The following is a 57,671-nucleotide window of genomic DNA, read 5'->3' as shown; positions in this document are numbered from 1 at the left end:
GAAGGATATAAAGTGACCACAGCAAATGATGGTGCAAAAGGGTTTGAGCTAACGCAAGAACAGCAATTTGATTTAATCTTACTGGATTGGATGCTACCAAAAATTAATGGTTTAGAACTCTGTAAAGCCATTAGAATTAAAGACCAAACCACGCCAATTATATTTCTGACAGCCAAAGACACGGTACAAGAGACCATTGAAGGCCTCAAAGCGGGGGCAAACGATTACATCAAGAAACCCTTTAGTTTTGAAGAATTGGTAGAGCGTATTAAAATTCATTTTCGAAAACATAAAGGCAAAGAGATTCTTTCACTTGGTACTATCAAAATTGATTTGACAAAATACATTGTACTAAAAAACAATGAAGAAGTTTCCCTAACACAAAGAGAATTTGAGTTATTGGCGTATCTGATTCGCAATAAAGGAAAAGTATGTACCCGAAATCAAATTCTAAAAGATGTCTGGGAAATCAATTTCGAATACGATACCGGTGTTATCGATGTCTTTATGAATGCCATCCGAAAAAAACTCAATCTGAAAATTGAAGAAGATTATATAAAAACAATTCGCGGTGTTGGTTACATTGCTAACGACTAATAAATGGCGCAACTTTCCTTTAAAAACAGAATTGCTTTAAACTACATTATCACAACAGGTTTGCTGATTTTAGTGGTTTTTTTTACTATTTACGCCATTGTTAAACACTCCGTTTACAGTCATATTGATGAAGGCATAAATGTAGAAATACAAAATCACCTCAAAGAAATTAAAGTAACAAATGGCACTGTAATTTTAGTAGACAAGGAAGAGTGGGAAGAACGAGAACACAATACAGTTGATGTAAACCCTGTTTTTGTTCAATTCCTGGATACCAACAAAAGAATAACTGAAAAATCTCCAAATCTCAATACAGCAGTACTCGTTTTTCATGACAGCGTAGAAGATTACGAATTATTCGACACCAAAATTGGCAATAATATTATTCGGCAAGTTCAGGTTCCTCTTATCATCAAATCTAAAAACATTGGCTATCTCATGATCGCTATGTCACTGACTAGTTCCCGAATGGTTCTTAATAATCTATTCGAAATTATGTGCCTGGCATTTCCGGTAATTTTATTGCTGTTGTTTTTCATAGCCCGCTTTTTTGCCGGACGAAGTATAAAACCAATAAATGCTATTACCAACACCTCTAAGAGTATTACCAGAGATAACCTGAAAACAAGAATCCCATTACCCAAAACAAAAGATGAATTATACACGCTCTCCGAAACAATAAATAGTCTTTTAAACCGAATTGAAGACGCTATCGAACGCGAAAAACAATTTACTTCAGACGCCTCACACGAACTAAGAACACCACTAACTGTTATTAAAGGAACACTTGAAGTACTTATACGCAAGCAAAGAGACAGCAAGGAATACGAAGAAAAAGTAAACTTTTGCATTGCAGAAGTTGATCACTTGAACAGGTTGGTAGACCAGCTGCTTTTAATGGCGCGTTCTGAGAACAAAAATGACAATATAAAATACGAATCCGTTTATTTGAATGCCTTGATTTTGGATGTATTGACTTTAAATTCAGAAAAAATAAACCATAAAAAAATCAATATGAAATTTGAAGCCGAAGCCGATTATTATATCCATTCGGACAACTATTTGGTATTGACAATTTTGAGAAATATTATTTCAAATGCTATAAAATACACCAGTGAAGCCGGAGAAATCTCAATCTCATTAACCAGACAAGAAGATCAGATCCGCTGCACCGTTACCGATAACGGAATTGGCATTGATCAAGAAGATCTCGAAACGATTTTCAACCCTTTTTATAGATCAAAATCATCTGAGCATCCCGAAATCAAAGGAACCGGCTTAGGACTTTCTATTGTGAAAAGAATCGCAGATTTGTTGTCTATTACATTTAAGGTAAATAGCGATAAAGGGAAGGGAACCACTGTAATTTTAGATTTTAAGCAGCCTATGAAAACGTTATCGTAAATTAAAAGAACGTAGTAAAAACAGCACTTCAGATATTATTTAACAATAAAATATCATTAAGTTAAATTAAAAAATGCTTTTTTATGAAATTAACTAGTATATTTGCAACCGAATCAAAGAATTATAAAACAAATCAAGTCATGATTTCTATTCAATTACATCATCATCATTTTCATTATTGCTCTCAAGCGATGTGTTAATGATATGCGTGTAAATCATCATATTTTAAAACCCGTTTGAGTACATCAAACGGGTTTTTTATTTCCAACTCTTTGTACTCAGACTATTTAATCCAAAAAAACTAAAAAAATGAGTACTTTAAAAATTGCAATTCAAAAATCCGGTCGTTTAAACGAAGACAGCATTCAAATCCTGAAAGATTGTGGCATCTCAATCAATAACGGCATTGATCAACTTAAAGCCGAAGCTTCTAATTTCCCTCTCGAAGTACTGTATTTGAGAAATTCAGACATTCCGCAATACTTAATCGACGGGGTTGTTGATCTGGCTATAGTCGGAGACAATCTTCTGGTTGAAAAAGGAAAAGGAATAGAAGTGGTTCAAAAATTAGGTTTTTCTAAATGCAAGGTTTCTGTAGCAGTTCCGAAAACCTTCGAATACAACTCCGTTAAAGATCTTGCCGGTTTACGAATTGCCACTTCTTATCCCAACACAGTAAATGAATACTTTAATTCTTTCGGGGTAACAGTTGATATTCACCAAATTTCAGGTTCCGTAGAAATTGCACCTAACATTGGTCTTGCCGACGCAATTGTGGATATTGTCTCCAGCGGAAGTACTTTATTCAAAAACAATCTGAAAGAAGTTGAAGTAATATTAAAAAGCGAAGCCGTTTTGGCTGTTTCTCCAAAAGTCTCTCCTGAGATTCAAAAACACATTGATACGTTGAAATTTAGGATTCAGGCTGTTTTAAGAGCTCGAAATTCAAAATACATCTTAATGAACATTCCCAACAATAAAATAGAAGCCGTTGGAAAAATCCTTCCGGTTTTAAGAAGTTTAACGGTTCTGCCTTTAGCGCAGGAAGGCTGGAGCAGTGTACACTCCGTAATTGATAAAGATACTTTTTGGGATGTAATTGATCAATTAAAAGAAGCAGGAGCAGAGGGAATTCTGGTTTGCCCAATCGAAAAAATGGTACTGTAAATTAAATTCCAACGTTAAAAAAACAAATTCCAATAATGAAATCCCAAATTCTAAATTTAGAACTTGATAATGACTTTGCGAGTCTTTGCAGTTAAAAACCAAGTAAGAATTTGAAATTCAAATAAAAATACAAATGAATAGAATAGATAATCCCAAACCGGAAACCTGGTCAGAACTATTACAAAGACCTACCAAAACGATAGACGATATTGAAGTTACCGTTAAGGAAATCTTCAAAGAAGTACAAAAAAAAGGAGATGAAGCCATTGCAAAATACACTTCAATTTTTGACGGAATCGCTTTAGATACTTATGTAGTTACTAACGAAGAAATACAAGAAGCGATCGGTCTGGTTTCAAGTGAATTAAAAGAAGCCATTCAACTTGCAAAAGACAATATTTACAAGTTTCACACAGCCCAGAAAACAGACAGAATCTCCATAGAAACAATGGAAGGCGTAAAATGTTGGCAGGAAAAAAGACCTATTCAAAAAATAGGATTGTATATACCTGGCGGAACAGCTCCTTTGTTTTCTACAGTTCTAATGTTGGCTGTACCGGCTGAGATTGCTGGCTGCAAAGAAATTGTTTTATGTTCACCACCGGACAAAACAGGAAAAATTAACCCTGCAATATTGTATGCAGCTACTTTATGTGGCGTAACCAAAATCATAAAAGTAGGTGGTATTCAAGCAATTGCCGGAATGACGTTTGGTACACTATCTATACCAAAAGTATATAAAATTTTTGGCCCCGGAAATCAGTTTGTTACAGTTGCCAAACAACTCGCCACTCAATTTGGTGTTGCGATTGATATGCCAGCCGGACCTTCAGAATTATTAGTTGTGGCCGATAACACAGCGGTTCCTGCCTTCGTAGCCTCTGATTTGTTATCACAGGCGGAACATGGAACAGACAGCCAGGTAATTTTAGTTTCGACTTCAAAAAAACTAATTGACGCGGTAGAAAAGGAAATTCAAATTCAGATTGAGGCTCTTCCAAGAAAAGCGATAGCAAAAAAGGCGATCGAAAATTCCAAATTAATCTTAGTCGAAAATGATACAATTGCCTTGGACTTAATCAATGATTACGGCCCCGAACATTTTATTATTTGCTCCGAATATGATGATTTTTATTGCAATGGCGTACTAAACGCAGGCTCTGTTTTTATCGGGAATTATACTCCTGAAAGTGCCGGAGATTACGCATCAGGAACCAATCACACACTACCGACCAACGGATATGCCAAGAATTACAGCGGTGTAAACTTGGACAGTTTCATGAAATCAATGACGTTTCAGAAAATATCAGAAAGAGGAATTCAAAATATCGGAAAAGCAATCGAACTTATGGCGGAAGCAGAAGGTTTGCAAGCCCATAAAAACGCTGTAACACTACGATTGGAAAGTTTAATGGAGAGCGTGAAGTAAGTTGGAAAGAGTAAAGAGAATAGAATAAAGAACATAGAGAGTGAAGATTCTTGAACTCAAAATCATCCATACTAGTTTGTTTTGTCTTCATCTCACACCTTTAAAAAATAAAAAAATGAAATTCGACCTAAATACAATAACACGTGAAAACGTAAAAACCCTAAAGCCGTATTCGTCTGCACGAGACGAGTTTGAGGATTTTAATACTGCGAACATGATTTTTTTGGATGCGAATGAAAATCCGTTTCAAAATGGTGTAAATCGCTACCCGGATCCACAGCAAAATTCGGTGAAAGCTATTTTAGCAAAAAACAATAAAGTAAACCCAAATCAGGTTCTACTGGGAAACGGTAGTGATGAAGTCTTAGATTTACTTTTCAGAGCTTTCTGTGAACCTAAAAAAGACAATATCATTTCGTTGCCGCCCACCTACGGCATGTATGGTGTTTTGGCAAACATAAACGCAGTAGAAAACAGAGAGGTTTTGCTTTCGACTGATTTTCAACCACAGGTAGAGAAAATTTTAGATGCCGTTGATGACAATACCAAAATCATCTTTTTATGCTCTCCAAATAATCCAACGGGGAATTCTTTTTCGGATGAAAGCGTGGTAAAATTACTTCAGAACTTCAAAGGTTTGGTCGTAATTGATGAAGCCTATATTGATTTTTCAGACAAAGAAAGTTGGCTCACCGAAATGGATGAATATCCAAATTTAGTCATCACACAAACACTTTCTAAAGCCTACGGTTTGGCAGGAATCCGATTGGGAGTTTGTTATGCTTCAGCAGCAGTAATTTCGGTTTTGAATAAAATAAAGCCGCCTTATAATGTAAATGAATTGACACAACAAAGAGCGATAGTTCGTTTGAATGATTCAGAAAAAATAAAATATGAAATTAGTTCTATTATTGAACAAAGAGAGGAATTACTTAAAGTTTTACTCGAAGTTTCTTTTGTAGAGAAAATATATCCCACAGAGGCCAATTTCATCCTTGTAAAAGTAGACAATGCCAACAAAAGATATGATGAATTAATTGCAAAAGGAATCGTAATCAGAAACCGTACAACACAAGCTTTATGCGAAAACTGTCTTCGATTCACAATCGGAATCCCAGAAGAAAATGCAGTTTTAATTAAGGAATTGAAGTTGTTGAAGTAAAAAATTAACCGCAAAGTTCGCAAAGGATTACGCTAAGAACGTAAAGTAGCGGCAAAGAAAAAAAATCAGTTTAATCTGTGTTAATCTGTGGCCAATTAAAAATTCACCTTCTGCAATCAAATTAGTGCAATTCGCGAAATTAGTGGCAAAAAAAAGAATCAAACTATGAAAAAAGTACTTTTTATCGATCGTGACGGAACGATTGTTTTAGAACCCGAAAATTATCAATTAGACAGCTTGGATAAAGTAGAATTTTATCCAAAAGCATTTCAATATTTAGCTAAAATCGCCAGCGAACTAGACTTCGAATTGGCAATTGTGACCAATCAAGACGGATTAGGAACAGACAGTTTCCCTGAAGATACCTTTTGGCCAACACAAAATTTTATTCTGAAAGCCTTTGAAAATGAAGGCGTATTGTTTGATGATATCTTCATTGATAAGTCTTTTCCCGAAGAAAATGCACCAACACGTAAGCCCAGAACCGGAATGTTAACTAAATATCTGAATAATCCCCAATATGATTTAGAAAATTCATTTGTTCTAGGAGATCGTTTAACCGATGTTGAACTGGCTAAAAATTTAGGAGCAAAAGCCATCTTTATAAACGATACTGATGGGATCGGCACCAATGAAATCAGCATAAAACGAGAAGAATTAAACGATACCATCATTCTTCAAACAACAAGCTGGAAAACAATTTATGAATTTCTGAAATTAGAAGAACGTTCAGCCTCAATTACCAGAAAAACAAACGAAACCGATATTTTTATTGGTTTAAACTTAGACGGAACCGGTAAAAGCAAGATCGAAACCGGAATTGCCTTTTTTGATCATATGTTAGATCAGATTGCACGTCACGGTCAGATGGACTTAGAAATTACTGTAAAAGGGGATTTAGAAGTCGATGAACACCACACCATTGAAGATACTGCAATTGCTTTGGGCGAAGTATTCGCAAAAGCATTAGTCAATAAGTTAGGAATAGAGCGATATGGTTTCTGTCTTCCAATGGACGATTGCCTCGCGCAGGTTGCCATTGACTTCGGCGGAAGAAATTGGTTGGTTTGGGAAGCCGAATTCAAACGTGAAATGGTTGGAAAAATGCCAACAGAAATGTTTTATCACTTCTTCAAATCATTCTCTGATGGAGCCAAAGCCAACATCAACATAAAAGCCGAAGGAACAAACGAACACCACAAAATCGAAGCTATCTTTAAAGCCTTCGCCAAAGCGATAAAAGTAGCAGTAAAACGAGATACAGAGAAAATGATTCTACCATCAACGAAAGGGATGCTTTAACAAGTTTAAGATTGTTCAAAGTTTCAGGTTTCAGGTTTCAAGTTACGCACAGAACGTGAAACTTAAAACTTGAAACAAAACATACCAAAGAATAAAAATGAAAATAGTTATCATAAATTACGGGGCAGGAAATATTCAAAGCATCATGTTTGCTATTGAAAGACTGGGTTACAAGGCCATCCTGAGCAATAATCCGGACGAAATTCTGGCTGCTGACAAAGTGATTTTCCCCGGAGTTGGCGAAGCAAGTTCAGCAATGGAAAAACTGATTGAGAGTGGTTTGGACAGTTTGATTCCAAATCTAAAACAACCCGTATTAGGAATTTGCCTGGGAATGCAGCTGATGTGCCAATCATCTGAAGAAGGAAACACCAAGGGATTAGGTATCTTTGATGTTGATGTGGTCAAATTCACATCAAACGTAAAAGTGCCTCAAATGGGCTGGAATCAGATCTATAATTTGAAATCAGATTTGTTTAGAGAAATTCCAGAGAACGAATTCATGTATTTGGTGCACAGTTTTTATGCTCCAAATTGCCCCGAAGCCATAGCAACAACCCATTACGATGTGGAATACGCCTCGGCCTTACATAAAAATAATTTTTACGGAACCCAGTTTCACCCCGAAAAAAGCGGAGACATTGGAGAGAAAATACTGGGGAATTTTTTAAATATTTAATATTTTAAATTCCAATTTAACCAAAACATCCATTTCAATCCCAATTTTAGAGTCTAAAATCTAAAATCAGAAATCTAAAATAATAAACATGAGAATAATACCAGCCATAGATATCATTGACGGAAAATGTGTTCGTTTGTCCAAAGGAGATTATGACACCAAAATAATTTACAATGAAAACCCACTTGAAGTCGCAAAATCATTTGAAGCACACGGAATCGAGTATCTGCATTTAGTAGATCTGGATGGTGCCAAGTCAAGCAAGATTGTCAATTATAAAATCTTAGAACAAATTGCAACAAAGACCAAACTGAAGATTGATTTCGGAGGCGGACTAAAAGCAGATTCCGATCTGAAAATTGCTTTTGAAAGTGGTGCAAATCAAATCACAGGTGGCAGTATTGCGGTAAAAAACAAAGAATTATTCCAAAAATGGATTGTACAATACGGTTCTGATAAAATCATTCTGGGAGCAGATGCCAAAGATGAAAAAGTGGCAGTTTCAGGCTGGCTGGAAGATTCAAACGAAGATTTGGTCCCGTTTATTCAGGACTATCAAAACAAAGGAATTCAATACGTTATTTGCACGGACATTGCCAAAGACGGAATGCTAGAAGGCCCCAGTTTTGATTTATATAAAAAAATAATAGAGAATTGTACCGTCAAATCGAACGCAGTAGAGATTAAATTAATCGCATCAGGGGGAATCTCAACTTTCGATGAATTACCAAAATTAGCCGAATTGGGCTGCGAAGGAACCATCATCGGAAAAGCGATTTACGAAGGACGAATTTCGTTAAAACAATTAGAAAATTACATATTATCAATGTAGAGACGCACAGCAGTGCGTCTCAACGGTGCGTCTATGCGGTGCGCCTATGCGGTGCGCCTCTACGGTACGTGCCATGGCACGTATCCACGATGCATCATGACATGCAAATCATAACAACAAAAAAATGTTATTTTCAAGAAAACCTTATGTATCAAATAATTACATAATTTTAAAATTATCCAATTGACACATTATCTAATTAACACATTAAAAAAATGTTAGCAAAAAGAATCATACCTTGTTTAGATATAAAAAACGGTCGAACCGTAAAAGGCGTCAATTTTGTTGATTTGCGCGATGCGGGAGATCCTGTAGAACTTGCTGCGTTATATTCAGCCGAAGGGGCAGATGAGTTGGTTTTCCTGGATATTTCCGCTACAGAAGAACGTAGAAAGACTTTAGTAAATATGGTGCGCCATGTTGCGGAAAAAATCAATATTCCGTTTACGGTCGGAGGAGGAATTTCTTCTGTCGAGGATGTTGAAATCCTATTGAACAATGGAGCTGACAAAGTCTCAATCAATTCATCGGCTGTAAAAAACCCGCAATTGATCAATGATTTGGCGCAGAAATTCGGAAGTCAATGTGTTGTGGTAGCTATCGATGCCAAACAAATTAACGGACAGTGGATTGTACATTTAGTAGGCGGAAAAGTACCTACAGAGTTAAATTTATTCGATTGGGCCGTAGAAGTTGCAGCACGTGGTGCAGGCGAAATTTTATTCACATCAATGGACAATGACGGAACCAAAAACGGATTTGCAAACGAGGCTTTGGCAAAACTTTCCGAACTAGTAAATATTCCAATTATTGCATCGGGAGGAGCCGGGAATATTCAGCATTTTGTCGATTCATTTAAAGTTGGAAAAGCAGATGCCGCTTTGGCTGCGAGTGTTTTTCACTTTAAAGAAATCGAAATTAAAGCTTTAAAAAGAGAACTTAAAAACAATGGTATTGAAGTTAGAGTTTAAATCCCAAATTTCTTAAATTCCAAATTCCAATACTTATTAATTATAACGGGATTCAGCAATCTAAGGTCTGAATTCAAAAATATAAAATCATAATGAACATAGATTTCTCAAAAAACACAGATGGTTTAATTCCGGCAATAATTCAGGATTCAGAGACTAAAACAGTTTTAATGCTGGGTTATATGAATGCAGAATCATTTCAAAAAACGATTGAGACTCAAAAAGTTACTTTTTTTAGCCGATCCAAACAAAGACTTTGGACAAAAGGGGAGGAGAGTGGTAACTTTTTAAACTTAGTAGACATTAAAAATGACTGTGATGGCGATACCTTATTAATTCAGGCAAAACCCGTTGGTCCAACATGTCACACAGGGGCAGATACCTGCTGGCAGGAAGAAAACAAAGAGTCTTATGGTTTTATTTCCAATTTGGAGGAAACAATCAAAGTCCGCAGAGAAAATGCTGATTCCGAGAAAAGTTATGTGGCTTCACTATTTGAAAAAGGCATCAATAAAATTGCCCAGAAAGTAGGGGAAGAGGCCGTAGAAGTGGTAATCGAAGCCAAAGACGATAATGATGATTTGTTCTTAAGTGAAAGTGCTGATCTACTTTTTCATTATTTAATTTTGTTACAAGCCAAAGGTTTTCAGCTGGAAGACGTTGTAAATGTTTTGAAGAAGCGTCAGAAGTAGTTATTCAATGTTTTTTAGTTTAATAAACTTAAAAGCAGAATTAAGTAGTATTTTAGTTTAAAAAATCTGATCATGAAACTTTTTATATGCTTCTTATTATTTTTGAATCCTTCAGTTAATTTCGATTACAAGAAGAGAATTTTACCCTATTCCATAGTTATTTCAAAGGCTGATTTAATTGTCGAAGGATCTATCACAAGTGTCTCGAAAGGGAAATACGAACTTTTAATAAATCAGTTTATTAAAGGAAAATCAACCCAGAAAATCAAAGTCGAAATTTTTGAGGATTGGATGTGTGATCGCCGAATTGAAAAACCAAAAACAGGACAAAAATTGATTCTTTTTTTAGAAAAAGAGAATTCGTATTACAGTATAATCAACCAAAGCACCGGAGAATTATTTGTTGCAAAGGACAACTCTGTTCGTACTTTTATGATGGATAAATTTCCAAAATCGACAGTCTTAAAAAAAGGAATAACAATGTTTTTAGACACCTATACATGTCAAGGAAATTTAAATGATCGGTTTTTGCAAAATATCCATTTTCAAAAAAAGAAGACCTCTACTGAAATTGATAAAATGAAAAAAGAAAATGAGTTTTTTAAGTATTTAGTAGAAGGGGGTATTCAATAGCATAAAGCAAAATTAATATCCTTACAGCACGATAATATACTTTTTTTGTCATTTCGAGCGAAGGCGAGAAATCGCACCAGAAACTCCGTACAGTTTGTCATCCTGAAGAACATAAGTTTACTGAATTAATACCGCTGAATTTCACTTTACGGAATTACTTGTGAAGATACTTCGTTCCTCAGTATGACAAAATTGAGGAAAATAGAAACGGAGCAGCTTGTGTGATTTCTCGACTTCGCTCGAAATGACAGAATTGCAACAACCCTAAAACTAATATGCAGTAACTTGAAACCTGAACCCTGAACCCTTGCAAAATAAACTGTATGAATTGTAATTTCTGTAAACGTACAAGAAATCACGCCAGAAACTCCGTACAGTTTGTCATCCTGAGGAACGAAGGATCTACGCTTGCTGAATCGATACCGCTGAACTTCACTTTACGGAATTACTTGCGAAGACACTTCGTTCCTCAATATGAAAAAATTGAGGAAAATAGAAACGGAGCAGCTTGTGTGATTTCTCGACTTCGCTCGAAATGACAGAATTGCAACAACCTTAAAACTAATAAGCAGTAACCTGAAACCTGAAACTTGAAACCATTCAAAATAAACTGTGTGGATTGTCATTTCTGTAAACGCACAAGAAATCACGCCAGAAACCCCATACAGCTTGTCATCTTAAAAACAAAGAACATAAGTTTACTGAATTAATACCGCTGAACTTCACTTTACGGAATTACTTGCGAAGATACTTCCTTCCTCAGTATGACAAAATTGAGGAAAATAGAAATGGAGCGCTTGTGTGATTTCTCGACTTCGCTCGAAATGACAGAATTGTGACAACCCTAAAACTAGCAAGCAGTAACCTTAAACCTGAAACTTGAAACTTGAAACAAACCATAAACAACCCTTTCACTCCACAAACTCCAAAACAGCAAACTCCTCCGGTTTATGGAAACCAAATACAGGATTCTTATAAGGCTGTAATGCAAGATATTCAGTCGTATTACCGTAATCGATCCTAAAAGCATTTCCTTTCCATTTGGTGCCGATTTTCGGTTTGTTAAAATTACCATTCTGAATGTTTTTCAACCCCGAAAAAGGAATTTTTATTTCGGTAGAAAAGCCTTTTGGATTTATTTTACTAACTGCTTGCAAGCCGGAAAGGTTAAACGATATAGAAGTATTCCAACCTCCACAACCAGGCGAAATACATTTGATGAGCATATCGTAATGCGTTGAGAAAGCATTAACTCCGATTTCCAGATAATTTTGCCTATCTCCATCAGGATCTATAAAAATTTCAACTAAATCATCACTATTAAATATTTGCGAGTCGTTTTGCTTCTTTGATCCGACAATTTTAGCATCTTGAGAACGATACGCTACATAAAGATTTTCATCATCCCAAGCAAAAGAAACAGTAGTTTGTTGAGTAGCCTTTCCACCTGAGTTATGTATAACAAACGGACCTTTAAATGGTGTCTTCCAATCAGCTAAATCACCATCGATACTTATTTTCCCTTTTGTTTTATGAATTGGAATTGTTTGGGCACCGGCTGTTACAGAAAAAACTAAACATAAAACAAATAGTATTAAATTGGATTTCATAAAGTAAGCGGTGTTTTTTAGAAAAGCTAAAATACTGAAGAATAATGAATTTTAACATTAAATATTTCGAAGAGAAATCATAAAATTTCAGATAACTTAATCTGAATGTTTACATTTGTTACAGATTAAGTTGGCTTAAATACCTTATTTATTACAAATTTCTAAATTTATGAAAAATTACTTTGGAGGCTTTGTTATAGCCTTTCTGGTTAGTTTCGGAACCAATGCTCAAGGACTTCTTAATAAGTCTGAAACTACTTTTACACATCAGGACACCTTACGCGGAAGCATCACAAAAGAAAGAGCCTGGTGGGACTTGAAATATTACCATCTGGATATTAAAGTAAACCCTTCTGAGAAAACGATAACCGGATCTAATACGATTCGTTATACGGTTTTGTCAACAGGGACGAAAATGCAGATAGACTTACAGCAGCCTATGCAGATTTATAAAGTCACTCAGGACGGGAAAGAGCTAAAGTTTGTGAGAGATGGCAATGCTTTTTTCATCGAATTGAATGCTGCTCAAAAAATAGGAGACAAAAAGGAAATTGTAGTTTCATTTGGAGGAAAACCGAAAGAAGCGATAAAACCACCTTGGGACGGAGGAATTACCTGGAAAAAAGACAAAAACGGGAAAGATTTCATTGCTTCCTCTTGTCAGGGTCTGGGCGCCAGTGTTTGGTGGCCTAACAAAGATCATATGTATGACGAAGTGGAGAACATGTTGATTAGCGTAAATGTTCCGGGAGATTTGACCGATGTTTCTAATGGAAGATTACAAAGCGTTAAAAAAGAAAAAGATGGCACGAGAACCTTTAATTGGTACGTGGCCAATCCGATTAATAATTACGGTGTAAACATTAATATTGGAGATTATGCACATTTTTCTGAGAAGTATAAAGGAGAAAAAGGAGATTTGGACTGCAGTTATTATGTTTTAAAAGACAACTTAGACAAAGCCAAAGAGCACTTTAAAGATGCACCAAGAATGCTAAAAGCGTTTGAAAACTGGTTTGGACCTTATCCTTTCTACGAAGACAGCTATAAATTGGTTGAAGCGCCTTATTTAGGTATGGAGCACCAAAGTTCTGTAACCTATGGTAATGAATACAAAAACGGTTATTTAGGTCATGATCTAAGCGGTACCGGATGGGGAATGAAATTTGACTTTATCATCATTCATGAATCTGGTCACGAATGGTTTGCAAACAATATCACCTACAAAGACATTGCAGACATGTGGATTCACGAAAGTTTCACCAATTACTCGGAGAGCCTTTTTGTGGAATATTACTATGGCAAAGAAGCGGGAGCTGAATATGTTATCGGATGCAGAAGAAACATTCAAAACGACAAACCGATTATAGGTAATTATGAAGTAAACAATGAAGGTTCCGGGGATATGTATCCAAAAGGAGCCAATATGCTTCATACAATTCGTCAGATTGTAAATGATGATGCCAAATGGAAATCAATTTTAAGAGGTTTAAACAGTACTTTTTATCATCAAACCGTTACGACTAAACAGATTGAAGATTATATGAGTACACAAACCGGAATTGATTTGAGTAAAATTTTCAATCAGTATTTGAGAAGTACCAAAATTCCGGTTTTTGAATACATGTTTAAAGACGGACAACTGGGATACCACTGGACAAACTGCGTAAATAAGTTTGACATGCCGGTAAAAGTAACGGTAGACGGAAAAGAAATCTGGTTGAAACCAACTCAGGAATGGAAATCAGAAAAAATTGAAGGCAAAGAACCTAAACTGGAAGTAGACAAAAACTTCTATGTTACGACTTCTAATATTATAGAATAACACTGTAATAAATTCCAATATTTTAAAATCCCAAATTCCAATTGTTGGAGGTTGGGATTTTTTTTATGGTTTTTATTACCTAAAATAGAATTTCGTTTACAAATTTAAACCCGACAGGTTTTAAAAACCTGTCGGGTTTCTTTTTTTGGAATTTGGAATTTTAAATTATTGGAATTTCCCTTCCTTTACCTATTAAGTTTTGCCTTTTCCTTCATAATATCGGCAATTTTCCTGTTTTCTATTTTGCTCTCCAACCATGAAATAATGTCTAAATACAGAAAAGCTCTTTTTTCATAGGTAATTTTCTCCAGTTCTATAAAACGAGTCCTCATTTTAATAAACTCCTTTTTAATATCGGCAGGATAAAAATTGTTCAGATTCTTCAAGAATTTGATAATCTCCTTTTGAACCTCGTGCAGATCGTTCATTTTCAGTAAGAACTTATACGTGTTTTTAAGGTGATTTTCCAAGTAATAATCTTTCCCTAACTCATAATGCACAATCAAAGACAAGATACGCGCAAAGCACATTAAATCCTCGCGCATCGATAAATTTTTGTTGTTGATGATTTTATCCAAATAGTGAATAGACTCATTGTACTTCTCATTCCCAAAATAAATACAGGCAATTTTATAATAGAACACCATTTCGTGATGTTCATCAAGATGTTCGTTGTGCAGTTTTATTTTCTCCAGAATCTCCGGGATCAGATATTCGCTTTCGGCAAAAGTACCTTCCAGGATATGTAAATTTAGTTTGTTGTTATAAACGTATAAAAAGGATAGCGACGCAATATTATCATTCACAGGAAATTTAGGATCCTGAATGGTTTCTTCCAAAAGTGTCAAATACTTCTTGAAATTCGTTTTATACTTCAACATATAAAGCGATTCCAGAAAATAATGATTCCCTTTTAGGAAAAATACAGGATTCAAATAAATCATATTAGGATTATCGTAAAACAAAGTCACCCATTTATAAGCATATTTATAACTTGCTACAAAATCCTGAACAAGGAAACTACGCCACAGATTGGCATTATAAAACCAATACTTCTCACGAAAACCAAACTTAGACTCGTCCAGCTTGGCGATGTGTTTATTAAAGTAATCGTCTATATACTTATATTCCTCATCACTTTTTACGTAACCCGTTTTTAACATGATTCCGTACAATTGCAGTGATAAATTCGATAATTTGCTTGAAATTGTATTGCGATAGTTCAATTCTTTGGCCTGCACGACTAATTCATCTGCGCGACCCTGAATACTTCTGGTAATATACTGTGATTCGATTAGTTTTTCGAATTCGACAATCTCATACGCCATATATTTTTCATCATTCTCCAGCGCCAGAATTTTTGTCTTGTCAAGGATCTTTAAACTCTGTCTATAAAGACCTTTATTATAAAGAATAACAGCAAAATCAATCTGTTCCCGCAACTGATAACGAATGTTCTGACTTGGAATATTCAATCGAATACTGACCAATATCTGCTTGTACAAATATGATTTTAAGTTAGATAGCTGTACTTTTTTTATGATTCCGCTCTTAAGAATGAGTTTTTCATCATAAGTTTCAGACTTATCTAAAATATTAAACAATTCAATAAATTTTGTATTTGAACTCGTTTCCAAACGACTTGCAAAAATTTTAAACTGCCTTTTTTCAGATTTTGAAAGTGATTTTATCAGAACAAATAAGAAATCTTTTTGATGGTTAGCCATTGTAAAATATAATAATGTAACTTATTGATTTTTAGTTATTTAATAGCGTATAAATTGTTTTATAAACAGTATAATCTCATTAAAATGAATTTCATACAGAAGTAGTACAACATATATTTGTTATCAAGATGTGAAATTACATTAAATAAATGAATATGAATAGAGAGAAAGTTCAAATTTTTGACACCACTTTGCGTGATGGTGAACAGGTCCCGGGATGTAAGTTAGATACGAAACAAAAATTAGTTATCGCAGAACGACTTGATAAGATGGGAGTTGACATCATTGAAGCAGGTTTCCCTGTGTCAAGTCCGGGCGATTTTTTATCGGTCTCTGAGATTTGTAAAATTGTAGAAAACGCAACCGTCTGCGGACTAACAAGAGCCGTAAAAAACGACATCGATGTTGCTGCAGCTGCCTTAAAACATGCAAAAAAACCAAGAATCCACACCGGAATCGGAACATCAGAATCTCACATACTCCATAAACTAAATACGACAAAAGAAGATATTATCGCCAGAGCTAAATATGCCGTATCACATGCAAAATCTTATGTTGAAGATGTGGAGTTTTATGCCGAAGATGCCGGTAGAACAGATAACGCTTTCCTTGCAAAAGTTTGCGAAGAAGTAATAAAATCGGGAGCAACAGTATTAAATATCCCCGACACTACAGGCTATTGTTTGCCTGAAGAATACGGTGCAAAAATTAAATATTTAAAAGAAAACGTAAAAGGAATCGAAAACGTAATCCTTTCCTGCCACTGTCATAATGATTTAGGAATGGCGACTGCAAACTCAATTGCAGGGGCTATAAATGGAGCAAGACAAATAGAATGTACTATAAACGGTATTGGCGAAAGAGCCGGTAATACAGCGTTGGAAGAAATTGTAATGATTTTCAAACAACACCCATATCTGAATTTAGATACCAATATCAATACCCGAGAATTAAACGAAATGAGCCGTTTAGTTTCTGAAAGTATGGGAATGATCGTTCAGCCCAATAAAGCTATTGTTGGTGCGAATGCTTTTGCTCACAGTTCCGGTATTCACCAGGACGGAGTAATCAAAAACAGAGCAACTTATGAAATCATGGATCCGCTTGATGTGGGAGTTAATGAATCATCTATAATATTGACAGCAAGAAGTGGTAGAGCTGCATTGGCTTACCGTGCTAAAAAGGTAGGCTATGAACTTACCAAAACACAATTGGATATTGTATACATCGAGTTTTTAAAATTCGCAGATATCAAAAAAGAAGTATTAGATGTAGATATTCATCAAATCATTGAAGCTTCTAAGATTGAGGGTGACTTGATCAGAAATTAATTAGAGAAAAAAAGATTTAAATACATAAAGAACGAGACGTTATGAATTTGAAAATAGCAGTTTTACCAGGAGATGGTATTGGACCGGAAGTAATTTTACAAGCCAAAAAAGCTTTACACGCCATAGGTGAGGTGTACAATCATGAATTTGTTTTTGAAGAAGCGCTTATGGGAGCGATCGCTATCGACAAAACAGGAAATCCTTTACCGGAGCAAACACTAAACCTGTGTCTGAATACAGATGCTGTTTTGTTTGGTGCGATTGGAGATCCTAAATATGATAACAATCCAAATGCAAAGGTGCGTCCGGAGCAAGGATTATTAAAACTGCGTAAAGAACTGGGTTTGTTTGCCAATATCCGTCCAATTAAACCTTATAAATCATTGATTGATGCTTCTCCCTTAAAAAGAGAAATTATCGATGGTGCTGATTTTACTATTTTCAGAGAATTAACAGGCGGAGCTTATTTCGGAGCCAAAACCCTAAACGAAGAAGGAACACATGCTTCTGATCTATGCGAATATTCAGAGGAAGAAATTACCCGAATTGCACATTTAGCGTTTAAAGCGGCACAAAATCGTCGTAAAAAGCTAACCATGGTAGACAAAGCCAATGTTTTGGAAACCTCAAGATTGTGGAGAAAAGTAGTTCAGAAAATAGGGGAGAGTTATCCCGATGTTGCTCTAGACTTCTTATTTGTTGATAATGCCGCCATGCAGATCATTTTAAATCCAAAACAATTTGATGTGATTTTAACAGAAAATTTGTTTGGTGATATCTTATCTGATGAAGCCAGTGTTATTACAGGTTCTATCGGTTTATTAGCTTCTGCTTCTTTAGGAGAAAAAAATGCGTTGTTTGAACCCATTCACGGTTCTTACCCACAGGCAAAAGGAAAAAATATCGCAAATCCAATTGCTTCCATCTTATCTGCTGCAATGTTATTAGAACATTTCGGGCTGTTTAAAGAAGCAAATGTGGTGTATCAGGCGGTTGAAAAAGCAATTGAATTTAAAGTAGTCACAACAGATTTGAAAGCAGATTCAAAATTTGGCACAAATGAAGTAGGAGAGTTCGTTTCCAATTTCATTTTCAGCAAAGACGACTTACTTTATTTCAATAATGATAATGTTCACATTGGACAATCAACAATTGTTTAGTGTTTTTATTAAAATAATACAAAAAACAACAATAAGTATCATAAATGTTGAGATTTTATTTTTTTAGTTCTTTAAGTTTTTATACTTTTGTGAAACTAAAAAAGAAAAGATGCAAATCTCAATTATTATTATTTCTGTTATTGTTGTCAATGTGATTAACACATCTGCATCAGGAATGGTATAAATATAATTGAAAAAATATATTAGAAACCTTCCAAATATTGGAAGGTTTTTTTTTTGGATAAAATTTAAATAAAAAATACATAATGGAATTAAATAAGTACAGCAAAACCATCACTCAAGATCAAACACAACCTGCAGCGCAAGCCATGTTGTACGGTATTGGTTTAACTGAAGAAGATTTAAAAAAAGCACAAGTAGGTATTGTTAGTATGGGTTACGATGGTAATACCTGCAACATGCACCTGAATGATTTAGCAAAAGATGTTAAAAAAGGTGTTTGGGATGCAAATCTGGTCGGACTTATTTTTAATACCATTGGTGTAAGTGACGGAATTTCTAATGGTACAGACGGAATGCGTTTTTCTTTAGTGTCCCGTGATGTAATTGCAGATTCTATCGAAACCGTTATGGGAGCGCAATGGTACGACAGTTTAATTGCAATTCCGGGTTGTGATAAAAATATGCCAGGTGCTTTAATGGCAATGGGTCGAGTAAATCGTCCGGCAATTATGGTCTACGGTGGAACAATTCACTCTGGAAAATGGAAAGGGGAATCTTTGAATATCGTTTCAGCTTTTGAAGCTTTAGGAAAAAAATTCAACAACACCATTTCTCCTGAAGATTACAAAGGCGTTATTCAAAATGCATGTCCGGGAGCAGGGGCTTGCGGCGGAATGTATACGGCAAACACCATGTCATCGGCAATTGAAGCTTTAGGAATGAGCTTACCATACAGTTCGTCAAATCCAGCTTTAAGCGAAGAGAAAAAACAAGAATGTCTTGATGCCGGAAAAGCTATCAGAGTTTTATTAGAAAAAGACATTAAGCCCAAAGACATTATGACCCGCAAGGCTTTCGAAAATGCAATTACGCTGGTAGCAGTTTTAGGAGGCTCTACCAATGCAGTAATGCACTTAATTGCGATGGCTCATTCGGTTGATGTTGAAATTACTTTAACAGATTTCCAAAAAATTAGCGACAAAACACCCGTACTGGCTGACTTAAAGCCAAGTGGAAAATATATGATGGAAGATTTACATGCAGTTGGAGGAGTTCCGGCTGTTTTGAAATACTTACTAAAAGAAGGATTAATTCATGGAGATTGTTTAACCGTAACCGGAAAAACAGTAGCCGAAAATTTAGCCAATATTCCGGACTTACAAGACGGACAAGAGGTTATTCATGAGATTCAAAAAGCACTAAAACCAACCGGAAATATTCAGATTTTGTACGGAAATCTTGCTGCTGAAGGTTGTGTTGCTAAAATAAGCGGAAAAGAAGGAGAATATTTTCAAGGAACAGCAGTTGTTTTTGAAAGCGAATTTGATGTAATTCCGGGTATTCAGGCCGGTAAAGTAAAACCGGGAGATGTAGTCGTCATTAGGTATTGTGGACCAAAAGGTGGTCCGGGAATGCCCGAAATGCTAAAACCTACATCAGCTATTATTGGAGCCGGCTTAGGAAACAGCGTTGCTCTGATTACAGACGGTAGATTTTCCGGAGGTTCACATGGCTTTGTGGTAGGACACATCACACCCGAGGCTTATGATGGTGGTGGTATTGCACTGGTTAATGATGGGGATTTAATTGCCATTGATGCTGTGAAAAACACCATTGATCTTAAAATATCTGATGCTGAATTTGCAGCCAGAAAGGCAAGTTGGATTCAACCGCCTCTAAAAGCTTCAAAAGGAGTATTACTGAAATACGCGAGATCGGTCTCCAGTGCCTCAACAGGTTGCGTTACCGATAAATAATGATTCAATAACAACATCAAAAATCAATTATATATAAACAATAATAAAAGCAAAAGTAAATTTCAAACAGAAAACTAGAAATTGATTTTGATTTTAACATTAGACGAGATTTTTGAAAAAAACAGATACAATGAAAATATCAGGGGCAGAAGCCGTTATAAGATGTTTATTAGAAGAAGGAGTAGACTTAATATATGGATATCCTGGAGGAGCCATAATGCCGGTTTACGACGAATTATATAAATTCCAGGAGCAATTACACCATGTTTTAGTACGTCACGAACAAGGTGCAACACATGCCGCTCAGGGATATGCGAGAGCTACAGGGAAAGTCGGAGTTGCAATTGCTACTTCAGGCCCCGGAGCAACCAACTTAGTTACCGGAATCGCCGATGCTCAGATCGATTCAACACCAATGGTTTGTATCACAGGCCAGGTAGGAAAACATTTACTGGGTTCTGATGCTTTTCAGGAAACAGACATTATCGGAATTTCAACTCCGGTGACCAAATGGAATTATCAGATTACGGAAGCTTCCGAAATTCCTGAGATTATGGCAAAAGCTTTTTTCATAGCACGTTCTGGTCGTCCAGGGCCTGTTTTGATTGATATAACTAAAAATGCACAGTTTGATGAATTTGAATTTAGTTATGAAAAATGCACAGCCATCAGAAGTTATACTCCGGTTCCAAAATTAAAATTAGATAAAGTTGCCGAAGCTGCGGCTTTAATCAATAGCGCCAAAAAACCTTTTATTGTTTTTGGTCAAGGGATTATTTTAGGTGAAGCCGAAGCACAATTAAAAGCATTCATCGAAAAGTCAGGAATTCCTGCAGGATGGACGATTCTTGGACTTTCCGCATTACCTACAGCTCATCCTTTGAATGTGGGAATGCTAGGAATGCACGGAAATTACGGCCCTAATTTATTGACTAACCAATGCGATGTTTTAATAGCACTTGGAATGCGTTTTGACGATCGTGTTACCGGAGATTTAAAAACCTATGCCAAACAGGCAAAAGTGATTCATTTTGAAATTGATCCGGCAGAAGTAGATAAAAATGTAAAAACAGAAGTAGCCGTTTTAGGCGATGTAAAAGAAGCATTGAATGCTTTATTGCCTCTAATTGATGACAGAGCACATGACGCTTGGCACAACGAATTCAAAGAAAAATACAAAATCGAATTTGATTCGGTTATCGATGAGGAGTTAAAACCAACAAACAACAAAGGAATCTCGATGGGTGAAACCATCGAAATGATCAACAAACACTCAAAAGGGGATGCGATTATCGTTTCAGATGTTGGTCAACATCAAATGTTTGCCTGTCGTTATGCGAAGTTTAATTCAACCAAGAGTAACATTACTTCGGGAGGTTTAGGAACTATGGGATTTGCTTTACCGGCTGCAATTGGAGCTAAAATGGGAAGACCGGATCGTGAAGTTGTCGCTGTTATTGGTGACGGTGGTTTCCAGATGACGATTCAGGAATTAGGAACCATTTTTCAGACGAAGGTGCCTGTAAAAATTGTTGTTTTAAATAACGAATTCCTTGGAATGGTGCGCCAATGGCAGGAATTGTTTTTTGATAACAGATATGCTTCAACAAAAATGATCAACCCCAATTTTGTTGCAATTGCCGAAGGATATCATATTAAATCTAAAAAAGTCACCGAACGTGAAGATTTGGATGCTGCTGTAGCCGAAATGATGGCTTCAAAAGATTCTTATTTTTTAGAAGTGATGGTAGAAAAAGAAAATAACGTATTCCCAATGATTCCAACGGGAGCATGTGTTTCTCAAATTAGATTAAGCTAAAAAAAAGGAAGTTTCAAGTTTTGGGTTTCAAGTTTCAAGTGCAACAACCTGAAACCTGAAACCTGAAACAACAAAAGCTAAAACAACATGGAAGATAAAACATTTACCATATCGGTATACTCGGAAAATAACGTGGGCTTGTTGAATAGAATATCAGGAATATTCTTAAAGCGTCACATTAACATATTAAGCTTAAATGTTTCAGAATCAGAAATTGAGAATGTTTCAAGATTCATAATTGTAGTAGACACTACTGAAAAATGGGTTAAGAATATTGTCGGACAAATCGAAAAACAAATTGAGGTTATTAAAGCATTCTATCACACAGATGAAGAGACTATTTATTTAGAAAATGCTTTGTTCAAAATCGCTTCGAATCTGCTTTTCGATGAAAAACAAATTCAGAACATCATCAAAGAAAGTCAATCTACTATTGTGACCGTATCACGTGACTTTTTTGTGATTTCAAAATCAGGAAGACGTTCTGAAATCGAAGAATTATACACAAAAATTAAGCCTTACGGTATCATGCAGTTTGTACGTTCGGGAAGAATATCCGTTTCTAAAGAGAAAATGGAAATATCAACAATGTTAGAGACACTTAAATAGTATCAATTATTAAATTACACATTCATTAAATAGTATTAAAAAAATGGCAAATTATTTCAACACACTACCACTTAGATTACAATTAGAACAATTAGGCGTTTGCGAATTTATGGAGCAATCAGAATTTGCTGACGGAATTGCAGCATTGGCCGGAAAAAAAGTTGTTATTGTAGGTTGTGGTGCACAAGGTTTAAATCAAGGTTTAAACATGAGAGATTCCGGATTAGACATTTCATACGCGCTACGTGCCGATGCAATCGCTGAAAAAAGAGCTTCTTTTAAAAACGCTACAGAAAATGGTTTTAAAGTGGGAACTTACGAAGAATTAATTCCAACTGCCGATTTAGTTTGTAATCTTACTCCGGACAAACAACACACTGCTGTTGTTACTGCGATTATGCCATTAATGAAAAACGGTTCTACTTTATCGTATTCTCACGGTTTTAATATCGTAGAAGAAGGAATGCAAATCCGTAAAGACATTACTGTAATTATGTGTGCTCCTAAATGCCCTGGATCTGAAGTTCGTGAAGAATACAAGAGAGGTTTTGGTGTACCAACCCTTATTGCGGTTCACCCTGAAAATGACCCAAATGGTACTGGTTTAGATCAGGCAAAAGCATATGCAGTAGGTACAGGTGGTCATAAAGCAGGAGTTTTAAAATCATCTTTCGTTGCAGAAGTAAAATCAGACTTAATGGGAGAACAAACTATTCTTTGTGGTTTGTTGCAGACAGGTTCTATTTTATGTTTTGATAAAATGATTGAAAAAGGAATTGACGCAGCATATGCATCAAAACTGATCCAATACGGATGGGAAACCATCACAGAAGCTTTGAAACACGGAGGAATCACTAATATGATGGACCGTCTTTCTAACCCTGCAAAAATTGAAGCTTATGAACTTGCGGACGAATTAAAAGACATTATGCGTCCCTTGTTTCAAAAGCATCAGGATGATATTATTTCAGGAGAATTCTCAAGAACAATGATGACTGACTGGGCTAATGACGATGTTAACTTATTGAAATGGAGAGCAGCAACCGGAGAAACAAATTTCGAGAAAACAGCTCCACAAGAAGCTCCAATAGCGGAACAAGAATATTTTGACAATGGAGTATTAATGATTGCCATGGTAAAAGCGGGAGTTGAATTGGCTTTTGAAACCATGACGGAAGCTGGTATCATCGAAGAATCAGCTTATTACGAATCCTTACACGAATTGCCTTTGATTGCAAATACTATTGCAAGAAAAAAATTATTCGAAATGAACCGTGTTATTTCAGACACAGCAGAATACGGTTGTTATTTATTCGACCACGCTTGTAAACCGTTGTTGACTGAATTCATGAAAAAAGTAGAAACAAACATAATTGGAAAACCATTCTCAACTTCAAACGGAGTAGACAATGCAGTTCTAATAGCAGTTAACAAAGAAATTCGTCAACATCCTATCGAAGAAGTAGGAGCATGGTTGAGAGAATCGATGACTGCAATGAAAAAAATTGGATAATAAATTGGGGTTTGCACTGTATCTCTTTTACGTAATATTTTGAATTAGTAAGCATTTATTAAGATAATATAGATATAGATGCATATTGTAATCACTTAACTTTTAAGTTTCTGAGTTAGGTGAAGGTAGTCCCAATTAATGGGGTATGTTTAGCAATAAACATACTTGTATCGATTTCTATATTGATTAATCAAGATGTTGCTATTTTCAAAATAGAAAAGAGCATTGTAATGCAGCATTACAAAAAAAATTAATTGTTATTGAAATTGTTAAAACGAAAAGGCATGATATTAATTTATTATGCCTTTTTTATGGTGTTGTTTTGCCATAAAACCCTTATTTTTATGAAATACCCATAAAAAAGTAACATTTTTTTTACTATGTGTTTTTTTATGCTAAAATTTATAAATTAAATAATTTTAAGAATACATACAGATTTAATACATTTATAAAAAAAAAAATCCATCCAAAATGAGTTATTATAAAATTGAAAATTTAGAACAATATTTTAAGCATTACAATAAGTCAATAAGAGAACCAAGAAAATTTTGGGGAAAAATAGCTGAAGAAAATTTCACTTGGTACCAACAATGGGAAAAAGTAGTTGATTTTAATATGGGCGATGCTGAAGTAAAATGGTTTACTGAAGCTAAAGTGAATATTACGAAAAACTGTATCGACAGACATTTAAGCAAAAGAGGAGAAAAAACAGCGATTATTTTTGAACCAAACGATCCTTCAGAAAGCGCTTTACATATAACTTATAACGAATTATACGAACGTGTATCTAAAATGACCAACGTGTTGCGCGAGCAAGGCGTTCGTAAAGGAGACCGTGTTTGTATTTATTTACCAATGATCCCGGAATTGGCCGTAGCTGTTTTGGCTTGTGCCAGAATAGGGGCAATACATTCTGTTATTTTTGCAGGATTTTCGGCATCAGCTGTATCTGCAAGAATTAACGATTGCGAATGTAAAATGGTCATCACTTCTGATGGTGGTTACAGAGGAAACAAAACAATTGACCTTAAAGGAATTGTAGATGAAGCATTAGAAACCTGCCCATCTGTTGAAAAAGTTTTGGTTGCTAAAAGAACACAAACTGCAATTAAAATGAAAGAAGGACGTGACATTTGGTTACAACCTTTATTAGATGCTGCTCTGGACAATAGTGTTGCCGAAATCATGGATGCTGAAGATCCTTTGTTTATTCTATACACTTCCGGATCAACCGGAAAACCAAAAGGAATGGTGCATACCACAGCCGGTTATATGGTTTATACCGCCTATACTTTTAAGAATGTTTTCAATCACGAAGAAAATGATATTTTCTGGTGTACCGCAGATATCGGTTGGATTACAGGTCACTCTTATATATTATACGGACCATTATTGAATGGAGGAACAACCGTAATTTTCGAAGGGGTACCCTCTTATCCTGATTTCAGTCGTTTTTGGGAAATTATCGAAAAACATAAAGTAACTCAGTTTTATACAGCGCCAACAGCAATTCGTTCTCTGGCAAAAGAAAGCTTGGATTACGTTCAAAAATATCCTTTAAAATCACTTAAAGTAATCGGATCAGTAGGGGAGCCTATAAACGAAGAAGCTTGGCACTGGTTTAATGACCACGTTGGAGACAAAAGATGTCCGGTTGTTGATACTTGGTGGCAAACTGAGACTGGTGGAATCATGATTTCGCCAATCGCTTTTGTAACACCTACAAAACCAACTTATGCGACTTTGCCATTACCAGGAATTCAACCTGTTTTAATGGATGAAAAACGCAACGAAATTGAAGGTAATCAGGTAGTGGGTAGTTTGTGTATTAAATTCCCTTGGCCGGGAATCGCCAGAACAATCTGGGGAGACCACCAACGTTACAAAGACACTTATTTTTCTGCTTTCCCTGGTAAATATTTTACAGGAGACGGTGCTTTAAGAGACGAAGTAGGGTACTACAGAATCACCGGTAGAGTAGATGATGTTGTGATTGTTTCGGGTCATAATTTAGGTACAGCACCAATTGAAGATGCAATCAACGAGCACCCGGCAGTTGCAGAATCTGCTATTGTTGGATTCCCGCATGATATTAAAGGAAATGCTTTGTATGGTTTTGTGATCTTAAAAGAAACAGGTGAATACAGAGACAGAGCCAATTTAAGTAAAGAAATCAATCAGTATATTTCGGACCACATTGGGCCAATTGCTAAATTAGACAAAATTCAATTCGTGTCCGGTTTACCGAAAACACGTTCAGGAAAAATTATGCGTAGAATTTTACGTAAAATTGCTGAAGGAGACTTCTCTAGTTTTGGAGATACTTCAACACTGTTAAACCCTGAAATTGTTGATGAAATTACAAAAGAGAAAATCTAATACTCTCAAACTAACAGATACAAAAAAGCCTCTTAAATTAGAGGCTTTTTTTATTTTATTCCCAATCGGGATTTTAATTTTAAAAACAATAGCGAAATTCTGTACGCGTCTTCGGTAGAGGAATTTCGGTCACTTTTTGGGATTTTATAGATATCACACAAATCATCTAGTGAAAACTGTTTGTCATTGATATCCATTAACTTTCTGTACATCATATCAACATCAAGTGCTTCATTTTTAAGCCTTCCACAGTCCAAACGTTCCAGGGCACTGTTTAGCATTTCGAGATCAAAATTAATGTGATGTCCGACCAAAACAGCATTACCCAAAAAACTAATAAAAGCTTCAATTGCTTCAGATTCGGGCATTTTTATCATTTTTGTTTCAATGATAAATTCATTAGAAAGTCCATTATCCTGTAAAAACTTATACTGTAATAAAACAGATTCAAAACTATCCTTAATATGGATACTGTCATCCACTACAGAAAATGCTCCCAAAGACAAAATCACATCCTTATTCGGATTCAAGCCAGACGTTTCTGTAGACAAAACGACAAACCGATTGGGTTTTGTTTCGAATTTAGCCAGATAATCTTTCCAGAATTCAGGATGTTCTTTGTTAATATTTTTAAGCCAGTCTAGCATATATTAAGAGAATTGTGTAAGTTGAAATTTACTTTTAATTAATTCTTCCAGATCTTTCATTGGCGACAAAGCATTTTTTAATTTCTCTTTATCGTTTTTAGACATTTCTTTTAAATTGATATATTGTCCTGAATCGTCATTTCGCAGTCCTTCAACCGTTCTAAATTTTGACAATGTCAAGAAAGCCTCAGCACAACTTAAATAAATCTCCGCATTTTTAGAATCTGTTATCGCTAATTGCTTAAATCTTAAATAAGTGTTTTGTATTCCTTTTATATTTGAATTCAAAATTAACAAACGCGCTCCATCAATCAAAGGCATTAAAGCACGTGTTTTAATATCGAATGCTCCTTTATGCGGACCTTCTTCTTCAATAAGAAACTTTTTGAAAAAACTCAACGGAGAGTTTCTCTTCAAAGCGTCATTTCCTAAAAAGTCAAAAAACAAGGTATTGTTGACAGCATTTTTGAAAATAACATTTTCTATAGCTTCTTCAATTTTTGGTTCCCCAAAAACAATTTCATAATCAAAGAAAATACTGCTCAAATCGTTACTGTTTTCACCTGGAGTATTCATCCAACTGTTGTATTGTTTCGTCCAGTCTGTCAGTGACTTACACCACAACATATTACTTCCCATATGCCCATTTGGACAAAGTTCGTAACCTACTTTTTCTAAGATAGCAGTAGTTCTTTTTGCCAATCTTAAAAAGTAATCCTTAACGTCTCTGTATTTATCAGCAGTAACATCTTCAAAGATTAAAATACTATCCTGATCTGTAAGCAACAATTGCTCCTTACGCCCTTGACTACCAATACTTAACCATGCAAAACGAGCAGGAGGTGAGCCTAAATCTAAAATTGACAATTCAACAGATCGTTTGATTATAGCTAAATTAATTTCACTAGCAATATTACTAACATGTGAAATCGGAATATTCTTTTGAATCGAATTCTGAATAAGATCAGACAAACGATCACGTATTTGTTTTAAATCTTTCGGAAGCTGTGAACGCTTAATTTCCTTGATTAACACTCCCGGATTACTGGCCTGAGCCACAATCAAATCGTGTTCAGAAATAATTCCTCGCACGGCAGATTTACTTGTACCGTCTTTTGTCACACATAAATGCGTCACATTGTGTTTCAACATCAATAATTGTGCTTCCGCCAAAGAAACATTTTCTAATACCGTAACAACCGGCGACGACATGATTTTGTCAATCGTTTCCGTAATAGGAAAGCGGCCTGTCGCAATTTTAGAAGATAAATCGGCGTCGGTAACAATTCCAATTGGATGGTTTTTTTCGCAAACCACAATATTATCCACCATTGACTCCGTCATTAAAATCGCAACATCTTTTACAATATGATGCGCTTCCGTTTTTAATGGAGCAACATTGTAGGTAAGGGATTGAATATATTGCATTTCTGACTGCTGATCTACATAAAAAGAAGTGTCAGAAATTGCTTTTCCATTTGAACTTACATTGTCCTTGGTATGTCTTGAATTTGTTGCAAAACTTTCCAATAAGAAGTTTAAAACATCCGAATTGTTAGCCACAAAAGGCCTGAAAACAGCAATCGGTATTGCATAAACGATACTTTCTTCACGTGCTTTGGCGGACATCATATAGTTATTTTTGGCAAAAAACGGACGTAAGCCAAAAATATCGCCTTCATTACATTTGTTTATAATCGTTTCCTCAGCATCGGCAATCGTTGTTAAATTTATAACACCCGAAGCGACTACATAAAAACTATCATGCAGCACATCATTATTTTGAAACAATACTGCGTGTTTTTCTAAATTAATAACACGAATATTGGTTGCAATATCTGATAGTTCTTGAAAAGTCAGATTTTTAAACGGCTGGTATTCTTTTAAAAAATCCGCGATATGCTCAGCAATTGTATTCATAGATTTGATAATTTTTTTTAAAGTATCGAATGTAAAAATAATAAAATAAACTCTTACAATGAAAGCATCTTCATGATTTTAAATAAATCTCAGAATATCTGATTTAATAGTCATTATTTTTCTTATTTATTATTCTAAACCTATGATAGTGAAGTATATGTTAATGAGGACGTTCTTGATCGTTATATTGTTTCTAATGCAAATCTGTGATAAGTTAGCCCAGTGGGGTTCTGAAAAAGTCTATTTTACATAATATAAATTATAGTTCATATTTGTACAACTATTATTAACAAATAAACTATATGGCCTTAAAACGCTCCTCATTGGAAAATTATGTATTACTACTTAAGTACGTAGAATTAATGCGACACACAACATTTAAACCTAAAACCTTTCTAAAGAAAATTCGTCCGTTTTGCAAAACAGAACATTCGGCTTTTAAAATCCTGCACATTCGTGTTAGAGGCTCAAATATAGGAATTACTATCCACATAGAAAAAGATTGCTTCATAATTCAATTACAGCATCGTTTACATGAATTTATTTTTTATTGCAATACGAATGAAATTTCTTCAAAATACTTGCTCGGTAAATTATTAAAACACAACCTTTTAAATCCCTAGAATATGTCAACAATTTTACTTTTAATCCAAAAACGAGAAAAATTAGTTTTGGAATTAGCTGGTTTAAATCACGATTTAAATGAGTACTCAAAAAATCCTGTAGAAACTGTTGATTTACTGGGTCTCAAATATCAACATGATTTTGTTATTAGAGAAATTACTAAAATCGGTCAAAGAATAAATCTTTTTTTTAATTCTGAGATTTCGAACTACAAAGATAAATTTCAGGAAACTGAAAAGAAAATAATTGAAAACCAATCGGAGAAAGAATTCACTGTTAACGATTTACCAAAAAATCATTATTCGCTGTGGGAAAATTTAGAAAATTAATTTTTTGCTACTCCCCTTTCATAAACTAGAATTTAAACAAACTGAAACTATGAAATATTTATTAATGCACGAAGACTATACTTCTTTAAATATTAATCAAAAAATACAAGCAAAGTATTATTATTTAAAATTTTCAATATAAAAAAGTTGCCGTAGGGTATAACGGCAACTAACTCACCCAAAACCTACTAAAAAACTATGATTTCATATAAAGAGAGGCATCAAGCCCAAACTAAAAATAAAAAGAACAATTTAAAAACTACGCTTATAAATATTGACTACCTAATTATTAATATCGAAGGAAAACCATTTGGGGAGTTTCCCGAAAATTCAAAATTTCGTTTAAAACCTTATGAATATGGGACTAAGATTTTTGAGATTAGAGCGGATTTATACTACGAAAATTTAAAGATTGGTATTTACACAGCCAAACCCCGTTCCGCTATCATGAGCGAGCAATTTGCTCAATTACAATTCGAAAACAATTTATTTTACACCTTGTCAAACGATGCCTTAAGAGGTGTCATAAATGCTTTTTGCGATGAAACGAACTACTTTTTTAAATCAGTTAACAGACTGGATATATGCCTTGATAGGTCTGATATCGACAATTCTTACCGTAATTTATATAGTAATGTTGTTGGAGGTAACTACCTTATTTCGGGTCGTCCAAAAAATCTACAAAGCTATTTTGAAACCTATAAAGGGAAATCGATACTTAATGGCTTCCAAATTGGGAAAAGAACATCAGACAAAATAATAAGATGCTACAACAAAACGCTGTCATTACAGCTAACGGAAAAACCATATATAAACCAATATTATGCGGACAATGGTTTAAAAAATGATAACGTTTGGCGTTTTGAATATCAGTTAAATTCTGCGTTTTTCAGAGGTCTAAACGAGCATTCAAAATTAGATATAAACACAAGTCAGACAATGACTTGGGGTATTTTTGATAAAGCAAATCTTTATGAGTTATTAAAAATTGCGAACAAAGGTTTTTTTGAACTTCGGGAGAACACTGGCAAAAGTCAGGTTAATAAAGAAAAGCTTATAATTCTGTTTGATTTTGATTTTTTACAAAAGCAAATATCAAAATTCAATCCTATAATAAAACGTTTAAAAAAGGTTGTTCTATCCTCGACAACAATTAAAAAACGTCTTGCTAAATCTCTGTTTAGAGAATATTACGCAAACAATCAGGATATATCTTATATCGTTGCTCTCAATCTTTTGCTTGAGGATTTAGACATGATTACGGAAAAACCGCTTTTAATGTGGTTCAAAAACAAATTACATTTCTATCTACACGAATTTAGAACGAAAGAAAAGCTAGTAAATGAATTCGATTCTGAATTATTCCACGAGCATCAACTTTTATTTTTATAAGCCATGAAAACACAAAATACAAGCCAAAAAGTCACTAAAACTCAGTTAATGCACATCCTTGAAGTTAGTTATCCAACCGCAAGGAAAGAATACCAAATCATTTTAGATTGTCTTGCATTAAAAAGAAAATACTTAATGATTTCTGATTTAATTGAGTACAAAATTCTTTCTTAAATGGAAAAAAAACGAAAAAAATAGAAAGGAATAGAAAGAATTAGAAAACGCTAAATAATAGTTGCAATAATCTTTGTGAAAGAAATTTAACAAATAAAATTTATAACAAATGAAAATTGCAACTATTACAGGCGTAACAAAATCGCCAGAATTAACCGTAACAAAGTCAATTGGTTCGTTGATTATTTCAAGTGATTTGGCTTTATCGGCTTTAACTACTGAAAAAATTAGCATTTACATTGAGCGAGGGAATGGCTCAAATGTCATTTTAGCAAACAAAATATTGCTTAAAGATTTCATTTTAGCAAGTACGTATGGTACTGAAAATTCGCAGTCAGATGCTGATAATGCTTTAATTGCTTTATGTGAAATTGCAGACGACGCTGGTATTTTACTTGCTGATAAAGAAAGTATTAAAATCGTTTTGGAGGACTTGATTAGTACAAAACGCTATGATTTACACGGAATTGAAGACCCTTTGTTTACCGATAATCTATACGTTTTTGAGCAAAAAACTATTGCTTCCGAAGAATTCAATAAAAAAATTGATGTTAAAGGTTTTGACCTTGCTATTATGACGGTTGATCCTTCGGTTACTGATTTGTCTTATCAGTTTATAACTGGTCAAGTAATAAAGTTTTTGCCTTTTGAACTTCAAACTTTAAGTCGAGATGTTGACCCTATTCAAGCGGTTCTCCCTGATGGAAAGGTTCTGCAGGGTTTGCCAGATAGATTGTCATTGCCTTTAAACACCGTTTTAAGTATTGAGGTTAACAAATCTCAGGGGGCTGTTATTAACTTCGTCGTTAGGTCACTTAAAGCTGTGTAATTATGGGGTTTTTTAAAAAAATAGGACAATCCATTAAGAAAAATGTTTCGTTCAAAAACTTGGTAAAGGTTGCTACTACTGCAGTCGGTTTTGTTCCGGGTGTTGGTACAATTGCTCAAACAGTAATTGGGAAAGTTACCGATGCGGTTGAGGCTAAAAAAATGGCTAAACGTGCAGAAGCAGAAGGAAAACAAGCGGAGGCAGATTATTGGAACGCTCAAACACAGGCTTTAAATCAAAACTTGGCTGATACTGCGGGTGCTGTCACTAACTCAGGCTCTAATCTTTTGGGTAAAGCTATTGTCAAAGGTGTAAATGATGGTTTAAGTTCAGGATTTGTTCAGGCGAGCGGTGAGGTAACTGCTACCGTTGTAAGTTCAACTATAAAGGTTTGGTTTCAAAGAAATTGGAAAATTGTTCTTGGTGCTGTTGCGGGTCTTGTCGCATTGATTTGGTTTTTGAGACGGAACGGTAGCAATTCACGTAAAAGAGTTGCAAGAAGATAGTAAGCCAAAAAATTATTATCGAATCTACCTTGTAATATTCTTGGTAGATTCAATAGTAATAATCTTAAAAAAGATGGCTGAAATAATATTAATAATCAAACACATTATAAAGTAATGGCAAACTATAGTAAGGGTTACAATAACCAAAATAAAGGTTATAGTAACAATAATCAAAATAAACAAAAGGTAAAACACTCAGGCGCTAAGGCTACCACATACACTCCTACTTCGGGACCAAATCAGGGAGTTGAACAACACTTAACAACGGGTTGGAGATTGTCGAAAGGAGAATTAATTGCGATAAAGTGCGTAACTACCTCTAAATCTAATCTTTCGGACAAAGGTTGGTTCGGTTCGGTTGCTTGTACATTCACAAACACAAAAACAGGTGTTCAGTCTTTTCACTGGGGTACAATGCAAAAAAACGGTGGAAAAGTAGTAATTGACGGGATGGCATTTGTAATTAATCCACGAGCAAAAAATGGGGGGTACGCGGGTACATTTTTACGCTCGAACTAATCTTAAAAGTTGTATAAAAAAAACAAAAATAAATCATGAAAAATCTAAAAGGAATTGTTTCGATAATTGGTATTATCGTAAAGTATGGTGCAGTTGTAACTGCTATTTTAAAAGGTATTCAGGTCGTTTCAGATGAATTAAGTAAGCTTGAATTTGGAAAAGATGAACCGCAAACACCCGAAAAATCTTTAATTACAGAAGAGAATGCGTAGCTTTTTAGGTAGAAAGGATTTAACTAGAGGTATTCGCAATAATAATCCGGGTAATTTAAGGCTTGTGGCTACCAATAATTGGGTTGGTAAAATTTCTTACCTGAATAATACAGATACCGATAAAGCATTTGAGCAGTTTACAGAGGTTAAATTTGGTATTCGTGCTATGTTAAGAGTGGTTATTAATAATATAGATAAAGGTAATGATACCATTTCTAAGATAATTTCTCGCTATGCTCCATCAGTTGAAAATGACACTAAGACTTACATTGGTGCTGTGTCTAAAGAATTGCGTTTAAACCCTGATGAAAAAATAAAAAATGTTGATTCTTTTTTCTTGCTAACTATAGCAAGGGCAATAATTAATCAGGAAGTTGGTAGAAAGGAATCGACTTTAATTTATGATTCAGATATACAGGATGCGATTGACGTTATTGGGACTTTTAATCTTGATAATGTTGTGGTGACGGCTAAAAAGAAATTCAAATTTAATTATTTGATTATCCCAATCTTACTTTTTTTTTATACTGTTTACAGCGTTACAGTCTAAACAAACGTGCAAAAAAATAAAATTATTAATTCAAAAATTTAAACAAGATGTTAGATAAAATCAAACTTTTTTACGCTAAGAATAAAACTATTGCAAATGTTGTATTGGTTGCGTTAGCGGGGCTTTTAGCATATAAATTATTTAAAAAGAAATAATTATGGCTCAAAGAGAGATAACAAATAGAACAAAGAGTCAAGCTAATACCGTTTGGCTCTTTGATTTTCTGCAAAAATACTGGATTATCATCGTTGGAATAATTTTGTGTTATCCATTGCTAAAAAAATGGTACGAAAAATTCACACAAGATGCAGAAGAAAAAGCTTTAGAAAATGCAGAAAAAGACTTAAAAATTGCGGTATCTAATCCCGTTACTAGAGAAATTGAGTTGGCTAAAATTACGCCCCGTAAAGAGGTGCATAATATTGCTGAATCTTTAGCGGTTTGGTTGGGTACAGATAAGCAGACAAAAGAAGATTATTGGTCTTGGTTTACACACCCTTTTTCAAATTTCGAAAATGAAAAAGAGACAATAAACCAATTGTTGAAGGTAAAACAAATAGAAACAGTCCCTTTAGTTGTTCGTTGTTATTACGTTATTACGAGACGTGATTTAAAAGCGGATTTAAAAAAATATTTATCAAACTCGGACTTAAAAAAAGTTCCATTATTTAATTAGAACAATATGAATTACATACAGTATCTAGATGACAGCTATGCTGTTAAAGTTAAAGAGGTTTTGTATAATCCTGAAATAGGTTATATTGTAAGTGGTATTGAAACTTCGTTTTTTGTACTGTCTTTATTTGTTAAAAATAAGCGTGTTGATGGTGTTAATTTTGATAATTACGATAGTACATTAATGTTGTCTGTTATTAATGATTTAAGTGGTGTTGACTTAAATGTAATTCCTCAAAACTATTTTGCTACACCTTACACAGAGATAATACTTAAGATTCCTCATATAAGTAGTTCAGGTGTTGAAGTTTCAAACTTTAGTCCGTTTCAGAAAAAGCCGCTAAGATATTTGAAAGCGTATAAATTGCCCCAATTTCGTTTAGACGGTAGGTTTTCACAAGGTTCTGGTTATCAGTACGATGCAAGGGTTTATTCTTTACTTAAACTAGCTACAATTCAATCAAATAATAAATTTTACACGTCATTTTATGATACTTACAAGAATGATATTAATGTGGATGCTACTTCGTTTGAAGGGGAAACTCCCAACAATATTCCAAACGGTTATCATTTAGCCACCTCTTTTCCAGTTCAAAATAACGGCGGCATCCTCCAATTTGGTGATTTTTATGTAAAAATGACAACTGCTAAATCTTCCTACCCTTATGGCCTTAGTGTTTTTATATTTACAGATATTCGAACGAATGAATTTTGGATGTATGTCGAGTACATAGAAGGAGGTACGAACATTGTAAAAAAAGGAGAATTTGATATCGAAACATTTGTTTGTGTTAATGGTGGTTTTAAAATCAAAAACATCTTGCAAGATATCGAAATACAAATAACGAACATATATGGCTAATAATACGCCTACCCCCTACAGTTGTACAATCTTCAATAAGGATAAAAATATAGTCCCTATAAAAGTTGAATTTTGTAAATCAATATTTTACCTACATAATTGGTGTAAAAACATAAGGTTTGATTATCACTATATTAATATTTACAACCGAAAAACAGGAAAATATATTGCTAGGCAATATTGTAATGAGTTCGTAATAGATAAGCCTTTGTATTGATTTACAAAGGCTTGTTTTTTTAATGACCGTCTAAAATTTTACAAATTTCATCTAATTTTTCCTCAGTTAGATGTTTTCCAATTTCTTTACGAACAGTTATTTTTGCTTCTTCCATGCAATTTTTAAAAATCTCTTGCTTTTCTGGGTCAAGGGTTTTGATCAGGGCATTAATTTTAAATCCTATTACTAAAATAGGTATGTTAATATCAAAGACATCTTGGTTTGTCATAATCTTAGGTTTATTGTTTAAAATGTTTTATTACGAATATACTTAAAATTTCAACGTATCGTTTTTTGAAGGTATAATTATTTATTCTTTTATAACAATTGACAAAGTGAAATTAAAATTATTGGCACTATATTTGAAAATCTTTAGTAATCATAAACTCACAAACAAAACCACATGAAAAAAATTACTTTATTATTTACTATAATGTTTTCTTCTGCTGTTTATTGTCAAAATACTGATGTTAAAATATATGTAGAAAAAACAGAAACCGCCTCTTTTGACCAATATGATTTTATAAAAAAAGTAAATCAATTTTATCCTGATATATTGGTTAGTAAACAGGTTACAAATAATATTACAAATAATTTAAAGGTACAAGAAATATTAACTAGTGATTTCCTTTATGAAACCCCAAAGGAGTGTGATTTTTACAGAGTATCAATTGCGAAACTAAATACATATTTAGATTACTTTTATAAACTTAAAGATGGCACTGTCGTGTATGGTGACATTCGTCTGTTCTCGGGTTCAGTTGTTCGAACCTTGTATCGAATGAAGGACAAAGTAAGAAGTCTCGAATATTATGTAGACGGAAAATTATTAAATGAAATAAAATAACAGTAAATTAGCCCCACTACAACGGGGCTTTTTTTATGTTCCAAATTTACTTTTTTTTACTTATTAACAAAATTGTTAATAATTATTGGACGTTTTCTTTTGCATACTATAAATTATGGTTCAAATTATATGCGCTTTAAAATTCTTATTGCTATGAATTCTAAACTTTGCTATTTCTCTTTACTATAGAAGTTTTTTATAATGTTATACCTTTTTATCTGGGCTTATTTTTTGTTCAAGTTTTTCTAATAACTCTTTAGAATAGTTTAAAAATTCATCTTTCCAATAAATATCACTTGAATCAATACGTTGTTTTGTAGCTTGGTCTTTATCAGATATAAAAAGATTATAGAGTTCTTTACTGCCATTAGTAACAAAATTTCTTGTGTTATCAATAACTAGATTCTTTCTGTTTTGATCACTTGTTTCGGTAAATTGAATATAGTACTTCTGCACTTCATCATAAATAACATTCCATTGTTCAGCTGTTGTCATATTTTTTTTAAAATTAATTTAGACCTTTATATGGATTCTCGCAGATTTGACAGATTTGACAGATTTTTTTCTGTGATCTTCCGCTAAAATCCGCTAAATCTGCGTGCGTATTTTTTTTAATCATACAACTTAGTCAAAATCGTTTCTTGCGGAATCAAGTCTGAACCGGCTCTTTTAGTAAACTGAATATTTTTATCACTTACATCAAGAATAATACTTGCGCCAATGCCGTTTTTACCTTTAAGTTTTACAATAGCTTTTTCGCCAAGAGGATAAACAAATCCTGTGACCTCCATGATACCGGTGTTCCTTTTTTCGTCGTTGTGGATTATTTCAGCTGTTCCAAAAATGTTTGAATTTGATTGAGCCAAGATGAGATTCAAAATGTATTTTTTACTGCAATCTTTGCAATTTTCGTTGCTCCATGTTCCGGTAAACAAATTGGTTTGGGAATAGCCTGCTAAAGAAAAAAATAGAAAAAGTAAGCTGATTTTCTTCATAAAAAAGAGTTTTTTTGTAAATTACTTTTCAAATATACTGCAAAAAAAACCTCTGTAAACTAATTACAGAGGTTTTTGAAAAGCAATTACTATTGTTTTATTTTTTAACGTAAACTGATTTTCCGTTTACAAATAATTCAAACTCTTTTTTGTCATCATAGTAGATTGTTTTATAATAATCTCCGTCAAAAAGAGTTACATCACCATGAGATTTTCCATCGGCTTTTGTGGTGTAATTGAACGTGACTTTTTGATTATAAGGTCCAAGTCCTAAGCTATATGCGCTAAATGGTGTACCTCTAAGATCAAATTCTTGCTTGGAATCGATAATCTTGCCGTCTGCATAAAAATTGGTAATTTGTTTTGTAAGTGGAATATCCGAATAATATTCACTGACTTTTTTAAGAAATTCATACTGCTCGGGGCTTGTCGTCTCAATTTTTGAGCTAATAGTCTGAGCAAATGAAATTGATGTAAATACAAGCGATAATAATAAAACGTACTTTTTCATAATTTTTAATTTTAGATTAGTAATCACATAGCAACTTAACCAGGTTTAAAAATTCAGTCTTTCCATAAAAAAGACTTTAATCACTTAGAAAGATATGAAATCTTTACCTTTGCAAAAAATTAAAAGCCTTTTTTTAAGATAATGACAACAAAAAAATACATAAAACTGATCCTAATTTTAGGTTCTTTGACAGCTCTTGGTCCATTTTCAATAGACATGTACTTGCCCGGATTCTCAGAAATAGCCAAAGATTTACATACTTCTGTAGCTCAGGTCGCAATGAGTTTATCCAGTTATTTTGTCGGAATTTCTGCAGGACAATTGCTTTATGGACCATTATTAGATCGCTTTGGACGAAAAAAACCTTTATTTATGGGGTTAATGGTCTATATTTTAGCTTCTTTAGGATGTGTTTATGTGACCGATATTGACTCGTTTATCTTTTTAAGATTCATTCAGGCTATCGGAAGCTGTGCAGCGACAGTTGCTTCAGTTGCGATGGTACGAGATTTATTTCCTGTAAAAGACATTCCCAAAGTTTTTTCTATGTTAATGCTTGTTGTCGGGCTTTCGCCAATGTTGGCACCAACAGTCGGCGGTTACGTTACCGAGGATTACGGCTGGCATATGGTATTTCTTATTTTGATGTTTATGGGGATTCTTATTTTAATCGCTTCCCAAGTTGGTTTACCAAATTCATATAAACCGGATACTTCAATTTCATTAAAACCAAAACCTATAATCACCAACTTCTTGTCGGTTTTAAAAGAGCCTCAATTTTATACGTATGCATTTACGGGTGCAATCGCATTTTCGGGCTTATTTTCGTACGTGGCGGCCTCCCCTATCGTTTTTATGGACATTTATCATGTTGATCCTAAGACCTATGGATGGATTTTCGCCTTTATGTCGCTTAGTTTTATTGGTTCGAGCCAGTTAAATTCGATTTTACTAAAGAAATTCTCAAGCGAACAAATGATTTTTGGGGCTTTAATTTCACAATCAGTTATAAGCATACTATTCCTAATCTTGTCTTTAAAGAACCTTTTAGGACTGTATGAAACAATCGGAATGCTCTTTATATACCTGGCTTGCCTGGGAATATCGAATCCAAATACTGCGGGACTTACTATGGCTCCGTTTGCAAAGAATGCCGGAAGTGCTTCGGCCTTAATGGGGGCTATTCAGCTTGGCTTAGGCGCATTGGCTTCATTTGCAGTGGGAGTTTTCGTGAAAGATTCGATTACCCCAATGGTAGCCATTATGACCACAACAACGATTACGGCTTTTATTGTTCTAAATATCGGAAAACGTTTTATCAAAGAAAAAGTAGCTCTTTCTGATCAAGACGACATTATAATTGGGCACTAGAGGGTTTAAATTCCAATATTTTAAATTCCAAATTCCAATCTTAAATCAAAAAAGTCACTGCCTTAATTTGTTGGGCAGCGACTTTTTTGTTTTCTAATAAAGCTTCTTTTATTTATAGAGATCCTCTTTTTTAAAGTGCAAGATCAAGAGATAATAAACTACAACTCGATACTTATTCGTATTTGACTTACCATACTTTTCCAGAACGGCTTGAATACCTTCGTCTAAAGCTGCATTTTCAGACAGTCCTAACTTCTTGATTAAAAAATTATTTCGTACCGTTTCCAGTTCCGATCGCTGTGTTCCGGCAACCGTAGAGGAATCATCATTATAAATCGATGGTCCACAGCCTATTGTTACTTTTGTCAATAGTTCCATGTTTGGAACAATACCACATTTCTCTTTCAGATCTTCTGCATACTTTGCGATTAATTCTTCTCTTGTATTCATAATAAAATTTATAAAGATTTGGTACTATTTAATAACATCAAACTTATAGCTTTATCTCTTAGAATCAAAAGAATACATTAATTTTAACACTTATTCACTTACAAATAAATTAAATTAGTTCTTTAAAAAACTGTTTTAAAATAATATCGTTTTCAGAAGTCGGCGTGAAAATTTCCAGCAACACTGGAACATCATTCTCGGCATAAAGCAATTCTATGCTTTTTTCTAATGAATTTAAATCCGAAGCGGCATAATAACGCAACTGATACATTTTGGCCAGATGCTCCGCCGTTAAGTGATGTGAAGTTTCGAAATACGTATTAAAAACCGGTTTTTCTTCATGCCCGGGTAAAATTCTGAAGATCCCTCCTCCTCCATTATTAATTAAAATAATTTTGAAGTTTTTAGGAATATAAGCATTCCACAAGGCGTTACTGTCGTATAAAAAGCTAATATCACCCGTTATAAAAACGTTTTGTTTTCCGCTTCCTACTGCAGCACCAATCGCTGTTGAAGTACTACCGTCGATTCCGCTTGTGCCTCTATTGCAAAAAACTTCTATCGAAGAATCAATATCAATCAATTGTGCATAGCGAATGGCAGAACTGTTGCTAATCTGCAGCTGACTGTTTTTAGGCAAAGATGCTATTACTTTCTCAAAAACTTTAAAATCTGAAAACGGAATCTTATTTAAATATTCCTTTTTTCTTATTTTTCTTAATGCGTAGCTATTGTTTATAGTGTCAAAATAATCACTTTCTGTAGTTACTGTTTTTGATAATAAGTCTTTTAAAAAATCATTTGGTTGCATTACAAAATGCTTTGTTAGCGCATTAAAAGTGTCGTAAGCTCGCAACGTATCAATATGCCAATGGTGTTTTGGTTTGTATTTTCTCAAGAATCCTTTGATTCTTTTTGAAACGATCATTCCTCCAAAAGTTACTAAAAGATCGGGATGAAAGTCCTTAAATTCAATATCATCAAAGGGTGTAATTAAAGTATCAATGCTGTTAATAAAACTCGGATGATGTAGATTTGAAGTTGTTTCTGTCAGTACCACAACCGAAGGGTCTTTGGCTAAACTTTCAATTACTTCCTCTGCAATCGTGTTGACTTCATTTACGCCAACCATAATTAATTTTCGCTTGGCTGAATTCCAAATCGAAACAAATTCTTCTCCGTTTTCTATGTTTTTAGTTTCTGCTAAAGGTTCTGAATTTGTGATTTTTGAATTTACAGAAAGTGCTTCAACTGTTTCGTATAAAGGTTCTTCGAAAGGCGCATTAATGTGTACAGGACCTTTTTTAGAAATGGCAGTGTCAATTGCAGTATTGATTTTTAAATCGTTTTCAACGGAAGCATCTTCCGTTAAATTGGCATTAAAAACGGAATGATTTTCATATACATTTTGCTGCCTGATGGTTTGCCCGTCTCCGATATCAATTTTACTCTGAGGACGATCAGCCGAAATTACAATTAAGGGTATCTGACTATAGAAAGCTTCGGCAACAGCCGGATAATAATTTAATAATGCTGATCCTGACGTACAAACAACTGCGGTTGGCTGTTTGGTTTGTTGGGCAATTCCCAATGCAAAAAAAGCAGCACATCGCTCATCTGCAATACTGTAACAGGTAAAATCAGGGTTTTGAGCAAATCCAATTGTTAAAGGAGCATTTCTGGATCCCGGAGAAATTATAATATTGGTGATTCCTTTTTTCAAACAAATCTCAATAATGCTTTGAGCAAGCGGTATTTTGGGGTAAATCATTCGTATAACGTATTATTTTTGAAAGAAAATCATCAATTTTCTATACTACAAAGTTACAAACTTCGACGTTCATTTAACTTATAAATGGCGAGATATTAAGACAATTTCTGGAAAAAGAGAATATATTTGTAAAAGCTAATTTTTCGAATAAAACAGAACTACTTATGCGCTATCTCTATTTGCTTTTACTTTTCGGTACACTACAAACTATAAATTCACAGAATCAGTTTATTCCCGATGACACTACTTACAAAACTGGTCTCGAGACTGCTAAAAAAGAAAACAAATCTCTTTTTGTAATGCTTTATGCCGATTGGTGTCCGCATTGCAATCTGATGAAAAAAGAGGTCTTTAGTGATCCGACCGTGATGGATTTTTTAAAAAAGAACTATGTGTGCGTTTGGTTGAATATTGAAAAAGAAGAAGGAAAAGCGATCCAGAAAAAGTTCAATACCAAATCACTGCCTACGTTTTTGTTTTTGGATGCCAATGAAACACTTCTTTACACTTTAAAAGGCGAAATGAAAACAGCAGAATTTATGACGGAGGCGAATAATGCTCTAAATCCAAAGCTGCAATTGCCTTTTTTAGAGAAAGAATTCTTAGCTGACCCAAGCAATTCAACAAAATTCTTTGCTTATTTGAACACCTTAAGAAAAGGTAAAGACAGAACCGATTTATCACCGGCGACTCATACCTATCTTAACACCCAATCGGATGCACAACTGATTAGTGAAACCAACTGGCGCGTGATTGCCAATGGGGTTACGGATATTAATTCGAGAGAATTTCAGTACGTTTTAAATCATCAAAAAGAATTTGCTGCTGTGGCTTCGCAAAACCGTGTTGATCGTAAAGTGGTGAGTATCGTTAGTGAATTATTACGTCCTCTTGTGGATAATTTAGATACGGTAAACTATTACAAACAAAGAGAAGTTGCGAAATCTATCCGATTACAAAAGACCGATTCATTGGTTTTTAAATTTGATCTGACTTTGGCTGAACGCACTGAAAAATGGAAGTTCTATAAAAAAGTAACCTTAGAAGATACTCAAAAATTGGTTTGGAATGATGCTTCTTTTCTGAAGGATATTGGGCAAACCTATCTCAAACACATCGAGGATATTGATGCATTGAAAAAATCCATTTTTTGGGTCAATCATTCCTTAGAACTTACTGATTCTTATGATGGAAACTTACTTCTGGCCCGACTTTACAACAAAATAAAAGATAAAAAAACAGCCTTGAAATACGCAAAAAAAGCAAAGGTAATCTGTACTCAAATGACCTGGAGCACCAAAGATGTGGATACTTTACTGGCTGAATTAGGCACGAAATAGTGCTACAAAACTTAAAATAAATATGGACATTGTACTTAGACCTGCTACAAAAAACGATTTAAAGAAAATTCTTGACATCGTAAATCATTCGATTTTGCATACCACTGCTAATTATAGTTATGACATTCAAACATTGGAGGTGCAAACCAAATGGTTTGAGGACAAACAGGCTAAAAATCTACCAATAGTTGTGGCTGATCTTGATGGCGAAGTTGTTGGTTTTGGCAGTTATGGTCCTTTTAGAGAGAAAATTGGATATCAATATACTGTTGAACATTCTGTTTACGTTGTTGACACTGTAATTGGAAAAGGAATAGGTTCTAAATTGTTAACAGCAATCATTCGATTGGCCAAAGAACAAGGCTATCACGTGATGATTGGCGCTATAGATGCTGATAATGCGGGAAGTATTGCTTTTCATGAGCGATTTGGTTTTGTGGCAACAGGAACGATTCGTGAAGTTGGGTATAAATTCGATCATTGGCTTGATCTTGTTTTTATGCAGTTGATTTTGGTTTAGTTGCGGACTGCGTTCGGGAATATTTGCTTAACCGCAAAGTGCGCAAGGGAATACGCAAGGTTCGCAAAGTTTTTGGAGCTACTTACGAGGCTTTGCTTAGATAGTTATAGTATCGAACCGTCAAGCCTTATTTCTTGTAGTTCTGTCATTTCGAGGCACGAGAAATCACTCAAGTAGATCGGCAAAGACTGGCAATTTCTGCGCGGAATTCCTTGTGTGATTTCTCGTGCCTCGAAATGACAAAAAAAGGGGTTGAAATTCCAATACTAAAATTCCAAACTTCCCCTAAATGTCACCCTGAGCGAAGTCGAAGGCTTATCCCCGAAATCTCCTATATTTTAAACATAATGCCTCTAAATTCGAAATGACAAATTAAGTGTGTATTTTCTAAACAGGGTGCTTTTTCTTATTCTTTGAAACAGGGAAACTTTAATAAAAAAATCCACAAATCTGATTAACAAATTTGTGGATTTTATTTTTTGGGTAATTTCAGCTTTTAGCTTTTTATCCAATTGATGATTTCGGGATCTGTAGGTAAAGTTCTTGGCTTGATTACTTTTACCAGTTCTCCTTTTTCATTGATCAGGTATTTTTGAAAATTCCATTCTACTTCTGAATCTTCTACGCCGTTTTTCGCTTTTTGCGTTAAGAATTTATAAACTTCACACATATCGTCTCCTTTTACAGAAACTTTGTCCATCATAGGGAAAGTTACTCCGTAGTTTTGCTGACAAAAAGCACCTATTTCTTCGTTTGTTCCAGGTTCTTGTGAAGCAAAATTATTGGCCGGAAAACCTACAATCACGAAGCCTTTATCTTTATACTCTTTGTAAATTGCTTCCAGATCTTTGTACTGAGGCGTTAATCCGCATTTTGAAGCGGTATTTACGATCATTACTTTTTTTCCTTTTAAAGAGGCAAAATCAAAAGGGTTTCCTGATAAATCTTCCACTTTAAATTGGTAAATAGTTTCTTTTGCCATGACGTTATCCGTTTTAGGAGTTTTTGTTTTATTTGTTTGTGCTTGATTTTGGCAACTAAATAGAAATAGTGCGCCATAAACCATAAATAATACTTTTTTCATTGTTCTAATTTTTTATAAAATTAATCAAAAACAGTTTTGTTGGTACTTTTTGCTCCCTATATTCTGTATTAAACATAAGTTAAATAAAAAAACGAAGCCTAACGTTAATCAGACGTTAGGCTTCTCCCCATACAAACAAATCAAACCATGAAATTTGAATCTTTTAAGCATCTCTGCTTTAGATTTTCAGGGAGTTCCGGGTGTTTTACTGAATTTCTTCAACACTTCCGAACTCGTTTTATATTATTCGATCTTCTTTCAAATAGCAGCTAAATAAGTCCTCTACTAAAATTCCGATTCTCTTTTTAAATAAAATCAGGCGCCATCGTAGTGTACTTTTCTCCTTCGGAAACATCTTCACTTTTAATGGCTTGTAATCGGCGCCTAATTTTTCAGAAGTTAAAAAAATACAACCCTTCATAAATGTTGACCAGTTTAACTTCCGCCCCAAATACTCTTTGTTTACTAATTCAAAGTATTCTCTTTTATTTCTTATCTGCTTTGCTTTTACAAGACAACTGAAAAATTTAAATTCGGTTTATGCCCCTCTACCCTCTCTTGCCTAAAATGACTCTTATTAAAATTGGCAAGTGCTAAAACACTTGTTAATCCTACAATCAATATTATTAGATTTTTCGATTTTTGCATAACTCCGTTTTTAATGAGATTTACTTTACTATTTATTTATTAAAAAATGTAAACTATAATTATCTGTTTAAAACAAAACCACTGTCAGTCCATTCATTTTATAAGAAATCTTGACCAGTTTGCTATATGATATGATCTTTTTCACATGTCATAATAGCATTTACGTAATTGGTTTGCTTTTGGTTTTAAAAAAAGTAAAAAAAAATGATTTTTTTCTCAAACCCCTTATTTTACTAAGGATAAGCCTGTTAAAATAATTACCGTTTACAGAAAAAAATAAATTACCTTTATCTCAGGTAATAAAAAAACGTTTTTAAAATTTTGTTTAAGCTTAAAAATCCAACCTATGAGTCAAGAAGAATTATTAGTTTTAATTTACAAGAAAGACGAAAGAGCTTTTACCCATTTGTATGATATGTATTCGAAAAGTTTATTTTCGGTCATAAACGTGCTAATAAAAAATCGTGAAGAAGCTGAAGATGTTTTGCAGGAAGTTTTTGTCAAAATCTGGAAAAACATTGATTCGTATAATGAAAGTAAAGGCCGTTTTTACACCTGGATCCTTAATATTGCTAGGAATACTTCTATCGACAAGCTGCGATCCAAAAATTTTAATAACAGTCAAAAAAACCTTTCCTCCGATAATTTCGTAAATCTGTTAGATGACAGTAATAAGTTAGTCAACAAAATTGATACAATTGGTATTCAGGAATTTGTAAAAAAATTAAAGCCGAAATGTATTGAGATCATCGATTTATTATTTTTCAAAGGATACACCCAACAAGAAGCTTCAGAAGAATTGGCAATGCCATTGGGGACTATCAAAACGAACAACAGAAACTGTATTAACGATTTACGTAATTATTTAAAAATATAATGGAAGCACAAGAGTATATTGAATCAGGAATTCTGGAATTATACGTTTACGGTTTATTAACCGAAAAGGAAAATCTGGAAATAGCAGAACTGGCTAAAAATAACCCCGAAGTAGATCAGGAAATCCTATCGATCGAGAAAGCGATTGTTGCTTTGTCATCCAGTTTTTCTCCTTTCCATTCGGTGTCTAATTTTGAGAAAATTAAAGCGCGCCTAGAGCTTAAACATGGCAAAGTAGTCGAGATGAAACCGACTTCAAACTGGTCTCAATATGTGGGCTGGGCTGCTGCGGTCTTACTTCTTTTAGGCCTTGGGTACCAAACTTTGGAATTAACCCAAACAAAAGAGGCTATTTCGACTGTTGGCAACGAGAAAACTAAAATCGAAAGAGAGTTTGCTTATTTAGATCAGCAAAACAAAGAAACAGAAAAGAGTTTGACTATTGTAAGAGACATCAAGAATACCGGAGTTACACTTGGTGGTCAGGCTGTTTCGCCAACGTCATTTGCAAAAGTATACTGGAATAAGGATACCAAAACGACTTATATTGATGCTGCAGGTTTGCCAAAACCTCCAAAAGGAATGGTGTATCAGGTATGGGCACTAAAATTGAGTCCTGTATTAACTCCTACCAGCATTGGTTTGTTAAGTGATTTTGAAGGCAACAATCAAAAAATATTTGCTGTAGACCAAACCGTTTCAGCTGAAGCCTTTGGAATTACACTTGAGCCTGCGGGAGGAAGTTTAACTCCAACAATGGAACAGTTGTATACTTTAGGAAAAGTTTAAAAACTAATTTATTACGTACTAAACGCATATTAATCAATTTAATATGCGTTTTTTTATTATTTTAGATTGAAAATTAACTATAACCACCAAACAATGAATGGAACTTTACTCTTAAGAATTTCGGTTGCGATTATCCTTCTAACGCATTCCGTATTTGGAATGTTTAACAACGGTATTAATGATTTTGGCAATTTGTATCTGAACCAAATTGGCTTTGCCCCTTTTGGTGTAGCATTAGCCTGGTCCATAAAACTATCGCATGTAGTTGCAGCGGTGCTGCTGTTATTAAATAAATATATAAAATTAGCCGGCTTTGTAACCATACTGGTCCTTATTATGGGGATAATTTTAGTACACTTCCAAGAAGGTTGGTTTGTTGTTGGAGGAGGCAGAAACGGTATGGAATATAATTTTTTACTCATCGTAGTACTTGTTGCTATTATGTATCCGAATGGTTTTAAAAAGAATAATGTTTAGAAATAAAATTGATCCATTCCTTACACTTTCATTATAACTATTAAAATAATGGAGATTACCTGCAAAAACTGTCATCAAATTTATACTGGCCACTATTGTAATAATTGTGGCCAATCTGCTGAAACTCATTTAATAAATTGGCATTTTTTATGGCATGACATTCAGCATGGATTACTTCATTTTGATAAAGGCATCCTTTACACGGTCAAACAATTGTTTACAAGACCGGGACATAGTATCCGTGAATTTATTGAAGGTAAACGTGTAAGACATTTTAAACCCCTTTCGTTAGTCGTTGTTTTAGCAACGTTATATGGGGTTTTGTACCATTTCTTCCACGTTGACTTAGTTCAAACTGATTCCGATAATCCCTTAAATTTAGTTAAGTTTAATGAATGGGTTTCTACTCATTTCTCCTGGGTTACCATTGCCTCCATTCCGCTTTTTACGATCGGAACTTACATCTGTTTTAGAAATCAAGGTCGCAATTTTGTGGAGTATTTTGTATTGAATACTTTCAAAGCGTCTCAAAAATTAGTTATTGGAATTCTATTATTTCCATTAGCCTATTTTTTTAGTGAAACTCCACAAATTAAAACCGTCACAGTTGTTTTGTATGCTATTGATCTCGTTTTGATTCTATGGACCAACATGCAATTCTTTAATAAATTATCCAAAACAAAAGTCTTCTTTTTGTCTCTTCTAAGTCATCTCATTTTTCTATTTCTATTCTTTCTGATTGCAGCTTTTGTTCTGTGGATGACGGGAAATTTATAGGTGAGAAGTAATCATTTTTATATGCTGCTTTTCATGTTTCACGTTTCACGTTTCATGTTTGACGTTTCGTGTTTCACATCTTACTTTTTTTCATTCTTTCGGGATAAAAAACGAGTTGTATCAGATTGTACTCCAATTGTCTGAAACTAAACTTTTGACCATTGACATCAAATTCTGATAATGGATACCATCTTAGATTTGTTCTTAAAATTAAAACTTCATCCGTTTTTCCCGGGACAATATCCCAACCAAATGTGAGACCGGGCTCAAATTTTCCTTTAAATTTAATAGCGCTCTTTACGCCCTCAATTTCTTGTTCGTAACGCAGTTTGTCGTAAGAAATATTTAGGCCTACAAAGGGTGCAAAACCGGAATAATCCATTAAAAACTTGTTGACCTCCAATGCTAAAGCTGTCTTTTTTATCGTCTGCGAGCTCCCATACCCTTCCGTTTCAAACTTTGGATTTCTGAAAGACAATGCGGTAAATAGATTTGCTTTAGTAAAATGATAGCCTAAGGCCATATCAAAATAGTTTTTGGAAGCTATTTTATCATTTAGATAAGGAAGTTTCATCTGATTGTAATCCGATTTACTCAGAGAGAAAGAGAACGAAGGCCCAATCCCGATAAAAAAAGCTCCTTTTCTTCTGGCCTTATACGATAATTTACTAAACTCAGGATAGCTGTTCCACCTGTCTATGTTTTCCTTATTAGTGTCTTTCGTGGAGTCAAAAGCATAAAGTAAACCTAGCGAAGCAGTGATTTCGGGCGTTTTAATTTCTGCTTTTTTCTCTTTGTCTAAAGGATAATCCCATTTATTGTCAGCATTGTAATTTACTCCCAAACGAAGCCCAAAACTTTTGTAGTTATAAAGTAGTCCGGCTTCAAAATTCAATAAAAAATCTTTTGTTAATACCGTACTATTTTCATCGGAGTTAATGATTTGTTTAAAGTCCACCGCGCCCCAGTTGACACCAACAAAAGGTCTTGCCTTTTTATCTTGCATTGCCCAGGGATATATCCTTAAGCCCGTAACGACTGATTGATCTAATTCGTACGTTTCTACCGTATTTTTTTTCAGATTTAATTGTCCCAACGGAACGACAACAAAAAATTCGGCATGTCCCCAAAAATGAAATCCTCCCCATGTAAGGTATTGGTTTACTGTGGCGGGGTGATTAAACGTCGTAATTGTATTATCCTGAATTTGCTTTCCTTTAAAAGAACTCACATAAGTTCCTCCAAATTCAAAATACATCTTTGCAAAATCTAACCGTTGTCTATTGGTATTTCTGGAAATCGGATCTTGTGCATATAAGTGTGCTGTACAAGATATAAATAAACTAAATGCAATTTTTTTAAACATACTTCTGTCTTTAATTGTTTGAGACAAAAGTAGGTAGCTGAAAGCACGCAAAATATCGACAATTGGTATGAAATATAATGCATTCCTAATTTCATACAAAAGTATGAAATCTGATTACTAAGCAGTTATCAATACCATTAATTCGTATTTGCTTTTTACATTACATTTTCTGTAAACATTTCCGGTATGTGTTTTTACAGTTGGAACCGAAATAAATAACTGTTCTGAAATAGATTGATAACTACATCCTTGGACTAATAATCGCGCCACTTCCACTTCGCGATCGGTAAATCCGTAATTGAAAAAATCATTTTGCAGATTTTGTACTCTGTTCTTTAAAATATGGAGACGATTTATATCTTCTATTATTTTATTAATCGCTAATAAAGTAAAAATTACAGGAAGCAAAAATCCTATCGGAAAATTTAAGTGATAATTGCTAAAACCAAATTGCAGAATTAAGTATAAAGGAACAATTATAAGAAACGCAATTGCAAATAATCGATCTGGATTTATTTTTTGAACCATCTTAATTTGAGGTTTAGTAACTCTAATCATAACCATTGATACTGTAATAGAAAACAGTAAATACCCAATTGCGAAGCGTTCTGCAATTGGACTTATATTCAAAAGAGGACTTATAATAACAGCGCTAAAAATAAGCAAACCTATTCCGACATGGATCTTTTTATATACTTTTTTAAGTTTATGCTTGCGTTCTTTTAAGGTGTTCAAGAAAGTAGTACATCCCACGATAGTCATATTTGATACTATCAGAATATTTGATAAATCATCGTATTTCAAGCTTTTTAGCAGTGGAGAAATTGATATCGAAACAATGAGTAACAATAAAGAAATAGTTAGTGTAATGGTTTCTTTGGGTTCTATATTTCGCTTATAACACACGATGCCAAACGCCAAAGAAACAATCAAGGCCGTATAAGCAACAATAAACAGAATAATTTCTAAAATAACCATAATTTGAGGGAATGATTTGTGTTACTCTTCAAAACTACAAATAATAATCAAACGGAGTACTTGTTTAAAAAATTGAAATAGAAAGGTTTGTATTTTTTTGATTTGAAAGTTTTCACGCAGATTCAACAGTTTTTGCAGATTTATTTACGCAGTTTTTTTTCCAATGAATCAAAAAAAATCTACTAAATCTGCGTCACTAAAAGAGATTTAAGAAACTTCTTCAAATCACTAAACTTACATTACTTTCTAAAGATTGCAAATAAAAAAGGTCCAACTCGCGTTGAACCTTTTTATTATTATTTACTGTTTTTGTAATACTTTCGATATTTTGGATATGTTATAGCTCCAATTACCGAAATGGTTCCTAAAGAATACCAAATCCAGCTTAGAGAATGTGCTTCTCCGCTCGCGTACGAGTGCAAACCAACTAAGTGGAAGTTTACTCCGTAGTAAGTGAATAAGATCGATACAAAGGCAAACATACTCATTAAGTTAAAGAACCATTTCCCTCTTAATGCAGGTACAAATCTGGCGTGAATTACAAATCCGTAGATCATAATCGAGATTAAGGCCCAAGTTTCTTTTGGATCCCATCCCCAGTAACGTCCCCAACTTTCGTTGGCCCATTGTCCTCCAAGGAAATTCCCTATCGTTAACATAATCAAACCAATGGTCAATGACATTTCGTTGATATAACTGATTTCTTTGATGTTTAGGCTCATTTTGGCTTTGTTCTTATCATTGGTAAAGAAAATTAAAACCAAAGCTACGAAGCCTAAAATCATTCCTAATGCCAATGGACCGTAACTTCCCACAATTACTGCTACGTGAATCATTAACCAATACGAGTTAAGAACGGGCTGTAAATTGGCAATTTCCGGATCTATCCAGTTTGCATCTGCTGCAAAAAAGATCATAGAAGTTACAAAAGCGGCTGAAGCTACCGTTAGTTTTGATTTTCTATCAAAAGCTAATCCAAAGAACATGGTAGCCCAAGCTACGTATACAATCGCTTCGTAAGCATTACTCCAAGGTGCGTGACCCGAAATATACCAACGTGCAATTAAAGCAAGGGTATGTAAGGCAAATATTCCTCCTATTAAGATATGAAAACCATTAACGGTTATGCGCAAAAACTTTTTATTAAAGAAAATACTCAATAAAGTAAAAATCAGCATGAAAATTCCTGCCATAGAATACCAATAAAGCATTTTTGGTAAAATATCATAGGTATTGTAAGCAATTTCAAGATCGATTTTTTCTTCGCTAGGACGCACTTTAGAACCAAATTTCTTTTGAAAACCGTTGATGCTTTCTACTAAATTATCGGCTGTACTAAAATCCTTAGAAATAGAACCATTGTTTAAGGCGCTGAAATATAAGGGTAGAATTTGTTTTACATAAGTCGAGTCCATTCCTTTAAGACCGGCACTTTCACGTTCTAAAAAAGAAACCCATTTATTGTTTGGATCATTTGGAACCGGGAAAATTCTTAAAATACTTCCGCTTAAAGCAGATTCCATTAAATTTACCTTTTTATCTGTCTCGATAAAATCCTTCTCAAAACTGTTCGGATTAGCAGCTTTATAAGCAGCATCTAAATAAGGAGAAAGTTTGTAGTTTCCATTTTCATCAAAAAACTTCACGAAAGGAGCCAGCTTTGCTTTTCTGTCAATACCGATGATTTTACGAATACTATCATCTTTGGTATTAATATAAATAAGAGGGACCTGAATCCATACCTGAGCGTACTGTGTCATAGACAAAAATACCTGATCTGAGTTCATGCCGTTATACTTATCACTATGACTTACTTTTCTAAGCAATTCAGATGAAAAAGTATTGATTGGTTTCATACGTCCACCGGCATCCTGAATAATCAAACGCCCAAATTTTGCTGCGTGTTCTTTCGGTGCTTTATAAATCGTCAATAACGAATCTAATTGTTTCTGACTTGGTGGAGCCGTTACGTGATTGGCATGATTGTTTGGATCTTCATTTTTATTATGTTCGTGGGTATGCCCCGGAGTATGAACGTGTGGCGCTTCTTGTGCAAAACCATTCAAACTAAACAGCAAAACCAAAATGGTAATTAGTTTCTCTTTTTTCTTTTTCACAACTTCTAATTTGCGTTTTAGATCTCCAAAACGGGAATGTTTGGTGAACATAATAACCATTAAACCGAAATACAACATAAAATAACCCAAATAAGTTATAGAAGTTCCCCAAAAGTCATGATTCACAGACAATACAGTTCCTTTTTCGTCCGGATCAAATGAAGATTGAAAGAAACGGTAGCCTCTGTAATCTAAAACATGATTCATAAAAATATCCGCATCAAATGTATCTGTAGAATCCTGAACGGTTACCTTGCTTTTAAAAGCGGAATAACTTTTTTCTGTTCCCGGGTATTTTGTTGCGATAAAATCGTTTAGTTTTACTTTGAAAGGCAAAACATAGGCTTTACTTCCATAAAACAAGGAATATTCGATATTCCCAATCTTAACGGTTTTTGGTTCTCCAACACTTCCTTTAGAGCCCAAAAGCATCACTTCTTTTTCCTGTCCTTCTGCTTTTACCTTTACGACTAAAGCATCATGATGACTTTTGGCCTTGTAATCATTATTCGATTCATAAGTAATACTCCCTTTCATAGCGGGATCCGGAAATACAATTCTGATATCGCCAATGCTATACAAAGAACGCATCATCAAAGGTTGTATGTTATCTTTAGTGACTTTTCCTTGAAATTTATCTGCCATTCGCATAAAGTTACCTTCAAATGGCGTCTGAATGGTATATTTTTCACCAGTAGTATTAATGTTAATAGCACCTTCGGTTGGTTTATTTAAAGCAAACAAAACATTGTGAATGTTCTGCACTTCTCCTTCTTTCAGGAAATGCTCTTCACGTCCGCCCGAACCGGCTTCAACTAATTTAAGGTATAAAGTACCTTTTGGATCTGGTTTCACCACCTCTTTAGCACCCATAATGTACTTTACGTACGTGATTTCAAAAGGAGTTTCAGAAAATTTACCTGAAATAGAAAAATCATTATTTGTAACGGGCGATAACAAAAGTTTTTCTTCAAAAACTCTTCGTTTCATTTCACCTTTATGTTCACCGTCTACAAAAGCAGTTAAAAATGTTTTATCAGAGTAAATTTGGTTTTCTGCTGCTCCTTCGCGAATTGGCATCATCCCTTCATAACTGATGTAACGGGTTATAAAAGCACCTAAAAGAATAAAAATAAAGGCAATATGAAGCAATAAAGTAGCCCATTTTTCCTTTCTTAATAGTTGATAACGTTTGATGTTTCCGATAAAATTGATCATAAAAAAGACCATTATCGCTTCAAACCAACAGGTATTGTAAATTAAAATTCGGGCTGTATCAGTATTGTACTTACTTTCGATAAAAGTTCCGATACCCATTGCCAAAGCAAATGTTAAAAAAAGAACAGCCATTAATCGTGTAGAAAACAAAAAAGAGAATATTTTTTTATCCATTTTTGAGGAATTACATTGTATAAAAGTGCGACAAAAGTACTTAAAAATGTTGAGTTCCAATATTTGTCATTTGTTAATTAAAACCAAAAAATAGATCAGATTACTCCCTCCTACTGCTTAAATCTGTTAATTCAAAAAAAACATTCCTAAATTGAACCTGATCTTTGATTTTAGATGATCCTAAAATAGAACAATCATCAAGGAAACGGTTTACAAAGTAGTTTCGAAATTCTAATTTAACTGTGCTATGAATTGCTCTTTTCTTCTAAAATATTAAAGAAGTGCGCTTTATTTTTCTTCAAATGACAAACGAATTAAAAGCAATTAACTTTAGAAAAAATAATGCTAATTTTGCGGTATGATTCGAATAACTGTAATTGGTTCGGGAAATGTCGCCCAGCATTTGATAAAGGCTTTTACTAAAAGTGACCTTGTTGAGATTGTACAGGTATTTTCCAGAAAAAAAGAAGTGTTGTCTTCTCTAATTGGTTTTGAAAAAATTGTCAGTGCTTTTGAAGACTTAAAAGAAGCCGATTTGTATATCATTGCGGTTTCGGATAAAGCTATTTCGGAAGTTTCTAAACAATTGCCGTTTCAAAACCGAATTGTCGTTCATACTTCAGGAACCGCTTCACTTGCGGTTTTAGATGTAAAGAACAGAAACGGTGTTTTTTATCCGCTTCAAACCTTTTCTAAGACCAAAGAGGTTGATTTTTCAACCGTTCCGATCTGTTTGGAAGCAGAAAACCCTTATGATTATCGCGTTTTAGAAACGGTAGCCAAGAGTATTTCAACTGCGGTTTATCCAATTAATTCGGAACAGCGAAAAGCGCTCCACGTTTCAGCCGTTTTTGTCAATAATTTCACCAATCATTTGTATCAAATCGGACAGGAAATTTGTGAAGAACACCAAGTCCCTTTTGCAATCTTAAAACCTCTCATTCAGGAAACTGCCGAAAAAGTAAAAACTCTGAATCCTGTTGATGCTCAAACAGGGCCTGCAAAACGCAACGATTCGACCACAATTGAAGCTCATTTAGCGTATTTGACCAACGAAAAACAAAAGAATATCTATACTATATTAACACAATCTATACAGAATAATGACAAGAAATTATAAAGAAATAATGAATGACATCAACACCTTTGTTTTTGATGTTGATGGCGTACTTACAGACAGTTCGGTTTTTGTAACTAATGAAGGAGAAATGCTTCGCACAATGAATATTCGTGATGGTTACGCCATGAAAGCGGCAGTAGAAAGTGGCTATAATGTTTGCATTATTTCGGGAGGAAGCAATGAAGGCGTTCGTATTCGTTTACGCAATTTAGGAATTAATGATATCTATTTAGGAACGCCTGATAAAGTAGCGACATTCAAAGAATATACAGATATTCACAATATCAAACCGGAAAATGTATTGTATATGGGAGATGACATTCCGGATTTTCATGTGATGCAATTGGTGGGATTACCTACTTCTCCTCAGGATGCAAGCCCGGAGATCAAAAATATTTGTCGTTATATCTCTCATGTAAAAGGCGGTAAAGGCGCTGCACGTGATGTTATTGAGCAAGTAATGAAAGTTCAGGGGAAATGGATGGAGCATTTTAGCGGGAAACATGATTAGTTTTCAGTTTCAGTCTCAGTTTTCAGTCTCAGTTTTTAGCCACAGATTAAGTCTCAGTTACAATTTACAATAAAAAAATGAAATTCCTCAAGCTCATTCGATATCAGAACCTACTTATGCTTGCTTTTATGCAGCTTTTATTTCGGTATGCTTTTTTAGAACAGCAGGATATTCCGCTGGCTTTGGCCGACTGGCAATACGGATTATTGGTTTTAAGCACCGTTTTAATCGCGGCGGCGGGTTATGTAATCAATAATATTTTTGATGTTGCCACAGATACCATTAATAAACCCAATGATGTTGTGGTGGGTAAAGGGATAACGGAGACAGCTGCTTATAACATTTACATTGCCCTTACTATTAGTGGTGTTGCCATAGGTTTTTATTTATCTAATGTTATAATGAGGCCTACTTTTGCTACGATTTTTATTCTGATCGCTTCATTGCTCTATTTTTATGCTACGTCTTTAAAACAAATCATGATTTTAGGCAATTTGATTGTAGCCTTGTTGTTAGCTTTTAGTGTAGTAATTATTGGTGTTTTTGATATTTTTCCGGCTACAAATACGGATAATCAGGCACAAATGGCAAGTTTATTTTCTATCTTAATCGATTATGCTTTATTTGCTTTTATGATTAATTTTATTCGTGAAATAATCAAGGATATCGAAGATGTAAACGGCGATTACAATCAGGGAATGAATACGTTGCCAATCGCGATTGGAAGTGCCAGAACGGCAAAAATTGCTTTGGGACTCGCTGTTATTCCATTTATTTTATCGGTGCTTTATATCAATAAATATTTTATAGAAAACAGTCTTTTTATCGTTACTTTTTATGCTTTTGCGTTTGTTTTGGCGCCTCTTTTGTATTTTATTGTCAAGATAGTTGGAGCAAAATCACAGAAGGAGTTTCATCATTTAAGTACTGTTTTAAAGTTGATTTTGCTTTTTGGAATTTTATCAATTATAGTCATTGCCGTAAATATTAAATACAATGCTTAAAGAAAAACTAAAAAAATACACGCTGATTCTGGCTTCAGGATCTCCAAGAAGACAGCAATTTTTCAAAGATCTGGATTTAGACTTTGAAATTAGATTAAAGGACGTAGAAGAAATCTATCCTCCCGAATTAAAAGCCGTTGAAATAACGGATTATTTAGCAGTACTAAAAGCAAATGCTTTTGAGGGTGAACTCCAACCGAATGAAATTTTAGTGACCAGCGATACTATTGTCTGGCATCAGAACAAAGCATTAGGAAAACCTAAAGATGCAGCAGAAGCCTTTGAAATGATAAAATCAATGTCAAACGACACACATGAAGTTTTTACTTCGGTTTGTTTTAAGACCAACACTGCTTCTACTGTAATAAATGATGTTACCAAAGTTACTTTCAAAGATTTGTCTGACGAAGCTATTTTGTACTATATCGCCAACTACAAACCTTATGACAAGGCTGGCGCTTATGGTATCCAGGAATGGTTTGGTTTTATG

General features: G+C 34.3%; 54 protein-coding genes (2 of these 54 cut by a window edge). 40 read left to right on the top strand and 14 right to left on the bottom strand.

Annotation, left to right across the window (positions count from 1 at the left end; all coding sequences use genetic code 11):
• The 11 genes from ACHRV5_RS00515 to ACHRV5_RS00465 form a co-directional block, all read left to right on the top strand.
• On the top strand, positions 1 to 597 hold the 3' portion of the coding sequence (locus ACHRV5_RS00515; protein WP_047775072.1) for a response regulator transcription factor. The gene continues 66 nt to the left of window position 1, outside the view; 597 of the gene's 663 nt are visible here — the last part of the coding sequence; its start codon lies off the left edge, out of view; it ends in the stop codon at positions 595 to 597.
• A gap of 3 nt (positions 598 to 600) precedes the next feature.
• Positions 601 to 2,001 (top strand): sensor histidine kinase, encoded by a 1,401-nt coding sequence (locus ACHRV5_RS00510; RefSeq protein ID WP_395425350.1) that lies wholly within the window; start codon positions 601 to 603, stop codon positions 1,999 to 2,001.
• A gap of 309 nt (positions 2,002 to 2,310) precedes the next feature.
• Positions 2,311 to 3,168, top strand: coding sequence for an ATP phosphoribosyltransferase (hisG, locus tag ACHRV5_RS00505; protein ID WP_047775068.1), 858 nt, complete (start codon positions 2,311 to 2,313; stop codon positions 3,166 to 3,168).
• 133 nt (positions 3,169 to 3,301) lie between these two features.
• A complete protein-coding gene (gene hisD / locus ACHRV5_RS00500; protein ID WP_395425349.1) occupies positions 3,302 to 4,597 on the top strand; it encodes a histidinol dehydrogenase in 1,296 nt (431 codons plus the stop codon).
• A gap of 115 nt (positions 4,598 to 4,712) precedes the next feature.
• Entirely contained in the window at positions 4,713 to 5,759 is a 1,047-nt protein-coding gene (hisC, locus tag ACHRV5_RS00495; RefSeq protein ID WP_395425348.1) for a histidinol-phosphate transaminase, read from the top strand.
• Positions 5,760 to 5,924: 165 nt separating this feature from the next.
• The gene (hisB, locus tag ACHRV5_RS00490; protein ID WP_395425347.1) at positions 5,925 to 7,061 is read left to right on the top strand and encodes a bifunctional histidinol-phosphatase/imidazoleglycerol-phosphate dehydratase HisB; all 1,137 of its coding nucleotides are present in this window, start codon (positions 5,925 to 5,927) and stop codon (positions 7,059 to 7,061) included.
• Between the two features lie 97 nt (positions 7,062 to 7,158).
• On the top strand, positions 7,159 to 7,740 hold the full coding sequence (hisH, locus tag ACHRV5_RS00485) for an imidazole glycerol phosphate synthase subunit HisH (protein WP_395425346.1): 582 nt from the start codon (positions 7,159 to 7,161) through the stop codon (positions 7,738 to 7,740).
• 88 nt (positions 7,741 to 7,828) lie between these two features.
• Positions 7,829 to 8,572, top strand: coding sequence for a 1-(5-phosphoribosyl)-5-[(5-phosphoribosylamino)methylideneamino]imidazole-4-carboxamide isomerase (hisA, locus tag ACHRV5_RS00480; protein ID WP_395425345.1), 744 nt, complete (start codon positions 7,829 to 7,831; stop codon positions 8,570 to 8,572).
• A gap of 215 nt (positions 8,573 to 8,787) precedes the next feature.
• On the top strand, positions 8,788 to 9,543 hold the full coding sequence (gene hisF, locus ACHRV5_RS00475) for an imidazole glycerol phosphate synthase subunit HisF (protein ID WP_395425344.1): 756 nt from the start codon (positions 8,788 to 8,790) through the stop codon (positions 9,541 to 9,543).
• A 92-nt stretch (positions 9,544 to 9,635) separates the two neighbouring features.
• A complete protein-coding gene (gene hisIE / locus ACHRV5_RS00470; RefSeq protein ID WP_395425343.1) occupies positions 9,636 to 10,235 on the top strand; it encodes a bifunctional phosphoribosyl-AMP cyclohydrolase/phosphoribosyl-ATP diphosphatase HisIE in 600 nt (199 codons plus the stop codon).
• 72 nt (positions 10,236 to 10,307) lie between these two features.
• The gene (locus ACHRV5_RS00465) at positions 10,308 to 10,868 is read left to right on the top strand and encodes a hypothetical protein (protein WP_395425342.1); all 561 of its coding nucleotides are present in this window, start codon (positions 10,308 to 10,310) and stop codon (positions 10,866 to 10,868) included.
• 911 nt (positions 10,869 to 11,779) lie between these two features.
• Here the strand turns inward: ACHRV5_RS00465 and ACHRV5_RS00460 are convergent.
• Positions 11,780 to 12,478: a carbohydrate-binding family 9-like protein gene (locus ACHRV5_RS00460; RefSeq protein ID WP_395425341.1), complete on the bottom strand. Its 699-nt coding sequence runs from the start codon at positions 12,476 to 12,478 to the stop codon at positions 11,780 to 11,782.
• Positions 12,479 to 12,647: 169 nt separating this feature from the next.
• Between ACHRV5_RS00460 and ACHRV5_RS00455 the strand changes: the two genes are divergently transcribed.
• A complete protein-coding gene (locus tag ACHRV5_RS00455) occupies positions 12,648 to 14,303 on the top strand; it encodes a M1 family metallopeptidase (RefSeq protein WP_395425340.1) in 1,656 nt (551 codons plus the stop codon).
• A gap of 185 nt (positions 14,304 to 14,488) precedes the next feature.
• On the opposite strand, the gene ACHRV5_RS00450 is transcribed toward ACHRV5_RS00455, so the two are convergent.
• Positions 14,489 to 16,030 carry a hypothetical protein gene (locus ACHRV5_RS00450; protein WP_395425339.1) on the bottom strand — a complete coding sequence of 514 codons (1,542 nt, stop codon included), beginning with the start codon at positions 16,028 to 16,030 and terminating at the stop codon, positions 14,489 to 14,491.
• Positions 16,031 to 16,185: 155 nt separating this feature from the next.
• Here ACHRV5_RS00450 and ACHRV5_RS00445 point away from each other — a divergent pair, with 155 nt between their 5' ends.
• The 7 genes from ACHRV5_RS00445 (at position 16,186) to acs (ending at position 26,781) form a co-directional block, all read left to right on the top strand.
• Positions 16,186 to 17,361: a 2-isopropylmalate synthase gene (locus tag ACHRV5_RS00445; RefSeq protein ID WP_082210609.1), complete on the top strand. Its 1,176-nt coding sequence runs from the start codon at positions 16,186 to 16,188 to the stop codon at positions 17,359 to 17,361.
• A 41-nt stretch (positions 17,362 to 17,402) separates the two neighbouring features.
• The gene (gene leuB, locus ACHRV5_RS00440; protein WP_047775049.1) at positions 17,403 to 18,521 is read left to right on the top strand and encodes a 3-isopropylmalate dehydrogenase; all 1,119 of its coding nucleotides are present in this window, start codon (positions 17,403 to 17,405) and stop codon (positions 18,519 to 18,521) included.
• A gap of 266 nt (positions 18,522 to 18,787) precedes the next feature.
• Positions 18,788 to 20,461: a dihydroxy-acid dehydratase gene (ilvD, locus tag ACHRV5_RS00435; RefSeq protein WP_395425338.1), complete on the top strand. Its 1,674-nt coding sequence runs from the start codon at positions 18,788 to 18,790 to the stop codon at positions 20,459 to 20,461.
• 130 nt (positions 20,462 to 20,591) lie between these two features.
• Entirely contained in the window at positions 20,592 to 22,280 is a 1,689-nt protein-coding gene (gene ilvB / locus ACHRV5_RS00430; protein WP_047775044.1) for a biosynthetic-type acetolactate synthase large subunit, read from the top strand.
• Positions 22,281 to 22,367: 87 nt separating this feature from the next.
• Positions 22,368 to 22,889: an acetolactate synthase small subunit gene (gene ilvN, locus ACHRV5_RS00425; RefSeq protein ID WP_047775043.1), complete on the top strand. Its 522-nt coding sequence runs from the start codon at positions 22,368 to 22,370 to the stop codon at positions 22,887 to 22,889.
• Positions 22,890 to 22,932: 43 nt separating this feature from the next.
• Positions 22,933 to 24,402 carry a ketol-acid reductoisomerase gene (ilvC, locus tag ACHRV5_RS00420; protein WP_047775041.1) on the top strand — a complete coding sequence of 490 codons (1,470 nt, stop codon included), beginning with the start codon at positions 22,933 to 22,935 and terminating at the stop codon, positions 24,400 to 24,402.
• Positions 24,403 to 24,873: 471 nt separating this feature from the next.
• Complete coding sequence (gene acs / locus ACHRV5_RS00415; protein ID WP_047775039.1) at positions 24,874 to 26,781, top strand: acetate--CoA ligase; 1,908 nt, start codon at positions 24,874 to 24,876, stop codon at positions 26,779 to 26,781.
• 50 nt (positions 26,782 to 26,831) lie between these two features.
• Here the strand turns inward: acs and ACHRV5_RS00410 are convergent, their stop codons facing one another.
• Both ACHRV5_RS00410 and ACHRV5_RS00405 read right to left on the bottom strand, forming a co-directional pair.
• Positions 26,832 to 27,428, bottom strand: a complete 597-nt coding sequence (locus ACHRV5_RS00410) for a PolC-type DNA polymerase III (RefSeq protein ID WP_395425337.1) — start codon at positions 27,426 to 27,428, stop codon at positions 26,832 to 26,834.
• 3 nt (positions 27,429 to 27,431) lie between these two features.
• The gene (locus ACHRV5_RS00405; protein WP_230001889.1) at positions 27,432 to 29,348 is read right to left on the bottom strand and encodes a DUF294 nucleotidyltransferase-like domain-containing protein; all 1,917 of its coding nucleotides are present in this window, start codon (positions 29,346 to 29,348) and stop codon (positions 27,432 to 27,434) included.
• A gap of 626 nt (positions 29,349 to 29,974) precedes the next feature.
• Between ACHRV5_RS00405 and ACHRV5_RS00400 the strand changes: the two genes are divergently transcribed.
• From ACHRV5_RS00400 to ACHRV5_RS00360, 9 genes are all read left to right on the top strand, one after another.
• Entirely contained in the window at positions 29,975 to 30,301 is a 327-nt protein-coding gene (locus ACHRV5_RS00400) for a hypothetical protein (protein ID WP_395425336.1), read from the top strand.
• 198 nt (positions 30,302 to 30,499) lie between these two features.
• A complete protein-coding gene (locus tag ACHRV5_RS00395) occupies positions 30,500 to 31,693 on the top strand; it encodes a hypothetical protein (protein WP_395425335.1) in 1,194 nt (397 codons plus the stop codon).
• A gap of 283 nt (positions 31,694 to 31,976) precedes the next feature.
• The gene (locus tag ACHRV5_RS00390) at positions 31,977 to 32,696 is read left to right on the top strand and encodes a hypothetical protein (RefSeq protein ID WP_395425334.1); all 720 of its coding nucleotides are present in this window, start codon (positions 31,977 to 31,979) and stop codon (positions 32,694 to 32,696) included.
• Between the two features lie 2 nt (positions 32,697 to 32,698).
• The gene (locus ACHRV5_RS00385; protein WP_395425333.1) at positions 32,699 to 33,202 is read left to right on the top strand and encodes a hypothetical protein; all 504 of its coding nucleotides are present in this window, start codon (positions 32,699 to 32,701) and stop codon (positions 33,200 to 33,202) included.
• Positions 33,203 to 33,316: 114 nt separating this feature from the next.
• On the top strand, positions 33,317 to 33,721 hold the full coding sequence (locus tag ACHRV5_RS00380; RefSeq protein WP_395425332.1) for a hypothetical protein: 405 nt from the start codon (positions 33,317 to 33,319) through the stop codon (positions 33,719 to 33,721).
• A 35-nt stretch (positions 33,722 to 33,756) separates the two neighbouring features.
• Positions 33,757 to 33,933 carry a hypothetical protein gene (locus tag ACHRV5_RS00375; protein WP_395425331.1) on the top strand — a complete coding sequence of 59 codons (177 nt, stop codon included), beginning with the start codon at positions 33,757 to 33,759 and terminating at the stop codon, positions 33,931 to 33,933.
• Positions 33,926 to 34,483, top strand: a complete 558-nt coding sequence (locus tag ACHRV5_RS00370) for a hypothetical protein (RefSeq protein ID WP_395425330.1) — start codon at positions 33,926 to 33,928, stop codon at positions 34,481 to 34,483. The genes ACHRV5_RS00375 and ACHRV5_RS00370 overlap by 8 nt, the downstream gene beginning before the upstream one ends.
• A 157-nt stretch (positions 34,484 to 34,640) precedes the next feature.
• On the top strand, positions 34,641 to 35,159 hold the full coding sequence (locus tag ACHRV5_RS00365; RefSeq protein ID WP_395425329.1) for a hypothetical protein: 519 nt from the start codon (positions 34,641 to 34,643) through the stop codon (positions 35,157 to 35,159).
• Positions 35,160 to 35,165: 6 nt separating this feature from the next.
• A complete protein-coding gene (locus ACHRV5_RS00360) occupies positions 35,166 to 36,020 on the top strand; it encodes a hypothetical protein (RefSeq protein ID WP_395425328.1) in 855 nt (284 codons plus the stop codon).
• Positions 36,021 to 36,256: 236 nt separating this feature from the next.
• Here the strand turns inward: ACHRV5_RS00360 and ACHRV5_RS00355 are convergent, their stop codons facing one another.
• Positions 36,257 to 36,466 carry a hypothetical protein gene (locus ACHRV5_RS00355; RefSeq protein ID WP_395425327.1) on the bottom strand — a complete coding sequence of 70 codons (210 nt, stop codon included), beginning with the start codon at positions 36,464 to 36,466 and terminating at the stop codon, positions 36,257 to 36,259.
• 174 nt (positions 36,467 to 36,640) lie between these two features.
• Here ACHRV5_RS00355 and ACHRV5_RS00350 point away from each other — a divergent pair, with 174 nt between their 5' ends.
• Positions 36,641 to 37,084 carry a hypothetical protein gene (locus tag ACHRV5_RS00350; RefSeq protein WP_395425326.1) on the top strand — a complete coding sequence of 148 codons (444 nt, stop codon included), beginning with the start codon at positions 36,641 to 36,643 and terminating at the stop codon, positions 37,082 to 37,084.
• Between the two features lie 204 nt (positions 37,085 to 37,288).
• Here ACHRV5_RS00350 and ACHRV5_RS00345 read toward each other — a convergent pair whose 3' ends face one another.
• The 3 genes from ACHRV5_RS00345 to ACHRV5_RS00335 all read right to left on the bottom strand — a co-directional run bounded on the left by ACHRV5_RS00345 (position 37,289) and on the right by ACHRV5_RS00335 (position 38,590).
• A complete protein-coding gene (locus ACHRV5_RS00345; protein WP_395425325.1) occupies positions 37,289 to 37,579 on the bottom strand; it encodes a hypothetical protein in 291 nt (96 codons plus the stop codon).
• Positions 37,580 to 37,695: 116 nt separating this feature from the next.
• A complete protein-coding gene (locus tag ACHRV5_RS00340; RefSeq protein ID WP_395425324.1) occupies positions 37,696 to 38,079 on the bottom strand; it encodes a hypothetical protein in 384 nt (127 codons plus the stop codon).
• Between the two features lie 97 nt (positions 38,080 to 38,176).
• Positions 38,177 to 38,590, bottom strand: a complete 414-nt coding sequence (locus ACHRV5_RS00335; protein WP_047775013.1) for a hypothetical protein — start codon at positions 38,588 to 38,590, stop codon at positions 38,177 to 38,179.
• A gap of 141 nt (positions 38,591 to 38,731) precedes the next feature.
• Between ACHRV5_RS00335 and ACHRV5_RS00330 the strand changes: the two genes are divergently transcribed.
• Positions 38,732 to 39,961 carry a multidrug effflux MFS transporter gene (locus ACHRV5_RS00330; RefSeq protein WP_395425323.1) on the top strand — a complete coding sequence of 410 codons (1,230 nt, stop codon included), beginning with the start codon at positions 38,732 to 38,734 and terminating at the stop codon, positions 39,959 to 39,961.
• A 108-nt stretch (positions 39,962 to 40,069) separates the two neighbouring features.
• Here ACHRV5_RS00330 and ACHRV5_RS00325 read toward each other — a convergent pair whose 3' ends face one another.
• Complete coding sequence (locus tag ACHRV5_RS00325; RefSeq protein WP_395425322.1) at positions 40,070 to 40,411, bottom strand: DUF2853 family protein; 342 nt, start codon at positions 40,409 to 40,411, stop codon at positions 40,070 to 40,072.
• A gap of 109 nt (positions 40,412 to 40,520) precedes the next feature.
• The gene (gene menD, locus ACHRV5_RS00320) at positions 40,521 to 42,182 is read right to left on the bottom strand and encodes a 2-succinyl-5-enolpyruvyl-6-hydroxy-3-cyclohexene-1-carboxylic-acid synthase (protein WP_395425321.1); all 1,662 of its coding nucleotides are present in this window, start codon (positions 42,180 to 42,182) and stop codon (positions 40,521 to 40,523) included.
• A 164-nt stretch (positions 42,183 to 42,346) separates the two neighbouring features.
• Between menD and ACHRV5_RS00315 the strand changes: the two genes are divergently transcribed.
• Together ACHRV5_RS00315 and ACHRV5_RS00310 are read left to right on the top strand one after the other, a co-directional pair.
• A complete protein-coding gene (locus tag ACHRV5_RS00315; protein WP_395425320.1) occupies positions 42,347 to 43,522 on the top strand; it encodes a thioredoxin family protein in 1,176 nt (391 codons plus the stop codon).
• 22 nt (positions 43,523 to 43,544) lie between these two features.
• Positions 43,545 to 44,042, top strand: coding sequence for a GNAT family N-acetyltransferase (locus ACHRV5_RS00310; protein WP_395425319.1), 498 nt, complete (start codon positions 43,545 to 43,547; stop codon positions 44,040 to 44,042).
• 496 nt (positions 44,043 to 44,538) lie between these two features.
• Here ACHRV5_RS00310 and ACHRV5_RS00305 read toward each other — a convergent pair whose 3' ends face one another.
• Positions 44,539 to 45,126 (bottom strand): glutathione peroxidase, encoded by a 588-nt coding sequence (locus ACHRV5_RS00305; RefSeq protein ID WP_047775003.1) that lies wholly within the window; start codon positions 45,124 to 45,126, stop codon positions 44,539 to 44,541.
• 994 nt (positions 45,127 to 46,120) lie between these two features.
• On the opposite strand from ACHRV5_RS00305, the gene ACHRV5_RS00300 reads away from it, so the two are divergent.
• The 4 genes from ACHRV5_RS00300 to ACHRV5_RS00285 all read left to right on the top strand — a co-directional run bounded on the left by ACHRV5_RS00300 (position 46,121) and on the right by ACHRV5_RS00285 (position 48,693).
• Positions 46,121 to 46,651 carry an RNA polymerase sigma factor gene (locus ACHRV5_RS00300; protein WP_047775000.1) on the top strand — a complete coding sequence of 177 codons (531 nt, stop codon included), beginning with the start codon at positions 46,121 to 46,123 and terminating at the stop codon, positions 46,649 to 46,651.
• On the top strand, positions 46,651 to 47,439 hold the full coding sequence (locus ACHRV5_RS00295; RefSeq protein WP_230001880.1) for an anti-sigma factor domain-containing protein: 789 nt from the start codon (positions 46,651 to 46,653) through the stop codon (positions 47,437 to 47,439). The genes ACHRV5_RS00300 and ACHRV5_RS00295 overlap by 1 nt, the downstream gene beginning before the upstream one ends.
• A gap of 93 nt (positions 47,440 to 47,532) precedes the next feature.
• Complete coding sequence (locus tag ACHRV5_RS00290) at positions 47,533 to 47,916, top strand: DoxX family protein (protein ID WP_395425318.1); 384 nt, start codon at positions 47,533 to 47,535, stop codon at positions 47,914 to 47,916.
• A 48-nt stretch (positions 47,917 to 47,964) separates the two neighbouring features.
• Complete coding sequence (locus ACHRV5_RS00285; protein WP_395425317.1) at positions 47,965 to 48,693, top strand: DUF3667 domain-containing protein; 729 nt, start codon at positions 47,965 to 47,967, stop codon at positions 48,691 to 48,693.
• 73 nt (positions 48,694 to 48,766) lie between these two features.
• Here the strand turns inward: ACHRV5_RS00285 and ACHRV5_RS00280 are convergent, their stop codons facing one another.
• The 3 genes from ACHRV5_RS00280 to ccsA form a co-directional block, all read right to left on the bottom strand.
• A complete protein-coding gene (locus ACHRV5_RS00280) occupies positions 48,767 to 50,059 on the bottom strand; it encodes a hypothetical protein (protein WP_395425316.1) in 1,293 nt (430 codons plus the stop codon).
• A gap of 117 nt (positions 50,060 to 50,176) precedes the next feature.
• A complete protein-coding gene (locus ACHRV5_RS00275; protein WP_395425315.1) occupies positions 50,177 to 51,037 on the bottom strand; it encodes a helix-turn-helix transcriptional regulator in 861 nt (286 codons plus the stop codon).
• Positions 51,038 to 51,333: 296 nt separating this feature from the next.
• On the bottom strand, positions 51,334 to 54,546 hold the full coding sequence (gene ccsA / locus ACHRV5_RS00270) for a cytochrome c biogenesis protein CcsA (RefSeq protein WP_395425314.1): 3,213 nt from the start codon (positions 54,544 to 54,546) through the stop codon (positions 51,334 to 51,336).
• Between the two features lie 358 nt (positions 54,547 to 54,904).
• Between ccsA and ACHRV5_RS00265 the strand changes: the two genes are divergently transcribed.
• The 4 genes from ACHRV5_RS00265 to ACHRV5_RS00250 form a co-directional block, all read left to right on the top strand.
• Entirely contained in the window at positions 54,905 to 55,666 is a 762-nt protein-coding gene (locus ACHRV5_RS00265; protein ID WP_395425313.1) for a Rossmann-like and DUF2520 domain-containing protein, read from the top strand.
• Positions 55,650 to 56,177 (top strand): HAD family hydrolase, encoded by a 528-nt coding sequence (locus ACHRV5_RS00260; protein WP_047779126.1) that lies wholly within the window; start codon positions 55,650 to 55,652, stop codon positions 56,175 to 56,177. Before ACHRV5_RS00265 ends, ACHRV5_RS00260 begins: the two co-directional genes overlap by 17 nt.
• Before the next feature lie 77 nt (positions 56,178 to 56,254).
• Positions 56,255 to 57,181, top strand: coding sequence for a geranylgeranylglycerol-phosphate geranylgeranyltransferase (locus ACHRV5_RS00255; RefSeq protein ID WP_230001872.1), 927 nt, complete (start codon positions 56,255 to 56,257; stop codon positions 57,179 to 57,181).
• Positions 57,174 to 57,671 carry the 5' portion of a Maf-like protein gene (locus ACHRV5_RS00250; RefSeq protein WP_047779128.1) on the top strand. It continues 87 nt past the right edge of the window, so only the first 498 of its 585 coding nucleotides appear in the window; the start codon lies at positions 57,174 to 57,176; its stop codon lies off the right edge, out of view. The genes ACHRV5_RS00255 and ACHRV5_RS00250 overlap by 8 nt, the downstream gene beginning before the upstream one ends.

This window comes from Flavobacterium sp. FlaQc-52, assembly GCF_044007495.1.
Lineage (GTDB): Bacteria > Bacteroidota > Bacteroidia > Flavobacteriales > Flavobacteriaceae > Flavobacterium > Flavobacterium cupriresistens.
Note: the sequence above shows the minus strand (reverse complement) of the source record. Positions and strands in the feature narration are given on the sequence as shown.

What these genes read in the sequence shown, in the direction of transcription:
- ACHRV5_RS00510 (WP_395425350.1), top strand. Translation starts at nt 601, where the DNA reads ATGGCGCAACTTTCCTTTAAAAACAGAATTGCTTTAAACTACATTATC.
- hisG (WP_047775068.1), top strand. Translation starts at nt 2,311, where the DNA reads ATGAGTACTTTAAAAATTGCAATTCAAAAATCCGGTCGTTTAAACGAA.
- hisD (WP_395425349.1), top strand. Translation starts at nt 3,302, where the DNA reads ATGAATAGAATAGATAATCCCAAACCGGAAACCTGGTCAGAACTATTA.
- hisC (WP_395425348.1), top strand. Translation starts at nt 4,713, where the DNA reads ATGAAATTCGACCTAAATACAATAACACGTGAAAACGTAAAAACCCTA.
- hisB (WP_395425347.1), top strand. Translation starts at nt 5,925, where the DNA reads ATGAAAAAAGTACTTTTTATCGATCGTGACGGAACGATTGTTTTAGAA.
- hisH (WP_395425346.1), top strand. Translation starts at nt 7,159, where the DNA reads ATGAAAATAGTTATCATAAATTACGGGGCAGGAAATATTCAAAGCATC.
- hisA (WP_395425345.1), top strand. Translation starts at nt 7,829, where the DNA reads ATGAGAATAATACCAGCCATAGATATCATTGACGGAAAATGTGTTCGT.
- hisF (WP_395425344.1), top strand. Translation starts at nt 8,788, where the DNA reads ATGTTAGCAAAAAGAATCATACCTTGTTTAGATATAAAAAACGGTCGA.
- hisIE (WP_395425343.1), top strand. Translation starts at nt 9,636, where the DNA reads ATGAACATAGATTTCTCAAAAAACACAGATGGTTTAATTCCGGCAATA.
- ACHRV5_RS00465 (WP_395425342.1), top strand. Translation starts at nt 10,308, where the DNA reads ATGAAACTTTTTATATGCTTCTTATTATTTTTGAATCCTTCAGTTAAT.
- ACHRV5_RS00460 (WP_395425341.1), bottom strand. Translation starts at nt 12,478, where the DNA reads ATGAAATCCAATTTAATACTATTTGTTTTATGTTTAGTTTTTTCTGTA.
- ACHRV5_RS00455 (WP_395425340.1), top strand. Translation starts at nt 12,648, where the DNA reads ATGAAAAATTACTTTGGAGGCTTTGTTATAGCCTTTCTGGTTAGTTTC.
- ACHRV5_RS00450 (WP_395425339.1), bottom strand. Translation starts at nt 16,030, where the DNA reads ATGGCTAACCATCAAAAAGATTTCTTATTTGTTCTGATAAAATCACTT.
- ACHRV5_RS00445 (WP_082210609.1), top strand. Translation starts at nt 16,186, where the DNA reads ATGAATAGAGAGAAAGTTCAAATTTTTGACACCACTTTGCGTGATGGT.
- leuB (WP_047775049.1), top strand. Translation starts at nt 17,403, where the DNA reads ATGAATTTGAAAATAGCAGTTTTACCAGGAGATGGTATTGGACCGGAA.
- ilvD (WP_395425338.1), top strand. Translation starts at nt 18,788, where the DNA reads ATGGAATTAAATAAGTACAGCAAAACCATCACTCAAGATCAAACACAA.
- ilvB (WP_047775044.1), top strand. Translation starts at nt 20,592, where the DNA reads ATGAAAATATCAGGGGCAGAAGCCGTTATAAGATGTTTATTAGAAGAA.
- ilvN (WP_047775043.1), top strand. Translation starts at nt 22,368, where the DNA reads ATGGAAGATAAAACATTTACCATATCGGTATACTCGGAAAATAACGTG.
- ilvC (WP_047775041.1), top strand. Translation starts at nt 22,933, where the DNA reads ATGGCAAATTATTTCAACACACTACCACTTAGATTACAATTAGAACAA.
- acs (WP_047775039.1), top strand. Translation starts at nt 24,874, where the DNA reads ATGAGTTATTATAAAATTGAAAATTTAGAACAATATTTTAAGCATTAC.
- ACHRV5_RS00410 (WP_395425337.1), bottom strand. Translation starts at nt 27,428, where the DNA reads ATGCTAGACTGGCTTAAAAATATTAACAAAGAACATCCTGAATTCTGG.
- ACHRV5_RS00405 (WP_230001889.1), bottom strand. Translation starts at nt 29,348, where the DNA reads ATGAATACAATTGCTGAGCATATCGCGGATTTTTTAAAAGAATACCAG.
- ACHRV5_RS00400 (WP_395425336.1), top strand. Translation starts at nt 29,975, where the DNA reads ATGTCAACAATTTTACTTTTAATCCAAAAACGAGAAAAATTAGTTTTG.
- ACHRV5_RS00395 (WP_395425335.1), top strand. Translation starts at nt 30,500, where the DNA reads ATGATTTCATATAAAGAGAGGCATCAAGCCCAAACTAAAAATAAAAAG.
- ACHRV5_RS00390 (WP_395425334.1), top strand. Translation starts at nt 31,977, where the DNA reads ATGAAAATTGCAACTATTACAGGCGTAACAAAATCGCCAGAATTAACC.
- ACHRV5_RS00385 (WP_395425333.1), top strand. Translation starts at nt 32,699, where the DNA reads ATGGGGTTTTTTAAAAAAATAGGACAATCCATTAAGAAAAATGTTTCG.
- ACHRV5_RS00380 (WP_395425332.1), top strand. Translation starts at nt 33,317, where the DNA reads ATGGCAAACTATAGTAAGGGTTACAATAACCAAAATAAAGGTTATAGT.
- ACHRV5_RS00375 (WP_395425331.1), top strand. Translation starts at nt 33,757, where the DNA reads ATGAAAAATCTAAAAGGAATTGTTTCGATAATTGGTATTATCGTAAAG.
- ACHRV5_RS00370 (WP_395425330.1), top strand. Translation starts at nt 33,926, where the DNA reads ATGCGTAGCTTTTTAGGTAGAAAGGATTTAACTAGAGGTATTCGCAAT.
- ACHRV5_RS00365 (WP_395425329.1), top strand. Translation starts at nt 34,641, where the DNA reads ATGGCTCAAAGAGAGATAACAAATAGAACAAAGAGTCAAGCTAATACC.
- ACHRV5_RS00360 (WP_395425328.1), top strand. Translation starts at nt 35,166, where the DNA reads ATGAATTACATACAGTATCTAGATGACAGCTATGCTGTTAAAGTTAAA.
- ACHRV5_RS00355 (WP_395425327.1), bottom strand. Translation starts at nt 36,466, where the DNA reads ATGACAAACCAAGATGTCTTTGATATTAACATACCTATTTTAGTAATA.
- ACHRV5_RS00350 (WP_395425326.1), top strand. Translation starts at nt 36,641, where the DNA reads ATGAAAAAAATTACTTTATTATTTACTATAATGTTTTCTTCTGCTGTT.
- ACHRV5_RS00345 (WP_395425325.1), bottom strand. Translation starts at nt 37,579, where the DNA reads ATGACAACAGCTGAACAATGGAATGTTATTTATGATGAAGTGCAGAAG.
- ACHRV5_RS00340 (WP_395425324.1), bottom strand. Translation starts at nt 38,079, where the DNA reads ATGAAGAAAATCAGCTTACTTTTTCTATTTTTTTCTTTAGCAGGCTAT.
- ACHRV5_RS00335 (WP_047775013.1), bottom strand. Translation starts at nt 38,590, where the DNA reads ATGAAAAAGTACGTTTTATTATTATCGCTTGTATTTACATCAATTTCA.
- ACHRV5_RS00330 (WP_395425323.1), top strand. Translation starts at nt 38,732, where the DNA reads ATGACAACAAAAAAATACATAAAACTGATCCTAATTTTAGGTTCTTTG.
- ACHRV5_RS00325 (WP_395425322.1), bottom strand. Translation starts at nt 40,411, where the DNA reads ATGAATACAAGAGAAGAATTAATCGCAAAGTATGCAGAAGATCTGAAA.
- menD (WP_395425321.1), bottom strand. Translation starts at nt 42,182, where the DNA reads ATGATTTACCCCAAAATACCGCTTGCTCAAAGCATTATTGAGATTTGT.
- ACHRV5_RS00315 (WP_395425320.1), top strand. Translation starts at nt 42,347, where the DNA reads ATGCGCTATCTCTATTTGCTTTTACTTTTCGGTACACTACAAACTATA.
- ACHRV5_RS00310 (WP_395425319.1), top strand. Translation starts at nt 43,545, where the DNA reads ATGGACATTGTACTTAGACCTGCTACAAAAAACGATTTAAAGAAAATT.
- ACHRV5_RS00305 (WP_047775003.1), bottom strand. Translation starts at nt 45,126, where the DNA reads ATGAAAAAAGTATTATTTATGGTTTATGGCGCACTATTTCTATTTAGT.
- ACHRV5_RS00300 (WP_047775000.1), top strand. Translation starts at nt 46,121, where the DNA reads ATGAGTCAAGAAGAATTATTAGTTTTAATTTACAAGAAAGACGAAAGA.
- ACHRV5_RS00295 (WP_230001880.1), top strand. Translation starts at nt 46,651, where the DNA reads ATGGAAGCACAAGAGTATATTGAATCAGGAATTCTGGAATTATACGTT.
- ACHRV5_RS00290 (WP_395425318.1), top strand. Translation starts at nt 47,533, where the DNA reads ATGAATGGAACTTTACTCTTAAGAATTTCGGTTGCGATTATCCTTCTA.
- ACHRV5_RS00285 (WP_395425317.1), top strand. Translation starts at nt 47,965, where the DNA reads ATGGAGATTACCTGCAAAAACTGTCATCAAATTTATACTGGCCACTAT.
- ACHRV5_RS00280 (WP_395425316.1), bottom strand. Translation starts at nt 50,059, where the DNA reads ATGTTTAAAAAAATTGCATTTAGTTTATTTATATCTTGTACAGCACAC.
- ACHRV5_RS00275 (WP_395425315.1), bottom strand. Translation starts at nt 51,037, where the DNA reads ATGGTTATTTTAGAAATTATTCTGTTTATTGTTGCTTATACGGCCTTG.
- ccsA (WP_395425314.1), bottom strand. Translation starts at nt 54,546, where the DNA reads ATGGATAAAAAAATATTCTCTTTTTTGTTTTCTACACGATTAATGGCT.
- ACHRV5_RS00265 (WP_395425313.1), top strand. Translation starts at nt 54,905, where the DNA reads ATGATTCGAATAACTGTAATTGGTTCGGGAAATGTCGCCCAGCATTTG.
- ACHRV5_RS00260 (WP_047779126.1), top strand. Translation starts at nt 55,650, where the DNA reads ATGACAAGAAATTATAAAGAAATAATGAATGACATCAACACCTTTGTT.
- ACHRV5_RS00255 (WP_230001872.1), top strand. Translation starts at nt 56,255, where the DNA reads ATGAAATTCCTCAAGCTCATTCGATATCAGAACCTACTTATGCTTGCT.